Source organism: Parabacteroides leei (genome assembly GCF_023369805.1).
GTDB classification, from domain to species: Bacteria; Bacteroidota; Bacteroidia; order Bacteroidales; family Tannerellaceae; genus Parabacteroides; species Parabacteroides leei.
On sequence record NZ_JAMBQG010000007.1, the window covers coordinates 230,687 to 288,357 of the forward strand.

The following is a 57,671-nucleotide window of genomic DNA, read 5'->3' on the forward strand; positions in this document are numbered from 1 at the left end:
TTCCCGGCTATATTCTTATCCGTACGGCGTCCTACATTGTGGCAGAAATCATCGACCAGACAATAGTGACCACAAATCAGCATACGGATATTGGAAGAGGGATACAACAGTTTCTCCCAGATCGCTTTCCCATAATTAGCCGGAGATACTTTATAGTTTTCGGATTCGATCACCGTTCCGTCCCACCGCAAATAGGAATGTGTCAGAACAAAAACCTTATGATCGGCAAACTTCTTACCGGCAGCTAAATCTTTCGCCCATTCGAGCACCTCATCACGGGGAGCAAACTCTGTCGTAATAACAAGAATTTTGCCCCAATGAGGTTCATCGAACGCAAAAGCCGCATTCTCCAATGTCGGTAATCCGAATGCATTATTGCAAACGCTGACTAATGAGTTTTTCCATGCACTGTTACGCTCCACCGGGAAATATTCAGGAAACCGGCACAAGCGGTTCTCCGAACGGGTATATCCATAATCATGATTTCCGCCACAAATGATATAAGGGATCTTATTATCTAACTTAGCAAAGGCATTGGAAGCTGCTTTCCATTGCTGGGTACTTGTCTGGTTTCCGTTTACATTATCCGGAACGATATATTCGTTTTGTTCCACCAGATCACCGGTACATAACACAGCCTTCACCGACAGTTTGTCCAGATTAGCAGCCGTCCATGCAGTCATCAGGTCGAAGAGCGGCTGGTTGGTATCGAACTTGGTATAACTCTGCGGGTCCGGTAAAAGGATCATTGAAAACGATTCGGCATCCGTCAATTCCGGTTTTCCCGCTCCCGGTTGTCCGCTTTTATTCTGAGCTGTTGCCATCAGAAATGGCAACAGCATACATATACAAATAAGTTTCTTCATTTTATTTATCTATTCATTAAAGAGATACACATCAGTTACCCCAACCGGAGTGTTGTTGCAAATTCTTATTGGAATTCAATTCATCGGCAGGATAAGGCAGATCAAGCAATTTCTCATCCCAGGCAAACCCGCCGACACGGGGCCATTCTTCCTTCAATGTTCCCCAACGTTTCAAATCATAATACCGCATGCAGTCTACTGCAAAAAGTTCTACTCTCGATTCGTAGTTTATCGCATTCATGGCTTCTTGCCCGTTGGTGATTGTGAACGGCGGTAATACATCTTTATCGGCCATTCCTTCAGGTATATATTTCTCCGGATTAGCTAATGCGAACCGACGGGCACGGGAACGGACTTTTTCTATATATTCGGAACATTTTGCATAATCAGGAGCCGACTTTAATGCATACGCCTCCGCAATATGCAAATAAACTCTCGGCAAAAGCATTAAATGGATATCCGTCCGTTTATTCCAGGTGTTCTCGCCATACCATACTCCCCTTTTCTGAACATCATAACCGGTTGCCGTATTGACAAGCCAGTCCTGTTTCCATGTCATCTGTTTTCCGGTTGTCGTTTCGACTTCATCCATGATAGTGAAAAATGTCGCATCGAAACGAGGATCACGGTTTTTCCAACTCTCAGTTGCTTTATAATAAGACGATTCATTTATCGGTTTACCGTCTATCGCTTCATAGAAATCAACCAATTCACGGGACGGATAAAAATAATCGCCGGAATAGGTATCGCCGCGCATAATACGTCCGTCTTCACCCAAATCTTCGATAGTACCCCAATAGAACTCCCGGTATGTTTCCACACCACTGCCAAAACCTACCGAGAAAATGATCTCCGGGCATGCTTCATAATCTACTCTCAACACATTCCCCGGATTTTCAATTAATGAATAGCCGTATTTCTCGACCTGTTCACCGGCTTTTATCGCATTCTCATACTCTTTTTCATACAGATAGACTTCGCATAAGTAAGCATAAGCCGCTCCTTTCGTTGCCCGGTTCTGATATTTATCCTCCCAGGCGTCCGGTAAATTCTGAGCGGCAAATTCAAGATCAGGAAGAACGGTCTGCTTAATGATCTCATTCTTGGGAGTTGCTGCTAATTGTACATCATCCTCATTGGTCGGGTCTGAGACAGAAACGGAACGCAAAGGAACATCTCCATAGAACTGGACCAGGCGGAAATACCAGAATGCCCGGATAAAGAACATCTCTGCCAGGTGTTTATTGCGGGTATCTTCATCGATGATATCGGCAGGCATATTCTTCACTCCTTCGATATTTTTATTACAAACAGCTATCCCCTGATAAGCACGCTGCCAGATACCTTTCACCAGATTCGATTCATTCGGATTAAAGGATCCGACATAAAAAGGTTGGGCATCTTTAAAACCGGCAGACGATAGATCACCAGTCATTCCCAGTTCCAGTTGAGCGTCCGCCCAATGGGCATTCAGTTTCTGCAACTTGGCATAGCAGGCCATAGCCGCCAGGTCAGCATGCTCCTTCTGGGTAAAGAAAGTCGTTTCGTCAATTGAACCATAAGGATTCCGGTCCAGGAAATTATCCATACAGCTTGTTGTCAGTATACACAACAAGATCAATAATCCTATTATATTCGATTTCATAACCATCTTCTTTTAAAATGTTAAATTCAAACCTACCAAAAATATTCTCGGAGTCGGGAAGTCGTCCCCCCAGTTCGTATAATGTCCGACCCCGTTACCATTCTCCGGATCGAAGCCGTCAAACGATTTACTATGGATCGTAAAGAGATTCTCTCCGGATACGAACACGCGTGTTCTGAACGATTTTACAGGAACGGTATAACCTAAAGTCAACGAGCGCAATTTCACGAATGACGTATTGGCAACCATCAGATCCGTCATCTCTTCATACGATTCGGACTGGATCAGTGCCGGATACTTCCCTTCCGGATCAGCCCCCAATGTCCAGCGGTTATCATACCAGTGACGGCTCATATTACGGTTTGGGAAACGGTTCTGGAACGACATCGGTGCATGTTGCTTCCTTCCGAAGACACCGGCAAACACAGCATTGAAATCAAATCCTTTCCAGTCGGCAGAAAGGGTAAGGCCGGCACTCACCTTGGGGATATAACTACCTAAGATAGTACGGTCGTCACTATCGATCTTGCCATTACCATCCAAATCGACATATTTCAAACGTCCGATCTTGGCATTCCCCTGCCCCATCGCTTTATATTTATCGGCCTCTTCCCGGGTCGTGATAACACCTCCAGTCTTATAACCATATAATGCATCAACCGGCTCGCCGACACGATTGATCGTCACGCCGCCGTAACTACCGATAGAGGTAACTTCTTCCGTTACACCTTCACTCAACTTCTTGATTTCATTATGCAGGAAAGAAACGTTTCCGGAGACACTAAACGTAAAATCCCTTACCTTACCGTTATATCCTACTTCAAGGTCAAAACCACGGTTCTGAACTTTTGCATAGTTCACGTTCGGTGCAGTCATACCCACAGAGAGCGGTAATACCATACTACGCAAAATACCGTCCGTACTCTTGATAAAATAATCGGCTGTCATAAACAGTTTACCGTTCAGTAAACCCAGGTCGAGACCGATATTGGTCATCGTTGTCGTTTCCCATTTCAGTTTCCTGTTAGACAAAGCAGTCTGGCTATATCCGTAATATAAAATCTGGTTATTTCCGCCATTACCCAACATCACTTTCTGGCTTTCCACAGCTGCTATGGTCGGATACCATGAACCGATCGACTGGTTTCCTAATTGTCCCCACGATGCTCTTAACTTCAAAGAACTAATCGACTTTACCGAGAAGAAATCTTCTTCAGAGATACGCCATGCACCGGAGAAAGATGGGAAAACACCCCAACGTTCGCCCCCTTTGAAACGGGAAGAACCGTCAGCCCTTAAATTGACAGAGAAAAGATATCTTCCGGCATAATCGTAATTGACACGTCCGAACCAGGAAGCCAACGCCAACTGGCTCTTTCCTCCCTCCAACGTCCGATCGATAGAATTTGTACCTCCATTGATCACATGCATATTATCTACTTCGGATACAAAATCCTTTACAACACCTTTCAGGTTATCCTTCGAAAACAGCTGCTGGGAAAAACCACCCATAGCATTGATCGTATGTTTGCCAAAAACCTTATCGAAATAGAGCAAATAATCCGTTACCCACATAAACTCCTTCTGGCGGTTCTCCGAATAGCTATTCTGGTTATTGGTCTGTCCCCCGTCACTGAAAAGAGGCATAAATGCTTTATCTTCCGAATAAACCATATCGATACCTCCATTAAAACGGAACTTTAACCAGTCGGTGAACTTATATTCCACGAATAGATTATCCAATACGCGGTAATTATCGTTCGTAGGTGTGTTCCAACCCACTTCGGCGATGGCATTCTTGGAACTGGTATAGGCCGGATCGGGCTCTCCGTAGCTACCGTCCGCATCATAAGCCGGGATGATCGGCGCATTGAAAATAACATCGGAGTAACGGTTGTCTTTACTGCCTTTCGTGTTGCGGTATGCCAGATGCACATTGTTACCGATTGTCAGGCGACTATTGACCTGTCCTTCTATATTGGCACGTAAAGATGCTTTCTGGAAACCGGTATTGATGGCAATACCATCCTGATTCAGATATTCGGCAGAAAGGTAATAACGAGTTTTTTCACCTCCTCCCGATACACTGGTATTTATATTATAAGTTGGCGCCGAGCTATAAATATAATCACTCCATTTGGTTCCTTTACCGAATGTCGAAGGATCGATACCATCAAACTTGGTAGTCGGATTTCCTCCGTCGATCGCTTGTTTATTGTCACGCATTTCCTGAATGGCTGAAACAAATTCTTCCGCAGTCAGCAAATCCATAATATTGGAAGCTGTTTGCATACCCCATGTTGCATTGACGGATACTTTAGCTGCACCGGTAGAACCCTTCTTGGTTGAAATCAAAATAACCCCATTGGCTGCACGTGATCCGTAAATAGCAGCAGAAGAAGCATCCTTCAAAACGTTTACAGTCTCGATATCACCGGGATTCAAAGTCTCAAAACCGGATGTAACAGGAACCCCGTCAATAATAATAAGCGGATTACTGTCGCTACCGCTACCGAAAGTCCCGACCCCACGTATCTTGATAGATGTCTCAGCTCCGGGGAAACCGCTGTTGCTCAGGACAGACATCCCCGACATCTTTCCCTGTAAAGCTCCTCCGACTGAAATATTCGAATTGGTAGCCAGATTTTCGCCGCTCAGGACAGAAGCAGCTCCCATCAAATCTTTTTTCTTCATCGTGCCATACCCGACAACTACGACCTCTTCCAGGTTCTGTGCATCGACCTGCAACTTAAGATTATGGACCGTCTTATTACCCACTTTTATTTCCTGCGGAAGATATCCGATATAAGAAACAAGCAGGATATCATCATTACCGGCCTCAATTGCATACTTTCCGTTCAGGTCTGTGACCGTACCGTTCGTTGTTCCTTTGATAACAATATTCGCACCAATGACAGGTTCCCCGTTTTCATCAACTATTACCCCGGAAACAGGACGTAATGATTGAGAGGAAAAAGATGCAGGTCCTCCCACCGCTTTCTTACTGACAGAAATGGTATTATCCGTTCTGTCGAAATGTAATCCGGCCTGCTTCGTTATTTCTGCCAATACGGTAGAAAGGGAAGCATCCCGAAAGTTTAAACTTAACGATTGATTCGCTTTAAGGACTGTTTCTCCATAAAAGAATTTTAAGCCTGTCTTTTCGGATATCTCCTTAAAAATCTTTTCTACAGGCTGATTCTGTACTTGAATTGTTATTTTCTCTGACTGGTTCGGTTGGGCGGCCAAAGGCTGTAAACACAAAATTGCTAAAAAAACAAAATGTGCGAAATAACCGACCCGGCGATACTTCTTATTAGTTAGGAAGTTCATAACTTTGGGAGTTTAATTGTTGTTTTAAATAGAAATATTAAAAACGACTCCGTATAAAATAATACCGGGAGTGGACGCTTTGGTATTATTTTACAGGAATTTTGAAAGGAAGGTCTGCTGCAGGTCTTCCTTTTCTTTGGTGTTTTTTCAGGTTGTATCTTTCATAACATTTTCGATTAACAGGTTAATAATCAACTTTATTTATAGAGTATAATTTTATCGCCCTCCTTGCGGTACTTTATATCCGTAGAATACCGGATAGACTTAAGAACCGATTCCAGACTTTTATTATCATGTTCTCCATATATATAATTATCATAAGGAACATTGCCGGAAAACTCAATCTTGCAGTTGTACATTCGCTCCAGTTCTTTTGCAACGCTACGGATCGGCGTCTTGTTGAAATACAGGCCTCCATCGATCCAGACTGTTGCATGACGTGCACTTTCATTCCGCTTCTGTATCTCCCCGTTTTTCCTGGAAAAGACAAGCTGCTCATCCGGTAACAAACGCATCATAGCATCCGTCATATCCACCTGCACTTTCCCGGATCGCACACTCACCAGGATCTGTTCGTCAGCATCATAGGCTTTTACATTGAATGAGGTACCCAATACCTTTACACTGGCATCTTTAGTGGAAACAATAAACGGTTTATCTTCGTCATGCTCCACTTCGAAAAAGGCCTCCCCATCCATTTCTATCCGACGGAAATCTTGTGTAAACCGTTCCGGATATTTCATAAAAGAACCGGCATTCAATACGACTTTCGTTCCATCCGGTAAAATAATCCGTTTATGTTCCCCGTTTTTAACCCGTATTTCCGTATATGCCATATTCTGCAAATCCGTTACCCTCGAGAACCGATAGACTCCTAATCCCACAGAAACAACAAGAGCCAGCATAGCGGCATATTTTAATAATGAAACGAACGGGAATTTCTTCTCTTCCTTACGGATACGGTTTAATAATATACGTGCCTCCATCGTATACCGTTCATGTTGGAGAGATGTTGTTTCCTCCCCCTGTGCTGCCTGCCATACCTGATCCATTTCATCATCCAGCTGTTTCGTATGCTGTTGCGTACGAAACAGCTGGATGATCCGGTCGGCATCTTTACGGGTATATATTCCGTTTACAAATCGTTTTAAAATAGTATTTTGTTTCAATTGCTCCATCTCTTTTTACGTGTATATAAATAGTACAGAGATAAGGAGTATAACTGGGATGCCGTTAACTTTTATTATATATTTAAGCAAAATAGAAGTAACAACAAGTCTGTATATGTCCCTGCATATTTAGCCAGATAAATGCGGATTATCTTCAATGAAGCAGAGATATGTTGCTGAACCGTATAAACAGAAATACCTAATTCGTCGGCTATCTCTTTATGCGATTTCATCTCTTTCCTGCTCATGTCGAATATCCTCCGTTGTTGGGTAGTCAGGTTCATTAGGGCTTTCTCCAACAATCCGTTCAAATCAGCATCCAAAATGGCTTCCTCCGTATCATTCGTGATTTCCACTGCCGCCGATAAGATTTTATTCTTTAGTTGTTGTTCTTTATCGATGCCGGCAAGCACATTCAATATCCTGTTCTTTACAATAGTATAAATATAGGGTGCAAACGGGGATTCCGGATTCAGAAAACGGCGATTCTGCCACACAGAGGCAAAAGCATCCTGATAAATATCTTCTGCGAATTCTTTTGACTTCAGAAACGTCATGGCAAAATACATCAGTCTGTTCTTATACAATGCGTATAATTCACAGAATGCGGTCTCGTCATTATTGAGTAATCCTGCTATTAATTTACGTTCCTGTTCCGAGTTGATATACATCCTATTTATAAATATCTCGTTCTTGCTTACAGATTCCTTTCCAGTCGTCAAATATAAAAAGATTCCATTATATCCCCTATTACATTTGAAAGAAGTATTTGTTTCGGATGTAACTTTCTCATGGTAATATCAGCAGGAAACCGTACATTTGTGTGATTTTTTACGAAAGGATTAGATTGCAGATGAAAGTATGTATTGCTGAAAAACCGAGTGTGGCACGCGAGATCGCCGAAGTACTGGGGGCTACAAAAAGAATGAACGGGTATATTGAAGGAAACGGATATCAGGTTACCTGGACATTCGGACATCTGTGTACACTGAAGGAACCGCATGATTATGCCGATGAATGGAAACGGTGGAGCCTGAGTGCTCTTCCGATGATCCCGCCCCGTTTCGGTATCAAACTGATCAGTAACCCTACTTATGAGCAGCAGTTCAAAGTGATCGAAACCCTCATGCAGAATGCCGAAATGGTGATTAACTGCGGTGATGCCGGCCAGGAAGGGGAATTGATACAACGCTGGGTGATGCAAAAAGCCGGCTGTACCTGCCCGGTATATCGGCTGTGGATCTCTTCTCTGACAGAAGAAGCCATCCGCGAAGGGTTCCAACACCTGAAAGAACAGACAGAATTCAAGACATTATACGAAGCAGGATTGTCACGGGCTATCGGTGACTGGCTATTGGGAATGAATGCGACCCGGCTCTATACAATACGGTACGGACAAAACCGTCAGGTATTATCCATCGGACGGGTACAGACACCGACACTGGCCCTGATCGTAAACCGCCAGGCAGAAATCGACAATTTCAAACCCGAACCTTATTGGGAATTGAAAACAATCTACCGGAATACGACCTTCTCCGCTACGAAAGGTAAATTCACCAAGAAAGAGGAAGGAGAAGCTTTTCTCGAAGTAGTACAAAAAGAGGACTTCACCGTCACTGACATTTCTGAAAAGAAGGGGAAGGAATATGCTCCAAGGCTTTTTGACCTGACTTCATTGCAGGTGGAATGTAATAAAAAGTTTGCTTTCACCGCCGACGATACATTGAAATTGATCCAGTCGCTCTATGAAAAGAAAGTGACGACCTATCCCCGTGTGGACACCACTTTCCTGAGTGACGATATTTATCCTAAAGTTCCGAATACCCTAAAGGGTCTGGTCGATTATACCGAGTTGACAGCTCCGGTACTGGCAGCCAAAATTCCTAAAAGCAAAAGGGTGTTCGACAACTCGAAAGTAACCGATCACCATGCGATCATCCCGACAGGAGTTCCAGCCCGTAACCTGACGGAAAATGAACGGAAAGTATACGACCTGGTTGCCCGTCGTTTCATTGCCGCCTTTTATCCGGACTGTGACATCTCCACGACTACCGTACTGGGTAAGGTCGATAAAGTGGATTTCAAAGTAACGGGAAAGCAGATACTAAAACCGGGATGGCGTGTCGTATTCGGTGCCGAACAAAAAGATCCGGATGCCGAACCGACTGAAGAAGAAGGTGTATTACCTGATTTCGTGAAAGGTGAAAGCGGTCCGCATAAACCTATTTTAAAAGAGACATGGACAACACCTCCCAAACCTTATACCGAGGCGACTTTGCTTCGTGCCATGGAAACGGCAGGTAAGCTGGTCGACAACGAAGAACTGCGCGATGCCCTGAAAGAGAATGGTATCGGCCGTCCTTCCACGCGTGCCGCCATTATCGAGACACTGTTCAAACGGAACTATATCCGCAAGGAGCGTAAAAACCTGTTCCCTACCGCCACCGGTGTCGAACTGATCGGTACCATACACGAGGAACTGCTTAAAAGTGCGGAACTGACCGGTCTATGGGAAAAGAAACTGCGTCAGATCGAACGGGGAACGTATGAAGCCCGTACATTCCTGGAAGAGTTGAAACAGATGGTCAATCAGGTAGTCATCAACGTACTGTCCGACCAGTCGACCCGTTCAATTACGATTGAAGAGGCCGTCAAGGAACAGCCTAAAGAGGAGAAAAAGGAAAAGAAACCTCGTAAGCCACGTGCTAAAAAGGAAAATACTCCGAAAAAGCAGACAGCAATCGAACAATCAGATAAACCTGTTTGTCCGATTTGTAAAAAAGGGAATATCCTACGTGGCAAGACGGCCTATGGTTGTTCCGAATACAAAAATGGTTGTACGTTCCGTCTGGATTATGCGACTTATGGAGAAGGGTTATCGGATAAGGAATTGGTAAATGTTATAAAAGCATTATAATCACTCTATTATTTGTCATTATAATGCTCTGTCGCTTGTACTACTGTTACGATTACCTTATCTTCCTCAACCGTATAAATTAACCGGTCTTTTTTATTGATACGGCGAGACCAGTAGCCGGACCAGTTTCCCCGCAAAGCTTCAGGCTTGCCTGTTCCGGTGTAAGGATGTTCATAGAGTTCTTCAATCAAAGAATATATTTTCTTTAAACTCACTTTATCTCCTGCCCGCCTGAATAATTCGATATCATCCAGCGCTTGCTTTGTTGGTATAACTTTATACATAATACATAGCTATTCCGATAATAATAACTTTTGCCAATCTTCCTTCGTCAATTCCACAACTTCTCCGTTTTCCTTCTGTTGCACAGATTTCCGGAAATGAGCCAAGTTTGCCGGGTTGGTAAAGAAAGGATCTTCTTTCGGAGTAGTAATACGTTTAATAGAAGCTTTTACTTTCTTTACTAAATCCATATCATCCAAGGCTAATACAATTCTTGCCAATTCAGCTTTTTCAGCTTCCAGGGCCATAGTTGATTTTGTCATAGTTATTTCTTTTTATTATGTCCTTTGCAAAAGTAATAATTAAAATCCATATTCCAACCTCCTTTATTCCTTATCTTTGCATGCTCAAAACACAGAAAAAGATGAAAGAAGAATGGTTCCCTCTGGTCAACGAAGAGGGAGAAACAATAGGTAAGGCGACACGCCGGGAATGCCATAGCGGGAGCAAACAATTACATCCGGTTATCCACCTGCATATTTTTAATGATGCAGGAGAATTGTACTTACAAAAGCGTTCGATGAATAAAGATATCCAGCCTGGCAAATGGGACACGGCTGTCGGCGGACATATCGATTACGGAGAAACAGTAGAAGAAGCCCTCCGCCGGGAAGTTCGGGAAGAATTAGGTATAACCGAGTTTGTTCCACAATTCATTACCCGTTATGTCTTCGAATCGGCCATCGAAAAAGAACTGGTCAATACCTTCCGTACCGTTTACAACGGAGAAATCCAACCGGATACCGAAGAGTTGGATGGCGGACGTTTCTGGCCGATGGAAGAGATAAAAACCAATCTGGGGAAAAGCGTGTTTACTCCGAATTTCGAGCAGGAGTTTCAGCGGTTGTTCTTATAACATATTAAAAATAGCATAAAAACCGTTCACCCGACCACATTCAACACATTGTAAAACAAGACACATCTGCAATAAACACAGGTGAATGGTTTCAAAAAAAGGTGAATGGTTAATAGCAAACCGTTCACCTTCATATTTTGACAGATATAAATGTAGTGTTGTTGGTAGGGGCGGTTCGCGAACCGCCCCTACAGGCGCCGTCACAATGGAACAGGCAGGTTCGACCGTAGGGGCGGGGTCTGCCCGCCCTTCTTCACCGGTTGTTATATTATTGTCGCAAAGGGTGGGCAAACCCCACCCCTACAAAACCTGTCATTTGGGTTCACATTTTAGAGAAACCGTTCACCGACCATTCACCACATTAAAATAAAAGAAACCAGCACTTTAGGAGGCGAAGGGGAAGGGTGAATGGTTTATAGGCGTTTTTATATATATTCTTCAGATCATTTACACATCTCATTGATCACTGCGATCAACTCGCCACCTATCTCTTCGGCTTCTTTCATTGTATGGGCCTCTGCATAGATACGGATGATCGGTTCAGTGTTACTTTTGCGAAGGTGAACCCACTTATCCGGGAAGTCGATCTTTACACCGTCGATATCAGTAATATCATATTGAGCAAATTTCTCTTTTACCTTAGCTAAAATTGCATCCACATCGATCTCCGGAGTAAGCTGAACTTTCTGTTTAGAGATAAAATACGGAGGATAGCTGGCACGTAATTCGCTTGTTTTCATTTTCTTCTTTGCCAGATGAGTCAGGAACAAAGCGATACCCACCAAAGCATCACGTCCATAATGGCTGGCCGGATAGATCACTCCCCCATTACCTTCACCACCTATAACAGCATTGGTCGCTTTCATTTTGGCAACAACATTTACCTCCCCTACTGCAGCTGCATTATATTCACAACCGTGAGCACGCGTCACATCACGCAATGCACGGCTTGAACTCAGATTGCTTACCGTATTACCCGGTGTATGGCTTAACACATAGTCAGCTACTGCAACCAAAGTATATTCTTCACCAAACATTTCACCATCTTCACAGATAATAGCCAAACGGTCTACATCAGGATCGACAACGAAACCTACATCAGCTTTTGCATGCTTCATCAAATCTGAGATCTCAGTCAGGTTCTCAGGAAGAGGTTCCGGATTATGAGAGAAATTTCCATGAGGAGCGCAATGCAGTTTGAAAATCTCTTTCACACCCAAAGCATACAATAAATCCGGCAGAACAATACCACCTACGGAATTTACAGCATCAATAGCAACACGGAAATTAGCAGCTTTAATCGCTTCTACATCTACTAAGTCGAGATTGAGTACACTCTCGATATGTTTTTGTTTGTATGTATTGTCAACGATCACTTTTCCTAAATGATCGACATCAGCAAACTCAAAGCTTTCAGAAGCTGCAATTTCCAAAACTTCAGCACCTTCAGCCGCATTCAGGAATTCACCCTTTTCATTCAGCAGCTTCAATGCGTTCCATTGCTTCGGATTATGACTGGCAGTCAAAATAATACCGCCACATGCACCTTCCATGGCCACAGCTAATTCAGTAGTCGGAGTTGTTGCCAGATCGATATCGACCACGTCGAAACCCATTCCCGTAAGCGTACCTAAAACCACCTGTTTTACCATCGGGCCGGAGATACGGGCATCACGTCCTACTACGATCTTGTTTGATGTTGCTTTTGTGCTTTTTCTAATGAAGGTTGCATAAGCTGCAACAAACTTCACAATGGCTAACGGATTTAATCCGTCTTCCGGTGCTCCGCCTATTGTACCGCGAATACCGGAAATAGATTTAATAAGTGTCATAAGTTAGATTATTTTTCAAATGTATATCTTACCTTGCTAAAATAGACCGGAATATATTTACTCTGGAAATAGCCTCCAGAGGCCATTCGTTTGAAAGGAACGATCAACCTTACAATAGCACCGTCTCCAACATGATATAAGCCCGTTGCCAACCCTTCACCGACAAATAAATCAGGATCATAATCTCTGTTTTCAGCAGCAGAAACATTATAACCAAATATAAATTCGGTAGGGAATCCCCACCTATTATTAAATTCAGGAGACAAATTATCAACCATTAAATAAGCTGTATCGGAATCTAAAATTCCGTTCGCTTCAAATCGGCAAAAAACTTTTGTTTTCCCTAGCACTGCCCGTTCTCCATTTCCTGAATCTATCACGTTCAGATACACATCATTATCTAACTTCACAAATTCATTCTCCTTAAAAACACCATCTGACGGATAGTTTTTAAGAATCTTAAATCCCTCATGATCAATCAACCGATCAATTGCTTTCCTTTCATCCTTCAAGCGCTCAGTATACGACTTCGTTTTATCGCACGATGCCACCAATAGAGCCACACACATAATCATCAGGATATAAAAACCTCTTTTCATCTGTTATTCTTTAATGTATAAATGAGCGACAAATGTAAATAATATCCGCCACATCTTAGCCAAGTTTTTCTATTTCTTCTGTTTTATTAGGATTAAATTCTTTTAATCCTTTCTCAAAGACAGCTACAGCTTCTTCCAGAGAACCATGAAACTCTCCACCGGAAGCATTTTTATGGCCGCCGCCATTAAAATACTGGCAAGCAAATAAGTTACAGGGGAAATCTCCAACCGAGCGTAAAGAAACTTTAATATAATCTTTATCTTCACGAATAAAGACACTGAACGATACCCCTTCAATGCTCAACGGCATATTCACAAAACCTTCCGTATCACCGGTTACATAGTTGAACCGGTCTAATTCAGCCTGTGAAAGCGTAATCAATGCAGCATGTTTTTCCGGGTAGATCTTCATCTTTTCATACAAGACGTAGCCTTGCATGCGAAGACGTGATTCTGAATAGACCTGGAAAACCTTACGGTAAATCAAATCTTTATCTATTCCTTTCTTTATAAGTTCACCGATAATCGTATAAATTTCAGGCTTATTCGAATTATAGGTAAAAGAACCTGTATCCGTCATCATACCGGTATAAATACAAACGGCAGCCTCCTTGTTAAGCAGATCGAACATACCCATACGGCAAATAAAACGGAAAATCATTTCACTTGTAGACGACATTTCCGGATATGACATGGAAACCCTGCAAAAGTCGGCAGGATTCAGGTGATGATCGATCAAGACCTTACGTCCTTCCGCTGCGATAACAGCCGAAGCCATTTTCTCTATACGTTTAGGCTCGTTAAAGTCCAGACAAAAAATCACATCCGCATCATGGATTAGCTGCTCCGCAAATTCCGGATACTTTTCGTGTATCACAATATCCTTTGCTCCCGGCATCCATTTATAAAATAATGGGAATTCATTGGGGACAACTACCGTTACATTATCTTTACCATAGGCTGTAAGGAAATGGTACAATCCCAAAGCTGAACCGAGGGCATCGCCGTCGGGAGTAACATGGGTCACAATAACAAAACTTTCGCCTTTCTCTACGTATTTCTTGGCTTTCTGAATTTTCTCTTCCTGAATGATTTTTGTAATCATATTTTATCTTGTTTACAAAGACAAAGGTACTACTTTTTTTATGTTCTACACAGTAAAAAAACGTTCAATAAACAAATCAAACAATATAAATAACAATAGAAGTAACGAGGCGAATAAAAATCGTGGGCGCCGGGTTTGCAAAAACAACAGTAAAAAAAAGGCAACCCCATATCCCAAGATTGTCAGGAATAAATCAAGCTGAAAAGAAAAAGTTCCCCCCGGAACCTTACTAAAAGCATCTACGATCTGTAATAAAGTATGAGTCATTGTTTCCACAAGATGCTGAAGTAATTCATATCCAGGAAACCCGACCGGTAACATCAGCCAGATAAGCCCGGTCGGTATAAGAAAAGTTGCCAGCAAGGTTAATGGCAAGTTTGTACATAAAAAGACCAGGGAGAATTGCCGGAAATAATATAAGCAAAGCAATGTTGTTCCCGCTTGTGCAGACAATGTTACAGTTATCCACCCCCAGGGAGCAGCCAGAAGTGGATTTCTTACATCGATCAGCTTTTGAAGCCGGGGTTGCAGATACAAAATAGACAATACAGCCAGATAGCTTAACTGGAAACCGATATCGAATAAATAAAACGGATCAAACGCCAGCATACAAAATGCCGAAGCTGCCAATGTATTATAACCGTCAGTTCTTCGTCTCAGTGTTCTACCCGTCAGATACAACGTCAACATCAATCCGGCACGGATAGCAGAAGTTGCAAATCCGGTAATCAAGACAAACCCCCAAAGCAAACTAATCGTCAATAAAAACGTCAGCCACCTATAAAAGGTATTTTTAGGAAAGAAGGAGAAAAACAAAGAAAGGAAACCGCAAACAATAGCGACGTGGAAACCGCTTACAGCCAGAAGATGGGCAACTCCGGTTACCGAAAAACGTCTTTTTACATCCCGACTCATTCCTTCCCGATATCCCAAGGTAATCGTCGCCAGCACAGATTTTTCTTCATCCGACAAGTGCAAACGTTCGAAAGGTTTCAATAAACGCTGCTGCCTTTGCCCAGCCAATTCTGAAACAGAAGAGAATGCAGGCCTTTCATTTCTATCCTGCCAATATGCCGTTCGTTGAATAGAGAGAGATAGTAATAACAAAAGAAATACCACTCCCCATATCCAACGAAATTCATAACTCCAATAGTTCTTTTCCGATCGGGATATTGCAGCTATATAAGAAAGTAAAATAATTAACAAAGGGATCAGTATCAACAATAGTGACAGAATACAGCAATCCAGGTAAGCTTGCAGTAAGATTCCGGTTATCCATATAAGAAGCGGCCTGATAAAAGGCCGCTTTCGTATTTCTTTTATTATCATACAAAGGTTGGTTTTGGTTGGTTGAAATAAATCTCTACATATCTTTCAGTTCTTTTATCGTTCGTATCGGATCAGGAGAACTAAAAACAAAACTACCGGCAACCAGCACATCCGCACCAGCATCTATCAAACGTTTCCCAGTTTCCAGATTCACACCACCGTCTACTTCAATGAGAGTTTCCAATCCTTTTTCCCGGATCATTTCTTTCAGGCGAGCTGTTTTATTTACAGAATGCTCAATAAAACGCTGTCCCCCGTAACCGGGATTGACCGACATAAGCAATACCATATCGAGATCCTGGATAATATCCTCCAGCAAGCTGATCGGAGTATGCGGGTTTAACGTAACTCCCGCTTTCATTCCAGCTTCCTTTATCGCCCCGATAGTACGATGCAAGTGTGTACTGGCTTCATAATGAACATTCATCATATAAGCTCCGGCCGCAGCCACTTCTTTTACAAACTTCTGGGGCTCGACAATCATCAGATGCACATCCATAGGCTTCTTAAGGATAGGCTTTACAGCCTCCAGTACCGGAAAGCCAAAAGAGATATTCGGAACAAATACCCCGTCCATAATATCCATATGCAACCAGTCCGCCTCACTGTTATTTATCATTTCTACTTCTTTTTGCAGGTTCAGAAAATCGGCAGCCAGCAAAGAAGGAGCAATCTTATGTTTCATAATTTCAAGTCTTTTATGCAAAGGTACAAAAAAAAGAAAGAGAACACTATTACCGGTGTTCTCTTTCCTTCAATTTCTTAGTTCATCACATAACCACAAAACTCCGGCTGCAATGCGGGCTCTACATGATAGCTCCTCGCAAATTGAGAAAGGAAGTCAAGCGTCTGTTTACTCGGCGCACTTTTTCTCTCGTTCCGGTTCTTTTTAGTTTTATCCTTCAATTCATCCATACAATGAGTAGAAAATCTCTTCATAGGCATCCCCTTTTTTATTCGTTTGATAATAAAACGAGAGCAGTTTCTACTTATTGTACGAGTAGCAGATTATTTTTATCGGATAAAACAAATTGGCTCGTTTCGCGAACCCTAAATTAGAATTAGCTCGCTTCGCGAACCGATTATGCCAAAGATAATTCTATATGGTTTTCGTCAGCCATACGACGCATATTCAGAATAGCATAACGCATACGTCCCAGTGCTGTATTAATGCTGACACCTGTAATATCGGCTATTTCTTTAAAGCTCAAATCCTGGTAATAACGCATTTCCAGAACTTCACGCTGACTGTCGGGAAGATGTTTTACCAACTTCTTCACATCCGACAATACCTGATGACGCACGATATTGTCTTCGATCGTTCCATCGCAAAGCTTGATATTATTGAATAGATCAACTTCCACTTCATCGTTGGATACAGTATTTTCACTGCGTTCCTGACGGAAATTGTCAATGATCAGATTATGTGCAATACGGGTGATCCATGCTTTAAACTTACCGTTTTCTGTATAACGGCCTTGTTTAATAGTCATAATCACTTTCACAAAAGTTTCCTGAAAGATATCTTCCGTTAACTCTTTATTGCGGACTATAAAGTAAATATAGGAATGGATACTGCTCTTATGACGATTTAACAACACGTCAAAGGCGGTATTATTACCCTGTGCATAAAGGACAACCAGATCTTCGTCTGTCATCGATTTTAAAGTCTTCATTACTTCTGTATTTTATAGTTTCTTGAGTAATGTTTATGCTATAGGCAATGAGGTTTTAAATGTTATACAATTTTGTTTTCGAAAACAAAAGAACAAAAAGTATTTTAAACAGGCAAACTTTTCTGTTACTTTTACATAAAAATGTCCCCTGTCCATACCTTTTATGTACGAACAGGGGACATTTGCTAACAAACTATATTTCACTACAAATTAATCACATCTCTTCTGGAGCAATATACAATCGATACCAACCTGTATAATATTTTGAATTATAATTATTCATTATAATATATTGTGGACCAGATGGATCGTATCGTCCACTAGAACTACGGACAGAATCAATACTTTCAATTATAGGATCACCAAAATTAACAATAACTTCACCTAACTCATCATTTCCTTTTGATGTTGTTACTTCATACACCACCGTATGATTTTTTTTGGCACTTGCTCCGAACTTCAATCCTTTCTTAACCGTTTTACCCCAAGATATATCAAAACTTATATTTCCTGCAAATTCTACTGTTGTCGTCTCTGTGTTTCTAAACGACTGGGTATCATCTACTTCTTCTATTGCAATCTTCACAGAAGGCGCATAGTCTTCCAAATTCCATTCAAAAAGAGGAAGTTTCAAGTCCATTGTAATTAAACGTATAGAACTTTGTTGACCACGTCCACCTCCACTAGTATGAAGAAACAAATCATCACCTTTGGCCCTAAAAAACGTTTTTAGTTCACTGCCTGTAAGAGATTTAGATGCAAGATATGTTTTAACTAAAAATTCAAACTCCCCTTCTGTCCAAGAAATATTTCTACCACTACCAATAGAACTTATATCTGGATCTCCAGTTTGATCCGATATTTTAGCCAAAGCAGACATAGGATCACCTAATAATTCAAATCCTATAATACATTCTTTAAACTTATAGATAAATGGTCCTTTAAGACTATCTCGTGGTATCCCACTCTCTGGTTTCAAATTATAATAAACATAATCTCTATGCCAACCATCCACACCTTTATATATATTATATGCCTCATTCGCTTTTTCCAAATTGTGAGAGATATTATCCCTTCTTCCTGATTTTAAAGTTATAGAAGAACTGCCTGAATTAAAATTATCAAACACATCATCCAAAAAAACAAAATCTAAGTTTGAATCAGATTGCGCTTTTAGCACTGCTCCATATTCTCCGAGTGATTTAGTTATCATATTGCCAGCAATAATTCTTTCATTTTCTTTTATTACCACAATTGGATATCGTGGCACTTCTGCGGCACTAATAATATATTCACCTTTTTGCCCATTAAAAGCTGGCACCCCTTCAGTATCAAATGTTCTAACACCAACATCAGGAATATCTGTTTCCACATCCCATAATTCAGCAGAGAATGAATTATCAGGTAACTCTGGTACAAATATTGTCAAATTGGGTATTTGGTTTTCAACCAATTCAAAAAAATCTCGATTTAAATATTTCGATAATAATCCTTCCAAAGTCGTATTATCACTTAATATCTGATCCTTCACCATTAGATAAAGCACATCATAATCATAATCAATCTGCTTCAATGCTTCCTTTTTTATCAACTCTCTTACGGGAGTACTTTCCGCCAAAACTTTCGTTAATGCTGCTCCAAATTCTTTTTTTATTTCAGTGTTTGTCTTTTTTATAACACTACCAGATCCCAACTCATACCTATTAGAAGAAAGATCATCCGTACATGACGACATGAACAAAGCACCATACATCATTATGATACTTACTACAATAATTTGTGCAAAGACTTTCATAATAAATTTTTTTTTCAACAATGTATTTAAGGTTAATTAAAAATCAAACTCACCTTCTACATTATTATATTCATTAGATACAGATATTATATAATTACCCTTTTGACTAAACATTGGGATAACAAGAGAAGGGTCATTCACAGTTTCAATCAATTGATCATAGACGACATTACCCGATTCATCTTTCACGCAAACAGTAACATCACCTAAATTTTCTAGAAACTGTAAGTGAAGTGTTTTATCGTCATCCTCTATGTATGCGACGATAGGAAACTGAGCAGAAAAACTTTTAGCTTTCCTAATCCAATAATTCTTAAAACGTATTTGTCTTAAGGCAAATGCAGGCATCGTTACAAATAATGCCAACATCATAATTAACAAAACTTTCACATTTCTCATAATTTTATAGTATCAAGTTGTTTTAATGCAAAAATATCAAACCTTCACCATCAATACTACAAAATCCTGCAAAAACCAGTACACAACTATCACCTGATAATCAATCAATTACAAAATTCGAATAGACAAACAAAACATTCATCAAGCATATATACCATTTAATATCAAGAGTTTATAACAAAATTCACAAAATAATCATAGAGAGTTCCATTGCCCAATTGAATGTTCAATCGCTGGCGCAATCTTAGATGGCGAGTTCTTACGGAACCAGGGGTTAAACAGAGTAAAACAGCTTCTGCCTTTACATCAAAGTTAAACAGTAAAAAGCAACAATACATCCAATCCGAATCAGATATATTAGGACACAATTCCAAAATCTGAGATTTAAACTCAGGATACACTCTCTTTACTTCTATTTCTATATTCTCAAACATTTTTTCTGTTATCATCGTTTTTGTATTCCCCGGCATGTGTTTTTGAGAAAGAACTTTCAACTTTTTACCGATCGTTGATTCCAACAATTGTTTTCTCTTTATCCGATCCAGCTCCTTACTCAATGTACTGATATCGTTTTCCAGATCAGCTTTTTTAAGATACTCCTTTCTCATTGAATTTAACATCCTCTTCTTCTGCTCTAACTCAAGAGTCAAATTTAATACATCAATATTAAATTGATTGATTTCCCTTTCCTGACTATGTATTTTATTATATGCTTTTTTCTGAAATATTAAATAGATTAATGAAACTACCAATAATATTAATATGGATACAATCAATAAAATTATATGTAATTGTTGCGAAAGTTTCAATCGTTGATTTTCCTGTTGGACTTTTAACTTATTATATTTCTTCTCCATTTCGAGCAAATTCACATTATCACTGATCTGAGCATTAGAATCAAATACATCCTGGTATTTTTCCAGATAAAGTAATGCGTCTTTATAACTTTCCTGAGCTTTATATATCTTATATTGATTATACATTATCATATCAATATATTGTTTGTTATTACCAATCTTACACATCATCTGATTTTGAAAATCTGATGCTTTATTCAGATCACCTGCTTCTAAATATAAATCAGATAAAGCCAGCAAATTGGGAATCCCCCATGTTGTTGTATCAATAGAGGCTGCCCCAAGTAAGTACTTTTCTGACTGTGAAAACTTACCCATGATCTTGTACACATTTCCAAGACTATTATATACAGTGATTTTCACGATAGAATCCTGCAAGATAAAAGCTAATGAATCTGCATATTCTAAATATTTAAGAGCTGATTCACATGAATCCTGAAAAGCTAACTCCCTAGCAATATCATTTAATGCTAACACATAACTTCTTTCATTTCCTGATTTATGAAAATAATCTGCAGCTAACATATAATTTCTTCGTGCACCTACAGGATCATTTTGCGCCTCAAATAAATCAGCCATATAACTCGCAACATATCCGGCTTTATTAAAATCTTGAATTTTTTCAAACAAACCAAGTGCATACAAATAAGCATTCATAGCTTTTTCATATTGCATTTTCTCCGTATAAGAACGTCCCAAATAAAAAAGTATCTGAGCCCGATCAGCTTCCTCTCCATTACTATTATACCAAGCAATACTCTTTTCATAATCAGCTATGCTAAGTAATTTTCCATTGATTTTATCTGCTGCTTTAGAAATAAGAAGACAGGATTTAGCAAAACAAGCTTCATCCAAATCATTTTCATTAACCAAACTATCTAGTAATAGATAAACACTGTCAGGATACGTAGTTAACAAAGACTCTATTTTTTCAATTTGAACTTGTTGAGGATTTCTTAAATCACAACTAAAACAACCGATAAAAGAAAAAAAGATAAATAAATACTTCATAAATAATAAAACTTCAAAAGATACTAGAACTCAATATCGCTATTTTTTCATTTAAAAACACAATAAAAAACAAAAAAAATAGGTGATACCTTTCAAAAAAAGTATCACCTAAAATATAATCTCAATTATCTTCTATCTTCTTTAGAATTTATAGCCTAAAGTTAATGCCACCTTTGTCGTATTTGTTTTCATTGTAGCCGGCTCGGCCTTAATTAAATACTCACCAGGATTATCCCCCGGTATACTCGAGAATGCATAAACATCTTGTTTATGCGTTTTGAATACACAAGCTATATCTGTATAAAAATTTGGTGTAAACCGATACCCCAAACCCACTGTATAATAGCTCATACTCTGATCAAGTGTAAAATGAGGAATTGTTCCGGCTGTAAAGATTTGTTCTGATCCATTTTTGTAAGAACTAGCCAAAGGACTTCCTGTCCATCCTCCTCCTGCTCTAACAGAAAATTGAGGAGTTATTTTCGCTTCGGCGCCAACACGAATCGTATTTCCTATACCAAAAGCATTATCTATATCGCCATTCGCATTGTCATTCGAAATACCATCAGCATAATACAACTTCATCCGCTTATAATTTGTCAACTCATAATCTACACTTATCAATCCATATTGACCGATAATGGCTGCTGCACTAAATATCCATTTATCAGGCGTACGATATTTATAATCTCCAAAAGCGCCATCAGGAGTATGTGCCCAAACCTCTTCTGAAAACTCAGGAGTATCCGCAGAAGCGCCAGAGCGGAAATAGTCAGTCATTTTATACCAAGTCGGAGAATTATAAGCGACTCCCAAACGGAAGTAATCAGAAGGACGAACGATTACCCCAAGATTGAATCCATATCCGGTTCCATCGGTACTCAACCCATTGACACCATCCTTATCATTCCCCAAAGTCAACAGACTACCATTTTCATATACCTCTTTATAATAAGATTGCTGGTTATAATCCAAATCTGTAATTTTCACAGTTGCTCCCAGCAAAACGATATCAGATATGTTCATACCAAAAGCTATATTATATTGATCGATATACCCGCTTTCGGTTACAATAAGATTAGCTTCACTCATAGGGAACCCACTTCCATCCGGATTTGTAAAAGTACTATAATAAAGCTTGTCATTATCATTATCATTATCATTATAAGCATTCATATACCCAGCATTATAGGCCAAAACAGACATCCAGTCAAGTTGACTATTCCGATAAGGGTCATTGCCGCCAGACCCACTACCTGACGTATCCAACAAATCACCTGCCCTATATTCATTCAGATTTGCCATAGTCGCCGTGTAATCAGACAACGAATAATTAGTTCCGCCTCGAGCAGTCATGGAATAATTCCTTCTGAAGTTTTTTACCCTGTTATAGGACAAACCAAAATTCCAATTTACAATACCGCCATCATTAGAAGTCGGAAAATACCCGACATAAGCTATATTATCGAAATCAAACTTCACTCGGTTATTATTTTCCTTATTACCAAACCAATCAGTCTTAGCTCCAATAGAAGACAAACTCAAAGTCGTAACCACTTCTGAACTGCGATAAACAGCCAACCCTGCCGGGTTATTACTCATAGCGGAAATATCACCACCTAAAGCCCCAAAAGCGCCTCCCATTCCCAAAGAACGTGCCGTGCCGCTCAAGTCATTACTACTATATTTGTAAGCATCCAACATTTCCTGGGAAAAAGCTGAACCATAACAAAACAACAGGACCGAAACAGCCACTAATAACTTTCTCATCTTTCTGTTTATTTAATCAACCAAACTTCAATCATTCTCATCACTTAACGCCTACCACCACCGGAGCGACCACCGCCATAACTACCTCCACTCGATCTACTACTACCGGAGCTTCCAGAAGAAGATCCAACAGAACTACTACGCGAAGGAGACGAATAACTCCTTGACTGATAACTGGAAGAAGACGAACGAGAAGAACGACTTGGCGAATAGCTATTATTTTCGCTACGTGTCGGTGAAGTATACTGACGAGTAGTAACTCTGCCGGAAGAAGACGCGTCGCTATTACTTCTACGGGATACACGTGTACGTTCAGAGTTTACACTGCTACCAGCACTGCTACTGCGAGTTCCGCTTACAGACGAAGAGGAACGACGCCCTCCACTCGTTACACCTAATGAACTCCTATCCGACGAACTACTACGGTTACTTCTCAAAGAACTTGCCGAGGAGTTCGATGATCTTGACGAACTCGAGGATCTTAAAGAAGAAGCTCTAGCCGTTGACGAGCGATTACTCCGTGCACTGTATCTACTAGCCGATTCTCTTCCTGAATTAACATAACTTCTGTTACTCCTAACAGCAGAACGACCGTGATTATAAGAACTATAGTAACCTGAATAATAATGGTGATGATGGTGTCCATAATAGCCACCTCCCCAGTAACCACCGCCCCAATAGCCGGGACCGTAATAACCTCCATACCATGGACTGCTCCAGCCGGCGTAGAAACCACCCCAGCCCCAGCCGAATCCCCAACGAGGGCCGTACCAGGAAGAGTAAGTCCACCATGGACTGTAACTATACCAAGGATCGTACCAGTTATTATACCACGGAGAATACCAGCCTCCCCAGCTATTGCCCATGTTGATATTCACATTTACATTGGCATTGCCGTCGGAGTAATCCGTATCATACCCATAACTGTAATAACCGTCGCTCAGATACAAATCTACCTGATCGGCACCGGCTATCGTAATCTTGCTGGGTGAATGATAGCGAACAATACGTTCGGTATATTCCGCATCGGAACGACGTTCCGATTTCTTTGTTACTTTCTGATCTTTAGAAGGCAACTCTTCAACATAAGTTCCATCCTCCTCGTCCAGATCTTCATCGTACGGTTCTTCTACGTCGACAGATGTATATCTGCGATTATACTCGTCTACATCACGATTTGCATCGTATGCCGAACTATTGGAGTCGGAGGCCGACGCCAATACAATTGACGATGATGACTTCGTTGTTTCCTCCTGTTTGGGCTGTATAACCTTCTCTTCTTTTTTGTCCTTCTTTTTGTCTTTACTTGAAGAGAAATACACATCATCAAAGAATTCCTCCTGGGCTGCAGCACTAAATGCTACCAGAAGCATCACCACTAAAGATGTTAATTTCATGGGTTTCATATTCGTTTCTCCTCTACATTAATATATTTATTCTATTGTTTAGACTATGTTTCCACGGTCAGGGTTTAAATGTATATTCTTAATAACTATAAAAATATTGCATTCTACTTACAAATATAACACGTTCCCAATAAGTATCAAGCATTTATATATACTTTAACTTTAATATTTATCCTGCCATTGCCTATTCATATATGATATGATGCCGTTTCATTTACAAACGCTGCATCTTCATCAGAGAATAAGGCCATTTACAATCGACTTGCCCACTCAAACAACCTCAATCTGCATGTCCTTATAATTTCCTGCTGAGGAAATTACAGTTTCCCGCCTAAGAAACGCGAGTTTCCTGCGGAAGAAACTGTAGTTTCCTGGGCAGGGAACTGCAGTTTCCAAAGCAACGAACTACGAGGAAACTGTAATAAACTATCAACCAAACCACTAGAGCGCTTTCACACATTCCATTTGTTCAACAGAAAGACATACCTGAAACGTAGAAGGCAGAGAATTAGCAGGTTGATTGTTTTTACACTGCCGATAGAATTTATTCCAAAGATAAATCGTATATTTGTCCTTTGGTTTAAAACCTTGTAAACTGTATATTAACAAGATTAATTCTATTTAGTAAATGGGAAGAGTATTAGTTATTGGTGCCGGGGGCGTAAGTACCGTTGCTGTTAAAAAGATCGCGATGAATGCCGATGTTTTTACCGATATCATGTTGGCAAGCCGCACAAAAAGTAAGTGTGATCAGATTGCTGCTGATATTAAAAATGTAAAAATAAAGACAGCACAGGTCAATGCAGATAATGTAGACGAACTCGTTGCATTGTTTAATGACTTCAAGCCCGAGTTGGTTATCAACCTGGCTTTACCTTATCAGGACCTCTCCATCATGGACGCCTGTCTGGCTTACGGTGTGAGTTATCTCGACACTGCCAACTACGAACCGCTGGACGAAGCCAAATATGAATATAGCTGGCAATGGGCTTACAAAGACCGTTTCGAAAAGGCAGGGCTGACTGCAATCCTGGGTTGCGGATTCGACCCGGGGGTAACGGGTGTATATACAGCTTATGCAGCTAAACATCATTTCGATGAAATTCAATACCTGGATATCGTAGACTGTAACGCCGGAGATCATCACAAGGCGTTCGCGACAAACTTTAATCCGGAAATCAATATCCGCGAGATCACTCAGCGTGGCAAATATTACGAAGACGGGGAATGGAAAGATACGGATCCGCTGTCGGTTCACAAGCCGTTGAATTACCCGAATGTAGGTCCGCGTGAATCTTACCTGATGTACCACGAGGAACTGGAAAGCCTGACCAAGAACTTCCCGACTATTAAACGTGCCCGTTTCTGGATGACCTTCGGACAGGAATACCTGACTCACTTGCGTGTGATACAGAATATCGGTATGTCGCGCATCGATCCGGTGATGTACAACGGACAGGAAATCGTTCCGATCCAGTTCCTGAAAGCCGTATTGCCAAACCCGGGCGACTTGGGAGAAAACTATACAGGTGAGACGTCTATCGGCTGCCGCATCCGTGGTATCAAAGATGGCAAGGAACTGACATATTATGTATATAACAACTGTAGCCACGAAGCAGCTTATAAAGAAACAGGTGCACAGGGCGTAAGTTATACAACCGGTGTTCCGGCTATGATCGGTGCCAAGCTATTCATGCAAGGCGTATGGAAGAAACCGGGCGTTTGGAACGTGGAAGAATTTAACCCCGATCCATTCATGAAAGAACTGAATGAGCAAGGTCTGCCCTGGCATGAAATGTTTAACGTAGATCTGGAATTATAATGGCATTACAAGTAGGCGATAAAGCCCCCGAAGTACTGGGGCTCGATCAGAATGGAAACGAAATAAAACTCAGCGACTTCAAAGGGAAAAAGCTGGCTCTTTATTTTTATCCCAAAGACAACACCAGCGGTTGCACGGCGGAAGCCTGTAGCCTGCGTGACGGTTACCAGGAATTACAGGCAGCCGGTTACGAAGTAGTCGGGGTTAGCAAAGACAGTGCCAAATCCCATCAGGGATTTATCTCAAAGCAGAACCTGCCTTTCCCCCTGATTGCTGACACGGACACAGCCCTGCAACAAATATTTGGCGTATGGGCCGAAAAGAAACTGTACGGACGTTCATACATGGGGACTCTCCGCACCACCTTTATTATCAACGAAGATGGAATCATCGAAAAGATAATCGGTCCGAAAGAGGTGAAGACAAAAGACCATGCAAATCAAATCCTTAATTCATAAAAGGGATGGCAAAAGAAGATAATTTATTCGAAGAAGGAAAAACACCGGAAGGTAAACCGGCAGTAAATGCCGACAAGTTAAAAGCGCTTCGTGCAGCGATGGACAAGATTGAAAAGAACTACGGAAAAGGTTCTATCATGAAATTGGGCGACGAAAGCATTGAAAATATCGAAGTGATCCCTACCGGATCTATCGCCCTGAACGCAGCATTAGGCGTTGGCGGTTATCCGAAAGGACGTGTAATCGAAATATACGGACCGGAATCTTCCGGTAAGACAACATTGGCAATCCACGCAATTGCTGAAGCACAGAAAAAAGGAGGTATCGCCGCATTTATCGATGCGGAACATGCTTTCGACCGTTTCTATGCTGAAAAGCTGGGTGTAGATGTAGAAAATCTATGGATCTCCCAGCCGGACAACGGTGAACAGGCTTTGGAAATCGCAGAACAGCTGATCCGTTCTTCAGCAGTCGACATTATCGTTATCGACTCTGTAGCCGCTCTGACACCGAAAGCTGAAATTGAAGGTGATATGGGTGACAGCAAGATGGGCTTGCAGGCTCGTTTGATGTCGCAGGCATTGCGTAAGCTGACCGGAACTATCAACAAGACAAACACGACTTGTATCTTTATCAACCAGTTGCGTGATAAGATCGGTGTCATGTTCGGTAACCCGGAAACGACAACGGGGGGTAATGCACTGAAGTTCTATGCTTCCGTACGTCTGGATATCCGCAAGATCGGAACGTTGAAAGACGGAGACGAAATGAAAGGTAACCAGGTACGTGTGAAGGTTGTGAAGAACAAAGTGGCACCTCCTTTCCGCAAAGCTGAATTCGATATCATGTTTGGAGAAGGTATCTCACATGCCGGCGAAATCGTCGACCTGGGAGCAGAACTGAACATTATCAAGAAAAGCGGTTCATGGTACAGCTACAACGAAACGAAGTTGGGACAAGGCCGTGATGCTGCAAAACAATGCATCAACGACAATCCGGAACTGGCCGATGAGTTGTCGGCTCTGATATTCGATGCTTTAAAAGCATAATATTCTTACATATAATAATATGTATATTGAAACGTGTGACGAAGACCTTTTCCGGGTTTTCGTCACACTTCATATAAACCGGTATTAAGAATTTTCTAACCTTATAATATGACTGACAAAGACAAATATCGCCAGCTTTGCAATAAAGAAAAAAGCCTGCCCCTGTTTTCACGTGATTGGTGGTTGGATACGGTTTGTGGCGAAACCTTATGGGATGTCTTGCTGGTTGAAGAAAAGGAGAAAATTCTGGCATCGTTTCCATTATATATTCCACATCAGGGTATCATAACGATGCCTCCTTACACCCAGACAATGGGTCCCTGGTTTGCACCGGAACCTGCTGACGCAAAATATACCCGGACTTTAGGCAAACACCAGGCTATCTGTAAGGTATTTACAGATGCATTAAAGAAATATCCGCACTTCCTGCAATATTTCAATTACCGGATAACGGATTGGTTACCGTTTTACTGGGAAGGCTACAAACAAACGACACGGTATACTTACCTGTTGAATAACATCCGGGACGAGCAATCTTTGTGGGAAAATATGAGTTCCAATATCCGCCGGAACATTACAAAAGCAAAAGAGAAACAGGGCATCACGGTAAAGAAGGGCATTCCCGTCGACGACTTCCTAAGAATTCAGGCTCTTACATTCAAACGTCAACAGCTTCCTGCACCCAAAGAACGTGAAATACTGAAAAAGATTATATCTGTCTGTCGTCAACGCAACCAGGGAGATCTCTGGGGTGCCTACGACGACAAAGGGAACCTGCATGCCGTAGCTTTCATCGCCTGGCAGGAAAGTTCCGCCTATTACCTGGCCGGAGGAGGCGATCCCGAATTACGGGCATCGGGCGCACATAGCCTTGTCTTATGGGAAGGTATCCGCTTCACTGCACAATACACCGATTTATTCGACTTCGAAGGATCGATGATACCCGGTGTCGAACGTTTTTTCCGCGAATTCGGAGCAATTCAAACGCCTTTCTTCACAATAACCAAAGGGAATCTGAGTTTATTACATAGGGCTTGGCTGAAAATAAAAAAATGGAAATGAACGATCGCACTATACATTATATTATACGCTTCCTTCTCGGAGAAGATATTTCCGGGGAGGTGATTGCCGCTATCGGATATACGGCCGATAGAAAATTATATGATCGTTATAGTATAGTAATCGTTCCCTCGGGATTCTTTAGCAACCAGATATACGGAACCACCGCTTCCCTCCCGGAACTACCGTTGCAGGAAATAGAAGGAACTCCTCTCCTGTTTGGCTCGCCTCAAATAGAACTGATAGGCGATACCCTGGTGATTCATGCAGATATCATTGCAAGTACCTATTTTCTTATCACCCGTTACGAAGAAATTATACAGCGGAATGAGCGGGACGAACACGGACGTTTTCCCGGAAAAAAGTCTTTGCCATATCGGGCAGGCTTCCTTCACCGGCCAATTGTAGACGAATACAGGTTATTATTGCGCAGCTGGCTGCAACGTTACGGGCTTCGGGTGCCTGACATAAAAAAACAAATACAACATATTTATCTGACTCACGACCTGGACGCTCCGACGCTTTACCGTTCATGGAAAGGTTTCATTCGCTCTCTCAGGGATGGAAGAGGATTGAGAAAATCTATTGAGGGAAGATGCGGACCGGTCGAAGATGATCCGTATTATACTTTCCCCTGGATGTTTCAACAGAACAAGACGCTTCAAGATCAGGTGGGGACAGATATCTGCAAGTCTGTTCTTTTCGTCCGTAGCGGAGGTAAAAGCAAACTGGACAAACCCCATTACAGTTTACGGAATAAGGATGTATACAATTTGATACAGTCTGCTTTGTCCAACAATATGACAGTCGGGCTACACAGCAGTTATCAGGCAAGCATTACTCCTACCCTCATCCGAAAAGAAAAAACAGGGCTGGAAGAAAATATCGGTAAAAGTATATACTGTAACCGCCATCATTTCCTGGCCAGTCGCGAACCGGAGGATATGACTCAACTGGAAGCCGCCGGAATTACACATGATTTTACGATGGGATATGCAGATGTAGCCGGTTTCAGATTAGGAACCTCCTATCCGGTACGATGGATCAACCCTGTAAACCGTCGGTTATCTTCCGTCCTGCTCCATCCGTTAACGCTGATGGAATGCTCGCTGGAAGAGAAAAAATATATGGGATTAGATTATGATAAAGCGCTTACTTACAGTCTCGACCTGGTTGAACAGGTAAAAAATGCCGGTGGAGAATTAACCCTTCTGTGGCATAATACCAGTGCACAGGAAAATACAGACAGTTATTTAAGAAAGCTTTATAGCCATTTATTAAACGAACTAGCAAAAAAATGAAAATTGTTACTATTGTCGGTGCCAGGCCTCAGTTCGTAAAGGCGGCCATGGTAAGCCGGGCGATTATGGAACATAATAAAAACAATGTTTCTCCTATTGAAGAACTTCTCCTTCATACGGGGCAACATTATGACGCCAATATGAGCGACATATTTTTCAATAGCATGGGAATTCCCCAACCTGTCTGGCAGTTACAATGCGGAAACGGAACGCACGGAGAAATGACCGGCCATATGCTTATTGAAATTGAAAAGATATTATCCGAGACATTACCGGACTACGTTCTGGTATACGGTGATACCAATTCAACACTGGCCGGAGCCCTGGCTGCATCAAAACTTCATATACCGGTCATACATGTCGAGGCTGGTCTACGCAGCTTCAATAAACAAATGCCGGAAGAGATAAATCGTATCCTGACGGATCATATAGCGACTCTGCTTTGTTGTCCGACTTTTGCGGCAGTAAAACATCTGGCGAACGAAGGAATTCAGGAAGGGGTACACCATGTCGGTGATGTGATGTACGATGCGGCTTTATTATTCGGAGAACTGGCTGATAAATCTTCACAAATATTATCCCAGCATCATCTTACAAGTAAACAATTCAGACTTTGTACTGTTCACCGGGCAGAAAACACGGACAACCGGGAATGCTTATCCGATATTATCGACGCGCTGAAGGAAATTTCGTCTCCTTCTTTTCCTACTATCCTCCCCCTGCATCCCCGTACACGCAAGTGCCTGGAAAAACAGGGTATGCTTTATGCACTGGAAAAACAGGAAGGCATTCAAATCATTCCTCCAATCAGCTTTTTAGATATGGTAATGCTGGAGAAACATGCTGCCACGATTCTTACCGACTCGGGGGGCGTACAAAAAGAAGCATATTTCCATCATACCCCTTGCATCACCTTGCGGAATGAAACGGAATGGGTGGAAACTGTCGAGGCCGGATGGAACCAGATTGCCGGATATAAAAAGCAGAATATTCTGCATTGCCTGGAGAATAATCCGATACGAAAAGAGATAATAGAATACGGGACCGGTAATGCTTCCGATCTAATTATTGGTTTATTATGAAGAAAGTATTAGTCATCTGCGACCTTTTTCCTCCGGCTTTCGGTCCTCGTATGGGATATTTGTGTAAGTACCTTAAGCATTATAACTGGGAGCCTGTCATCCTGACGGAAGCTGTGGAAGAGAAAACGTTCACTTTCCTTGCCGGAAAAGATAAGGTTACTTATGTAAATTATTATACGGCCCAAAATCCGGTTCTAAAGAAGCTTCAATGGATCAGTACGCTTTTTCTTGACCTGTGTTTCGGCTATAAAGATACCCGTATGTATAATGCTGCAAAGAAACTGGTCGAAGGAAATACGTTCGACCTGATATTATGCAGTAGTTTCCGGACTTTCCCGTTGCCGGCAGCACAGAAAGTCGCCGATAAATATAAACTGCCTTTAGTGGTCGATTTAAGGGACATCATCGAACAATATACGGGAGATGAATTTATGTCGCATACGTTACCTTCCTTTTGCGGATTAAACAAATTGTTTGTATCGGTATTCAAACGGAAAAGCCTTCGCGACAGAAACCGGGTACTGGAAAAGGCCGGCTATGTAACAACAATTTCTCCCTGGCACGTAGATATATTGAAACAATACAATCCCAAAGTAGAACTGATCTACAATGGCTTCGATCCGGAACTATTCTATCCGGAACAAAAAACGACCGACCGGTTCATCATTACTTATACAGGCAGGTTGCTTAGCACAGCTATGCGCGATCCGAGCCTGTTAATGGACGCATTAGCAACCTTATCCGCTGAAAATGTTTTTACGGATAAAGACTGCCGGGTTTATTGGTATGTCGACGATGCATCCCGGGAGATCATAACTGAAGAAGCCAGAAAGTATGGGGTTCTGCCTTTCATGGATTTCAAAGGATATGTACCGGCTTCCGATATCCCGTCGATATTAAATAACAGTTCCGTATTATTGTTACTGACCAACCGGGCACAGGGTACGGGACCTAAAGGGGTTATGACCACAAAGTTCTTTGAGTCGTTGGCAGTAGAGAAACCGATACTTTGTGTACGCAGTGATGAAAGTTACCTGGCAGAGGCTATCGGTGAGACGAAGGCCGGACTTGCTGCGACCAGTGTAAAAGAGGTTTGTCATTTTTTGAAATATTATTACAAAGAGTGGAGAGAGAAAGGATATACTTCTTCACTGATAGACAAAAATAAATTGCTCCGTTTTTCACGTGAAGAACAGGCGAAACAGTTCATACAGATATTCGAAAAGATAAATATTCATGGATAAATATATCAATATAGTTGCATTCAATATTCCCTGGCCGGCCAATTATGGTGGAGTGATCGACGTTTATTACAAAATGTTGGCTTTACACAGGTGTGGTGTAAAAATCATCTTGCATTGTTTCGAATACGAACGTCCCCGCTCCAAAGAGTTGGAAGCTTTATGCGAAAAGGTTTATTATTATAAACGAAAGACGGGGATACTCGCCAATGTCACTTTATTGCCATACAACGTATTCAGCCGGAAAGATCCGGAACTGCTGAAAAACCTTTTACAAAATGACTATCCGATATTATTCGACGGGTTGCATTCCTGTTACTATATAAATCACCCCCAATTACAAGGGCGAATGAAGATATACAGGGAAAGTAATATCGAACACGACTATTATCGCCACCTGGCCAAAGCGGAAACGAATCTGATCAAAAAGTATTTCTTCCTGCTCGAAGCCTGGCGCTTTGAACGTTATCAGGATATATTAAAACATGCAGACCTGATGATTGTCGTATCTGTCACCGATACGGATTATCTGCGTAAAATATTCCCTGACAAGAAAGTTGAATATATGCCCAGTTTTCATATCAACGATCAGATATCCGTAAAAACCGGATCGTCAGACTTCGTTTTATATCATGGAAAACTGTCTGTAACAGAGAATACTCAGGCAGCTTTATTCCTGATAAAAAATGTATTCTGTAAACTGGATTATCCTTGTATTATCGCCGGCATGAATCCGCCTGACGCATTACTGGATGCTGCTGCACCTTATCCCAACATCACGATAGAAGCAAATCCGTCTGACGAGCGAATGGATTACCTGACTCATGAGGCTCAAATACATATGCTGATCACTTTCCAGGATACAGGTTTAAAACTAAAATTACTGAACAGTCTTTTTGGAGGAAGATACACTATCGTAAATCAGAAAATGGTTACAGGCAGTGGACTGGATCCTTTATGCTATATCGCCAATACACCGGAAGATATGATAGAAACCTGCGACAGGTTGATGAAACAACCGATGACAGAGGAACTAATCGGGAAAAGAAAAGAGTTTCTGTTCCCGACCTATTCAAACCAACAACAAGGAGAACGACTTTATAAAATGATTTATGAAAAAGCATAACTTATTACATATTGCCAGGTCGCTGTCGGAACGTTTACAGGAGATTGATTACAATCAACTGCCTATCAGCGACTACAACAAACAGTATATTGGCAACCTGAAACCTGCTATGCATTATTATATGAAGATTTATAGTGCATGCTTGTCAAAAGGTTTCGATATTCTTAACCGTTCTCCTCAGGATATCACCTTTGTCGATTACGGAGGTGGAAGCGGTTTTCTCAGTATCCTGGCAAAATCAGCCGGAGTCGGAAAAGTGATCTATCTTGATCTTAATCCGAAATCGGTAGAAACAATTCGAGTATTAAAAAAAGAAACCGGGATCGGCCCTGATATCATTTTACATGGAAATTCCGACACATTGGCCGATTGGTGCAAAGAAAATGATATTCATCCGGATTTGCTGATCGCAACAGACTTGATCGAACATGTCTACGATCTGAAAGCTTTCTTTAAAGATCTTGCCGGCGTAAATCCGGAAATGCAAATGATCTTTACGACAGCCTCTACTCCTTTCAACCCGTATGTAAAGCGCCGCCTGCATAGATTAATGGATAACAGTGAGACCGGAACAGCAGAAATCCCCAACTATTACACATTAAGAAAAGAATATATTGAAAAAAACTATCCCACTCTCTCTGTCGATGAAATAAATAAATGGACGCAGCAAACTCGCGGACTTGTATACCAAGACATAGACAAAGCAATTAAAGCCAATCAACTGCCGGAATTAAAAGATGCACACAACACTTGTGATCCGGCAAGCGGGAACTGGACGGAACGGATTCTGCCGATCGAAGATTATCGTTTTTTGCTCAGTACTCATAATTATTCTCTGAAAGTGGATAAAGGCTTTTACAATACGGACAGGAATAACTCAGTCAGTTCAATTATATGTAAATGCATCAATCTGTTGATCCGAGTTTCAGGAAAAGGGGGTTTTCTGATTGCTCCCTTCATTTTCTTGTCCTGCATCAGACAACGTTCTGAGAGCTGACTGGACATAAGGGCGTTGCAGGTCTTGTGGTTTCAGTAAACAATCATTCCATTGCAGCAAATCAATGTCGATAGGAATACTTTCTTTTAGTTTGTCGTCCGGTGTACGTCCCAACAACCGTTCTATCTGCTTAAATGCATCTATTATCTTTTCCGGACAGTCCGGAGTAAAAGCAATGGCAACCTGATTCAAAAAGGCAGATGGGTTCTGCATATTTACCGGTTCGGTATACACTGCCTCTGAAAAGTGAATCGAAGCAAAATGATCACGCAAAAGTTGATCTGCCAATTCAACATTCTTCTCTTTATCCCGGTTCGAACCGAGACATACTATCACTTTATTCAACATACTTCTACCGGATTTGCTACTTTTTCAGGTTCCAAAGATACAAAACATTCAAGAATTGTTTTGAATTTATTGTTTGATTCACTTCTTGACAGATTTGAATGTTTCATTATTTGACAGATTTGAGCAATCATTGAAGCTATCCCCTTATCAAAGAGACTTCGCCATTACAGGTTCATTTGCCGTCTGCTTTAGCTGACGGATTACAAGTTGTTTCTCCTTCTTTGGCTTTAGCCACATTTCTCTGTAAATAAAGAGACTGTTTAAAAGGGGACTAAAGTCCAGAGAAATAGATCATTTACTGATCCGTCAGTTAAAACTGACGGCAAATAAACCTGTAACTGGGTTTGTCTTATTTATGACTGATAGCTGATGGACAGACAGGGGCATTTTCCTATATTATTGACTCAGTTTTTTCTAAAGTAGAATCAAATAATAAATTCAAAACAGTTTCTCAGGAATAATATCCAATTCGATACGTCCCGCCAGGGGACAATGCTTACAGAACTTTTTAGGCACTGTCGGGCGGAATACCTAAATCTAGGTATTGATTATACAACCATTAAAATATACCTTTGCGCAAGATTTTTGAAAAGATGAGATTATCAGAGCTTCGCACAGGCGAAAAAGGTGTTATTGTAAAGGTAATGGGACGCGGAGCCTTCCGCAAACGCATTATCGAGATGGGATTTATCAGGGGGAAAGAAGTAGACGTTATACAAAATGCACCACTGAAGGATCCTATCCATTATCGTGTAATGGGATATGACGTATCATTGCGCCGTAATGATGCCGCCATGATAGAGGTTATCAGTGCCGCCGAACACGCCAAAGTACAGGCCTCGGAAGAAGAGGAAAAGCGTTCTGCAGACTCTTACATTTCTCCATCCACCGAAGATTTACAAGCAATTGCCATAAATAAAGGGAAAACGATCAACGTAGCATTGGTCGGTAATCCGAATTGCGGAAAAACCTCTTTGTTCAACTTTGCTTCAGGAGCCCACGAGCATGTAGGTAATTACAGCGGGGTCACAGTCGATGCCAAAGAAGGAACCTTCCGACAAGACGGATATACATTCCGGATCGTAGATCTACCGGGTACTTACTCCTTATCGGCTTATACTCCGGAAGAACTGTATGTCCGTAAACACCTTAGCGAAGAACAACCGGATGTAGTCATCAATGTAATAGATGCCTCCAATCTGGAAAGAAATTTATATCTGACTTGTCAGCTTATCGACATGGATGTTCGTTCTGTCATTGCATTGAATATGTACGACGAACTGGAGCGGCAGGGTAATAAGTTCGATTACGAATCTCTATCCCGTATGATCGGAACTCCGATTGTTCCTACAGTAAGTAGAAGTGGTTTCGGAATCGAAGATCTTTTCAAACGAGTTATCAAAGTTTACGAGGAAGAAGATCCGGTAATCCGGCATATCCACATTAATTATGGCGAAGTACTGGAGAAAGGTATTACTAACGTTCGCAAGGCAATCAAGGAGAATGCGAATATAGCAAAAAGCCTTTCAAAGCGTTACCTCTCTATCAAGCTACTGGAAGGTGATCCCGAAATCGAAGGATTTATACAAACATTGCCATGTGCGGAAATAATCCTTCAGGAACGTGACCGTAATGTGACTCAAATCGAAGAGTTATTACTGGAAGATTGCGAAACAGCATTCACTAATGCCCGCTATGGATTTATATCAGGGGCCTTACGGGAAACTTTCGAACAAAATAAAATAAAAGAAGCTACCAGCACTCAGATCATAGACCTGTTTGTTACTCATAAAGTTTTAGGTTTCCCCATATTTATCCTGTTTATGTGGATTATGTTCGAAGCGACATTCCGCCTGGGAGAATATCCGATGGGATGGATCGAGGATTTGGTTGGTTTTATCGGCAACTTTGTACGGTCTCATATGAGTGAAGGACCTTTAAAAGATTTGTTGGTAGATGGTATCATCGGTGGAGTCGGCGGCGTAATTGTCTTCTTGCCTAATATCCTAATATTATATCTATTCATTTCTTTTATGGAAGATTCGGGATATATGGCACGCGCTGCTTTCATCATGGATAAGATCATGCACAAAATGGGACTTCACGGAAAATCGTTCATACCGCTGGTGATGGGATTCGGATGTAATGTGCCGGCAATTATGGCCTCACGTACAATCGAAAGTCGTAACAGCCGGATGATAACCATGCTGATTAACCCGTTGATGAGTTGTAGCGCCCGTCTCCCTGTGTATGTATTATTGACCGGAGCATTTTTCCCTAACAATGCCAGCTTTATTCTGCTCTCATTATATGTTACCGGAATTATTCTGGCTGTCATTATGGCCCGATTGTTCAAACGTTTCCTGTTTAATGAAGAAGATGTACCGTTTGTAATGGAGCTCCCCCCCTACCGTATGCCTACGGCTAAATCTATCATGATCCATATGTGGGAAAAAGCGAAGCAGTATCTTCATAAAATGGGAGGTGTCATCCTGGTTGCTTCTATCATTATCTGGTTCCTGGGGTATTTCCCCCGTAACACAGAAATAGGCGACGTATTCGACAAGCAAATAGCGGAAGTTGAAAATGCCGAGCTGGATTCTACCGAGAAAACAGAAACCATTGCGGAACTGGAACGCCTGAAGAATATAGAACATCAGAAAAGTTCTTATATCGGAATAGTCGGTCAAACGATACAACCTGTTCTAAATCCGTTAGGGTTTGACTGGAAAATGAGTGTCAGCCTACTTACAGGTATGGCAGCCAAAGAAGTTGTTGTAAGTACTCTGAGCGTATTATATACAGGTGAAGAAGAGGATAGTCAAGCTTTATCCGAACGCTTGAAACAAGATATGGATGAAGAAGGCAACCCGGTATTCACTCCCCTTATAGCTTTAAGCCTGATGCTTTTCGTGCTCATCTATTTCCCATGTATAGCAACAATCTCTGCCATCGTCAATGAATCAGGATCATGGAAATGGGGAATATTTGTAGTTATTTACACGTGTGTCCTGGCTTGGATCGTTTCGTTTGTGGTTTATCAGACGGGGAGTTTGTTTATTAATTTAATTAATTAACGACATCAAATTATGTGGCAGGAAGTAGCTATCGTCATTATCGGTTTCATTGTCATTTTCTATATCGGAAGAAAAATATACAGACTAGTTCACCCTTCAAAAGCAGACAAATCCTGTTGCGGATGTACTGGTTGTGCGCTTAAAGATATAAAAAAGGAAAATTCGTGATATTCTTTAAAAGGATGTAAGTGAAGATATATTATATATCCGAAAAACAGAGGTTCATATCTTTCGATATTTAAGAGGAATGGCTATATTTGCACGCTAATCTAACTTAGTATACAACGAAAGAAGAATTATATGCTTTTCAATTCCATAACATTTCTGATATTTTTAATATTTGTTGAAGTAGGCATAAACCTTCAGGTATCTACACTCAAAATAATTTTGTCGGCTAACATTAGTTTTTATACATTTCAGGCGTTAAGCTACTCTATTGATGTTTATAGAAAACAAATAGAATCGACTAAAAATATTTTCAATGACACATTACCCTAGAATACAGCTTATCACTTAACTGGAATAAGAAGAAATAATGACAAGATATATGATTGAAGATCAAAAAAACAATTAAAAACAAATTTATAACTTCACTATCATAAATCTTATACCAAAAATTTGTACTTTTGAAGATATTGACTCCTAAATTTGTCTAAATAAATTATTCGAAAACAAGTATGTTTATCAAAATAGTCCGTCTTACAGAAAGGTTTTCTCATTCTATCGAATTTATAAAAGATTCCATATTATCCATACTTTTCAAAAAAGTGATGAAGAAATGTGGAACCAATGTAAAAATAAAACCTTGCACATCAGTATATTTCGGACTAGAAAATCTAAGTATTGGAAACAATGTCAGTATTCCCAGATATGCTCATATATTTTGTACGGAAGCAGCACTGAACATAGGTAATAACATCGTATTCGGACCATCTCCTACGATCGTAACAGGAAATCATCGAATTGATGTGGTTGGAAAATTCATTGTAGACTCTCATGAAAAACTACCAGAGAATGATAAAGAAGTTAATATAGAAGACGATGTTTGGGTAGGAGCTAATGTGACTATACTCATGGGAGTTACAATAAGCAGAGGATCGGTTATTGCAGCTGGGGCAGTTGTCAATAAATCTTGCCCCCCCTATTCTATTATAGGCGGTATACCGGCTAAAGTCATAAAACCAAGATTTTCAATTGATGAAATAATTGAGCATGAAAAAATGCTTTATGCAGAAGATAAAAGAATTGCCAGAAACATATTAGAAAAAATATACAATGAAACATATACCTAAAGTTTTAATTGTTGCAACCTCACATAAAACAAGGGGAGGCATTACTGCTGTGATAGAAGCTCACAAAAAAGGAGTTCAATGGGAGAAGTTTCATTGTAAATGGATTGAAACGCATATAGATAAAGGCTTTCTATATAAGCTACTATATTTTATAAGATCATTTATTCTATTTACTGCAGTTATTCCCTTTTACGATATTATTCATATCCACACAAGTGAAGTACCTTCTGCAATCCGTAAATGTTTCTACTTTTTCATTGCACGTTTATGGAGAAAAAAAATAATCATACACTTCCATGCTTTTTCACCTCACAGTACTATAAAAACGAAGTTCAGGCCTGTATATAAATATCTATTCGGTCATGCAGACAGAGTTGTACTATTGTCTGAATACTGGAAAGATCAGGTAACAAATGAGTTTCAATTACCAAAAGGTAAAGCGATTGTCATATATAATCCGTGTACCACAATCATAAGTTCAAAATCGTACATTCAGAAAAAACAAATATTATATGCCGGAACCTTGAATCCCAGAAAAGGATATTCAGATATGATCAATGCATTTGCTCTTATAGCTCCTAAATATCCAGAATGGGAAATAGTATTTGCAGGCAACGGTGAAATAGATAATGGAAAATTATTAGTGCAGCAGCATAATATTGAACAAAAAACAACGTTTTTAGGATGGGTAGATGGCAAACAGAAAGACAAAGCTTTTAAAGAAGCGATGATCTTTTGCCTACCGAGTTATGCCGAGGGCTTTCCAATGGCAGTATTAGATGCCTGGAGTTATGGTCTGCCGGTTGTTACAACTCCTGTAGGAGGAATTCCTGATATCGCTATAAACAGAACTAATTTGCTTCTGTTTACACCGGGGGACATCCAAACACTCGCTAATAATTTTGAAGAACTAATAAAAGACCCTTCGCTATACAAAACAATAGCAGATGAAGGGAAAAAATTAGCATCGACAAAGTTTAATATTAAAACGATCAATCAAGAGATAGAGTCATTGTATAATACACTGACGATAGAATAATGTTTATTTGTATTACAAATTCAAATAAACCAAGATAAAAATATATTTAGAAATGATACAAGATTTTGTAAACAGACATTTTTACAGTTTATTCATAATAACTCTAATATTCGGAATTGTGACATATGGATTGATTGGTTTTCAATCCATTGATGAATTATGTGCAGTCGTACTATTTGTTATGTTTATACACTATATGTTCCATACCTCGGACTGGAGAATTAACAAAATATTTATCTACATATTGGGTATATTTATTTTCTATCTCATATATTCATTACAAATAAGCAGCAACTCAAAAACAGCAATACTTGTAGATTTCATCATTCAACTAAAACCATACATCGCCTTTTTTTGTGTATACCAAATAAAGCCGCTATTCAGTAAAAAACAAAATACATTGCTTAATCAATTATGCCTGTTATGCTGGGGGGTATTGGTTCCTTTTGGCATAATAAGTCTATTTTATCCTAATATCCTGGAGTTTATAGCAGGACATCCATCGAATTATGCATCAGCTATCGCTGCACTGGCATTGGTCTACTTGTATACAAGTAATAATACCAATAAAGAAAAAATCATATTTATTTGTATGCTTGCTGTCGGACTCTTCTCCGCCAGATCTAAATTCTATGGCTTCTTTGTATTAGCGACATTCACTATTTTGTTTTTCAGTAATGCTAAAAATTTAAAATTCAATTTCAGAAATAGTATTATAACATTAATAATGCTGGGAATCATACTATTAGTTGCAAAAGAAAAAATTGAACTTTATTTTTTACAAGGTATCTCAACTAACAGTGAAAAGGATTATATTGCCCGATTTGCTCTTTATGCTACTTCTTTCCAGATATTCAAAGACTATTTTCCTTTTGGTTCCGGATTGGCAACTTTCGGAACACATGCATCAGGAGCCTATTACTCCGATATCTACAAAGAGTATGAAATAGATGGCATCTGGGGGCTAAGCAAACATTATCCCTATTTTATTTCAGATACTTATTATCCGTCCTTAGCCCAATTCGGAGTAGTAGGAGCACTCTTATTCGCTATCTTTTGGATATACTTATGTAAAAAAGCATATACTTATTTCAAAAAGACATACGACTCCAAACTTACAACTATAGTTATTGTAGTATCAGGATATTTTGCCATTGAAAATATCGCCGATGCGACCTTTACAAGTAATCGAGGATTATTTTTTATGATGTTTTTGGGACTCGTATTTTCCAATATGACACATAATATGAATCAAAAAGAAACATTATAATTTCTTTGAGAAAAAGGATTTAATATATAATGTTCCTATCTTATATAGGAAAACGACATTATATACCAGATACCTCTTCCACAATCGTCGTGGATCGGTGATCAACCTACCAAACCATTCCAAACCGCAATTAATCATCCATTGTGGCGGACGCTTTTTGGTTTCAGCATAAAAGTCAAAAACTGCACCTATTCCACAGATAACCTTAGTATTAATATTATTATGGTTATGATAGATCCATGTTTCCTGCTTGGGAGCTGTCATCCCTACAAAAACCACATCCGGAGAAAACCGATTAATAACATCATACATTTCCTGATTATCAGCATCCGTAAATTGTTCTTTAAAAGGAGGACTAAATGTTTCGACACAAATATTGGGATATTCTTTGTTTAAACGTTTTCTTATCAGATCTAATGTACTTTGGGATGCCCCCAGATAAAAACAACGTCCCTTCTTCTTATTCAACAAATCCAACAAAAGAAAATGTAAATCGGCCCCAGCCATTTTCTTTATATGTTTTCCTGCAAGCAGACGAGCTGCATATACGATAGCAATACCGTCTGGCAATAAAATATCACTCGTTTGTAAAGCCTTCTTAAAATCAGGAAAACGATCCGTCATTGTCCATGAATAGGCATTTATTGTATTTATTATTAATGTCTTTTCCGGAAATTCTGTAAAAATAAAATCGGTTGTAATATCAAAATCCCCTAGCTTCACTATATCATACATCGTTTATATCTTATTTTTGACAGACAAAGATATAACTAAAAGTAGAGATTCAGAACCTCACAATATATATTTACACCTTATTTATCCAAATTCAAGGATTTTCTTAATATCCTAGATATTGTAAAGGACTCTAATCCCCAGAACTCAGCTTTCCCCATACTATACGAAATAAGAACGGCATTATTGGGTAAAAAAAGAATAGCCGGATACGCAAACCATAAGTTTGGATTACTTTCTATTAAAACCTTATTAGTCCAACTCGCACCCTCATCTTTAGATAAAGCTAGACACAAAGGTGTCCGAACTGTTTTACTATTATTCCAGATAGCAATAAGCGCCGTACTTTGAGGATCACGAACTATCAGTGCAGGAGATTGAGCAGAAGATAAATTACCTTCCTGAGCTACCGACCACGATTTCCCGGAATCTTTTGAATAAGAAAAATATTGAAAGCCGGAATTTGTTCGCATATACAATAGTATTTTCCCATTTTTTAATTCAACAACACCAGGTTCCTGAGTCACCAGATCTTGTCTTTTAGTAACAAATTCACCTCTGACCCATGTCTTCCCATTATCATCTGAATAACAACAAAATATATGTCCACTCTCATTTAAGGAGGAATTACTCATTGTATGAAGAGACAATGGCATTAATAAACGCCCGGACTTCAATCTGATTACCCGGCTATTATTTAAAACATAATAACCACTTTCAGGCACAACACAAGCTACAGGATCAGACCATGTTATCCCTTCATCTTTTGATGTTCGCATAACCGGGTAACAATCATATATACTATTCTTCACTAAATAAAATAAAGCAATATCATTATTTTGTAGCCTCAATAAAGAAACAGACATTACATTCTTCTTCCCCCCACCAGTAACAATATCCCGTTCATCACCCCATGTGTAACCACCATCATCAGAAATACGCCCCGACAATACAGCCTTATCATGATCTCCCTGACCATCAATAAAACGTGTATAAATAGTTAATATGCGGTTATCTTTCAACAGTATAATATCTCCCTCGCTACAACGAGGCGTTGTAGTCGAAGCTTCTAAAAAAAGAGACGTTGATTTCAATACGTTAGGAAAAAGTTCTTCTTCCTCTTCGGCAGTATCACATCCTCCTGAAAGTAATAGACTAAATGATAAACAGATAGCCATATAACAAATTTTAAAATTTAGCAACTTCATATCCCACAATAGTATTTATCAAAGATAAATAACTTGTAAATACATACACCATCCAGTACGCACCTTTAACCATATTTAACCTATTTATTCTAATAATACAAACATACAATCGTTTATAATTCATTACGAGTGTAGACTATTTAAATATTATGTACATTTGCAATATGAATAAGATATCAGAAAACACAACAAACAAGACAATAAAAATAGTATATTGTATTCCAGATCTATTCAGACCGGGAGGAATAGAAAGAATCATTTCCATGAAAACAAACTATCTGGCTGAATATAACAACGGAAACAGTTATGATATCACTATAATAACAACTGGTCAGGGGAAACGTCCTGCATATTATGAATTCTCAAATAAAATAAAATTTATTGATCTCGATATTAATTATGACGAGATCGTATCTTATTCTTTTCTGAAACGGATTTTGATACGTAGAGAAAAAAAGAAAAAGCACAAAACCAGATTGGAAAAAGTACTGAAAGATATCTCTGCAGATATTGTAATTTCCACATTTACGCATGATGCAACTTTTCTTCCATCAATAAAAGACGGGAGTAAAAAGATTTTAGAATTTCATTTTTCCAAAGGATATAAACTACAAAGGTCTATAACAGAAAATTGGTCTTTCATTTTCAGATTGGCGTATGGACTTCGTAGTTTTTGGGAAGAATATACTATACCTAAGAAATACGATGCATTCGTTGTCTTAACAAAAGAAGATAAAGCTGCCTGGGATGTAATTCGTCCCGATACCATTGCAATTCCTAATATTATACCATTATTATCAACAGATGTATCGTCAAAGAATAACAAAATTGTTATTGCGGTTGGGAGACTTGACAACCAAAAAGGATTCGACCGTTTAATTGATCTTTGGGATCTGGTACAAAAAGATAACCCGGATTGGTCCCTTCATATTTTCGGGACAGGAGAAGATAAAGAAAAATTAGAGTTACAAATACAAAATAAGGAACTACAAAACCAGATAAAGATTTTTCCTCCAGAAAAAAATATTGCTCAAAGGTATTTAGAGTCATCCATATTCGTCATGACTTCCAGATTTGAAGGTTTTCCAATGGTTTTACTGGAAGCAATGAGTTTTGGATTACCTAGCGTGTCATACTCATTCAAATGCGGCCCCAAAGATGCAATAAAAGATGGAATAAATGGTTTTCTCGTAGAAGAAGGCGATAAAGTTGCATTTGCAAAAAAAATAAATATCCTGATGAAGGATCAAGCCCTCCGTAAACAAATGGGAAATAAAGCACATGAAGCTACCCAAAAATATACTTACAAAATAATTATGCAAAAATGGATTGATCTATTTCAGAATGTCTTAATCGGTAAATAACAAAGAACCGAAAACTTACATTTTTTTGAATTCTGCAATTAGTAAATCGACATTTGAAGTATTCATAGTTTCTTTAGATGCCAAATAAGAGTTAATATACTCAGCACGCTTCTGGGGATCCATTCTTTTTACTTCCATAGTATTCACATCTATTTCATCAATGTTATAAATACATTTACCTAATACCACAGCCAATTTATTCAAAGTATTCTTTATCAATCCGTTCTTATTGTATTCATTATTTGTAATCAATTCAAATGGCTTGTCATTCAAAATTGCAGATGAGACAGAATTACTAGAATGTAAAAAGACCATTGCTGCCTTTCGTACTAACGAGACCGTATCCCCTTTCAATATTTTGCGGTTACCGAACTCAGTACCAATATAATTGGACTTAGGGTGGGCAGCAATTACAACAGGCAAATTAAACCTTTTTTCCATTTTATCAAAAAACGCAGTCAAACTTTGTTGGTAACAATAAGCAGATATTTTTTCATATCCAAACATATAAATTAAATCCGGATGTAATGGAAAAAAGACATCCAAAAAAACAATATACTTATCTTCCGAATCAAATTCTAACGTTCTTTTATATGATTCATAATCAGGATGGTTAATAGGTACTCTATTCATAACTAAATAAGATGATGAAAAGATTTTATCATATCCCTTCACTTTATTTCTCTTTGTAAATAAATCAAATCTTCTTTGTTGTATTTGTCGCAGTAATATATCAGGTATTCTGGAGATAGACAAACCAGCTAATTTAGACTTCAAGGGAACATTCAACACTGTATTTCCATACATATCGATTCGGACCATATAACATTGCTTATCCGACAACACTTTAAATAGAAATCTATTATTCCACGAATAATTGACTTCGACAATAAATATACTATTGACAATATCCTCAACATCTAAGACTCTTTTAAGCGAATCCAGATCATTTATCTTTTTTACATAAGATACATCCAACTGATCAGCCAACTTAATACCCGGATATATAGCCTGGGATAAATCCCAATATTCAACATTAAAACCAGCATTTATATATTCCTCTATATAAAAATTAGATCTGATCCGAATGGTTAAGGGTTCATGACAAATTATTATTATTTTTTTCAACTGTTCAATCATAGCTATCATCATCTTAATTTATAAATTCTACGGCTATATAAGAAAACGAGAAAAGCTATTAAGAAGTTAATAACCATCGTTATATAAGCTGTATACATTATCGAATATCTTGTCAATAACAAAGATAGTAAAAAGTGCAGAATTGACATAAAAAAAGTAATAAACATCAACCCTTTCGTTTTCTTATAGTAAAAAAGATAATTTACAAATAAATAGTAAATACACTGAAACATAGCTGCCATACAGAGAGGAAATAAATAAGGAATGGAACCTGCATAGTTAGGGACCAATATCGGAATAAAAACAGAAGTTCCCAGACAAATCAGTATAGCTAATAAGAAAAAGAAAATCAACATCACTTTAGTCTGCTTCCATAAACGATCTCGCGTATCAGTGTTATTCTGGGCCAGATTTTTATAAATAAAGACAGAATTAGTCGCATTAAATGCAAAACCGACAATTTGAATAACATTCGCAAAATTGTAAGCAAAACTAAACAAACCGACATCCGATGTTACGAAAAAATAATTGATAATATATCTGTCAAGTCCTTGTCGTATCCAAGTCGATGTACTATGCGGTATTAATGGTAAGCCAAAATGTAATGCATCTCTGATCGATCGCTTATCTGGCCAAATCCTTTTTAAATATCCTCTCTTTATTAAAAAAATAATACTAATAAAGAAAAAGACAATACCAACCCCTACTTGTGCATATAAACGCCCTAACCAACCTTGTTGAAATGAAATAACTAAAACAAGTGTCAAAATAAAATTCAACAAAACAGTAGAAACGCTATACAAACCATAAGAAACCGGCTTTTCTTCCAATCTCCATATATCCAGATTTATAGAAGAAAACACCTGCAAGTAACAAATCAACAATGCCAACCATTGATATTCGACAGAAAGGCCAACCGCCAATTTCAGAAAATGAGAAAAAATCAACAACAAAAAAGTAAAAAAACAAAGTGTCCCTGTTGATAATAACAGTACTCCATTGAGTATTTTTCGAAATTGTAGCTTAGATGTTTTAAAAAATTCAACAGAAATAATACCGGTAGTATTTAAAGATATCAGCATACTCAAAAGAGTAACGAATGTATTAAACAAATTAAGTTCACCGTATTCTAACGGAGAAATAAAATTCGCAAGAATAATCAAAAGCAAAAAGTTAATCCCACTATTTAAAAATGAAAACATTGTAAACAATATCCCATTTTTAAATACGGTATTCGTACGTAGCTTTCCTAATTTGTTTCCTATAAACATAAATTCTATCTCACAAATACTTGATAATCTTTGTAGGTATACCCACTGCAATTTTTTCCCCAATAAACGACCCGTATTCAGATCTAACTTATTCTATTCGAATATATCTCTGTTCCAAAACTCTTTATTATATAGCGGTCCACCCTCCGTCAACTGCCAGATTTTGTCCGGTTATATACTTTGCTTCGTCTGAGAGAAGAAAAGAAACTGCAGGAGCTATATCATCAGGGTTCCCCATTCTTCCCATCGGTACCTTTTCATTATAACGCCTTAGGAAAGATTCATGCTGATGATCAAAAATTCCACCGGGAGAAACACAGTTAACACGTATATTTTTTCTCCCATAATAAGATGCCAAATAACGTGTAAAATTTATAATTCCGCCTTTTATTGCCGAATAAGCAGCAGGAGATGTCCCCCCATATTCTTCATATAAAGTAAAATCATTTCCAACAATACCGTAAATAGAAGCTATGTTAACAATCGCTCCCTTTTGTTCTTTCGCCATATATCTTAAAACATACTGGCAAAACTCGAAGCAACTATTCATTTGCATATCTACATTTTGCTTCCACGAGACAGGGTTAATATCTTCAAAAAAAGCACCCCAATCTTTCGTTCGTGGATAAGCACTATTTACAAGTCCATCAATATGTCCAAAATAGGTATAAATCTCTTCAACAGCATTTCTAATAGAAGTGCTATCTGAGACATCGACATTTATTGTTCCATTCGATAAATCAGTCGAAACATTAATATCCGCATTTATTGCATATCCACCTTTTCTCTTGATATCGTCAACTATTTCCCGACCAATCAGTCCGGAACCACCTGTAACTATTATTATTTTATCTTTTAGTATCATCTGTCAAACAAATTTTTAAAACATTAAAAGCATCGCATATAGTATTTTGAGAGACTGTTTTTCTTTCTTCAATCAATTGCAAAACATAGTCCATCTGTGCCAAATAAGTATCTCCAATAACCTGATCCGATGAAAATACAACTTTATTGCCACATATTATTTTATTAGTGAGCAAATCAACCGACCATGTTTCATCTTCAAACACCAATTCTAATGTACGCTTTGTGTCTTTCCTGTAATAATTTAAAACAACATTTGCACAAAAAGAATCATATTCCAAACAGTAATTTGCATAGTCATAGGCATCTATACATAATGTAGAACGACTGGAAAAAATCGAATGAATATTTCGAGGCATATTGAAAAACCAATATAAATAATCCAATTCATGAATTAAATCAAGATGAACACCTCCCCCCATAGAGGATATTGCGCTATAAATTTTTCGGTAATCTACTCCTGCACGCCAATCGGGCAAAAAAGATCCGCAATAAACATTCACCTCATTAAGACATTTCTTTTTTTCAGATAACACCTCTTTAACAAACTTCAAACAATCCAAAAAACGCAAATTACATGCTACATAAGTCAATTGTCCGGATCTTTCTACTTTATGTACTAAATCTTCAATAGCAAGAGAATGATATAACGGCTTTTCGATGAACAAAGGTATTTGTAAATCCAACAATCTCTCTATCGCCCATTTATGTTCTGATGTAGGATTAGATATTATTACAAAATCAAGATTCAAATCTGCTAACTCTTCCCAGGAATATATATCCTTAACACCATCAAAAGACAAAGAAGAAGATGAAGAACGCAAAGCATAGACAAGCATATCCGGCCTTAATTTTCTTAAAGCAGACAGATGCTTTTTTGCTATAGATCCTAAACCTACAATTAAAACAGTCATAAATTAAAATCAAGCTTATTGTTTGTAATCAAATAAGATATAATTTCAAAATCAATTGGATGATCCAAATCAAAGCAAATGTGTGGAACTCTATATATCAATGATTTATCCGTTATAGCCCCTTTATATCCCAAATCAAAAAAAGCTCTCCTGTAAAAGTAGAACGACGCATTCAGATCATAGGTCAGCGGAGCTGACTGACGGGTGAATACATCTCCTTCGGGTCTCTTTACCTGGGCAAAATAACCATTAGATTTTTGTTCTACCATATTAAAATAAGGACTACGATTTGCATCGCTGACAGAAAACAGATTGAGAGCAGATGGATCTTGCTCCAACAGTTTATAAGCTTCACATAAATCCAAAACGTTACGCAAAGGAGAAGTAACATCTAAATCTAATACATACTCATACGTCTCTGAATTCTTCTTCTCGTGATACAATAATAAATCTTTGATTGCATCTATCTTACCCACTTTATCCCCTGCCAAAAAATCAGGCCGGATATAGTCAGTGGATAATCCAAAATTTTCTGAAACTTTTCTAATTTCTTCAGAATCGGTCGACAAAGCGATATCTACTGAACCAAATTTATCCTTAAACGACTTAGCTACATCTATTGTATAAGCAATCAAAGGCTTTCCGTTCAATGCTTTTATATTTTTACCGGGAATTCCTTTAGAGCCCCCACGTGCACATATTGTTATTAAAAATTTTCCCATTTTCCCAACTATCCTATCACAAATGTTTTACTAACTCTCTGGCTTTTTTCAAATCTTCATGCTGCCCTATATCGATCCAATAACCAGTTAAAGGAAATCGTATTACTTTATATCCTTTTCCAATCAATAAATCAATAAAGTCCGTCGCATTGTAAAATTCACCAAAAGGAATCAAGTCCAGCAAGTTTTTCTTTATCAGATAAATACCTGCATTCGCATAATAATTAATCGTTGGTTTCTCCTTTATTCCTATTATATCATGTCCTGATAATTCAAAAACACCATAAGGAATATTAACTGAATAAGGTACGGCTGCTACAGACATATCAGCATCATTATTCATAAAATGCAGGAAAAAATCTTCATAATTAATGTTTGTGAACAAATCCGAATTCATAACCAAAATCACATCATTGGTAAATGTATCCACAAATTTGACAGAACCGATCGTTCCTAAATATTGAGGTTCTCTGATACATTTAACTTTAACATTACCTCTTTGGTTTGAAAAATAAGCTTCGATCTGTTCTTTCAGATAATTCACCGTAACAGATATATTATCCACTCCAAAATTCATCAAACGATCAATATTATAATCGATAATAGGTTTATCTCCTACAAAAAGTAAAGGTTTAGGAGTTTTTTCCGTCAAAGGACGCAATCTTTCCCCTTTTCCTCCAGCCATCAAAACTGCATCTATAGGCAGTATTGACTTATTCTTTTTCAGATTATATATTTTATCGATTTTGCCATCTTCTGTTAATAAGGGCACTAAAGTTATTCCCAAATCTTTGAACTTTTTTATAGATAGCACCTCGATTTTCCCGGATTTAACAAAACAAAAATTACGATTCATTGCCTTAGATACTGGTTCTTCCAAGGTACCACCTTCAATTAACCATCTACGTATATCTCCATCCGTCAAAGTTCCAATCATCTCTTCCCTTTCATTTACAACAAACAAAGTCAAAATATCATTTGACAATTTATTTAATGCATTTAAAGCCTCACGAATAGATGCAGTATTGCTTATTATATATTTTAACAATTCTTTCATGTTATGAATTATAAAAAGTTTTTTTAACAATATCTTCTAAAGGATATGATCTCAGAACTTTAATTATAAATTCGATAGTATCATTTTTTTCATACGGATTATTCCGCTCTTTTGCAATTTGCATAATCTCTTCTGAAAAAAGTCTGTCAAATCCTGTATTTATTTCCTCCTGTGTTGCTCCGCAATGAACAACACTGGCAGCAGCAATACGCCCTTTCTGTCTGTCACCGATATCCAACGTGGGAATACCAAAACTCGGTACTTCCAATATTCCACTGGAAGAGTTCCCAACTACGGCAGATACGTAGTTCAACGCTGAAAGATAACGAATTTTACCTAAAGAAGTAAAAGCAACAGCTCTATTTTTATTGCGGGAAACAAAATCCTGTATGCATTCCATTATAATCCGTCCTCCCGTATCTGAGTTCGGTAATGTAAATAAAATTTTATATTCAGGATATCGCTCCAAAACAGCCAACAGATTATTGCATTGTTGACGAGCAGTATCATGCTCTAAAGTCACAGGATGATAAGTTACCAATAAACTTTTATCTCCTAAATCAAAGTTCAGACTTTTCTCCAGTTCTTCCTTTGATAAAAAGGCACATTTTTTTATATTATCTAATCCGATAGCACCTACATTAAATACTCGCTCCGGCGATTCTCCCAATTGAATAACCCTTTTCCGATAATCTTCCGTAGCTGTAAAATGCAAATGACTCATTTTGGTAATAGCATGACGTATAGAATCATCATATGCACCTTCTGTTATTTCCCCACCATGTAAATGGGCAACAGGTATCCGATAAAATAATGCTGCAGATACAGCCGCTAATATTTCATACCGATCCCCTAAGACTACGATTACATCCGGAGATAAGTCATTATAAGCATCAGCAAAACCAATCATTCCCAATCCCACAGACTTAACGGTCGCATTTGCCGTATCGGAAGAAAGCAACATTTCAACTTTCTTGTCGATAACAAAACCATCTTTTTCTATTTCACGATAGGTAAGTCCGAACTCCGGAGATAAATGCATATTGGTCGCAATCACCTGAAGAACAAGATCTTCCGACTGCTTAACCTCTTGCATCAAGCCACTCAATAAACCATATTCTGCACGACTGCCAGTTACAACACAGATTTTTCTCATAATTCAATTAAATCATCAGGCTTATAAACTTTTGCAGCAACTTTCCCTATTACTTCCGGCCACTTCATCGGCGAAAGACCGTTCCCAGGGCGTTTAACTGTCAGATTCTGCTCTGTAAAAATTTCCCCTTTCTCTATTTTACGAGAAGCAACAATGCTTTTTCTCGCAATAAGAATGTTCTTTTCTTCAGAATGAGTCACTTGCTTATCATACTGACCAAGGGCCTTCTCGATATTCCTGATAGACGTAACCATTGTTTTCAGTTCATCCGGCTCTAACGATGCTTTATGATCGGGACCTTCCATAGAACGGCTTAAGGTAAAATGCTTTTCAATGACAGTAGCTCCCAAAGCAACAGCAGCAACCGGCACTTCTATCCCTTTAGTATGATCTGAATAACCGACTCTGATACAGAACTTTTCCTTCAAAAATTGCATTGCATGCAAATTAACATCTTCCATAGGAGTAGGATATTCTGTATTACAATGCAAGATAGTAATCATATCTTTCGAAATACCATTATCAACCAACAAATTGACTGCATCTAAAATTTCTCCATAAACAGACATTCCTGTCGAAAGAATAACAGGCTCATGATAACCGGCTATTCGCTTCAAATAGGGATAATTGGTTATTTCCCCCGACGGAACTTTCCATATACCCAAATGCAAATCACCCAAGAAGTCAATACTTTCCAAATCAAATGCCGTCGAAAGAAAACGAACGCCTTTCATTGCACAATACTCTATCAATATTTTATGCTGAGCCGGAGATAATTCCAGCTTTTTCAACATTTCATATTGAGTGGATGCCTTATGCATATTATTTTTTTGATATTCAGCCATCAAAGCATCTTTCGATACTAAACGATCCGCGCTGAATGTCTGAAACTTGACATAATCGACTCCAGCTTCTGCAGCAACATCAACCAACTGCTTCGCTATTTCAATAGAACCATTATGATTAACGCCAGCTTCTGCAATAATAAGCGTTTTTCCCATCAGATCACAATTTTATTTTTAGTAATGCCGGATTCCCGGAATAAATTCCTTTTCTTATTATATTTTTCCGAATCATACTTCCTGCAGCAAAAACACATCCATCGGTAATACTAATACCATTTACCAAAACAGATTGACTACCCAGGAATACACCTTTCCCAACTGTACAATTACCGTTTACCATCGCACCGGTAGAAATATGGCAATAATCACCAATAACAGCATCATGCTCTATGTTGGCAAAGGTATTGATAATGCATCCTGCACCTACATGTGCATCCGCATTAATCACAGCTTGGTGCATGACCACACTGCCTTCACCTATCGATGCAAATCTTGAGACACGGGCTGTCGATGCCACTAATGTAGCAAAATGACCACCTGCACTTTTTATTCGTTCATGCAATTTTATCCGCAAAGAAGGATCTTTTATATGCCCGACAGTCACCACGAACAAATCGTCTTCCACATAATCGGATATATTATCATCCGTACCGATTACAGGATAGCCTAAAACAGTCGAACCGACCAACTCGGGTATATCCAATATACCTCCAATGGAGTATCCTGCACTTTCGGCGACATCAATCACAGACTTGCAATGTCCTCCACCTCCTACCAGTATGATTTTTTTATCGATCATAAACGAACACTACTCGGAATATTTACAATACGTTCTTCGAACCAATAAGTATTAATCAAATCATCCGTTTCACAATTTTCAAACATTGGAAGTTTATTCATCAATCCCCAAACAGGACGTGTCATAACTCCGTTATCATTCGTGTACTCCAGGAATCGATCACGATCGGATTTATCAGGAAGTATAACAGCATTCAACCAATAATTGGAACAACTATCACCCGGCTCTGTAAAGAAATTCATCGATAAATCAGCAAAGAATCTTTTATATATCTCAGCTGTCTCACGTTTGTTTTCCACATAACGATTAATATTCTCCATCTGGGCACAACCTAATGCCGCATTTATATTTGGCATACGGTAGTTATAACCGATATGATCATGTATGAACTCCCAACGATGGGGAACTTTAGCCTGTGTTGTCAGATGCTTCGCATACACTCCCAGTTCATGATCTCTGAACAAAAGTATACCACCACCACCTGTCGTTATCGTCTTATTTCCATTAAAACTAATCACTCCTATTTTACCGAATGTGCCGGTATGTTGTCCTTTATAAAAACTACCGATACTTTCAGCGGCATCTTCCACCAACTCGATATTGTATCGATCACATACACGTACCAGTTCTGATATTTTAACCGGATGCCCGAACGTATGCATCGGTACACAAGCTTTTATTCGACGACCGGTTTTCTTATTATAACAAATACCGTTCTTCATTTCAGCAGAAGCCTGCAACCATTTCTCTAATTTTTCAGGCGACAATCCCATCGTATCCTTATCTACATCGATAAAAACAGGATGTGCACCAATATAACTGATGGCATTAGCCGTTGCAACAAATGTCAAAGCCTGCGATATTACTTCATCGTCCCGCTCTACCCCAACCAGCAACAAGGCCATATGAAGCGCATTTGTTCCGCTTACGCAGACAACAGCTTTCGCTGTACCCGTATAATCGACAATCATTTCTTCGAAACGATCGACGAATTGACCTACACTGGATACGAATGTAGTTTCTATGCATTCATTCAGATACTTTTTCTCATTACCTATAAAGCACGGTGCATGAAGAGGAACCAGTTCATCTGTACCATACAACTTATGAATAAAATCAACTACCGACTTATACATTATACATATCAGCTTTATACTTCTTCAAATTATCTTTATCCAAAAACCAGTTGATTGTCTCTTTCAATCCCTCCTCCAATGAATAAGAAGGAACAAAACCGGTTAATGATTTAATCTTTGTGTTATCTCCCCATAAACGGAATACTTCCGAGTTTTTAGGACGAATCCGGGCTTCATCTTCAATGAACCTGACATCCGAGTTCATAAGCCGAGCTATCGTATTCAGTGTGTCGCGCATAGAGATTTCGAAGTTACTACAAATATTGACCTCTTGCCCTATCGCTGCTTCACATTTTGAAAGCTCAATAAATCCCTTACATGTATCTTTGACAAAATTAAAATCACGTGTAGGAGTCAAATCACCCAGTTTGATTTCTTTTTTACCATTCGCTATTTGAGTAATAATTGTCGGAATTATAGCCCGTGCCGATTGACGCGGTCCATAAGTATTAAAAGGTCTTACCAACACGATCGGCAATTCAAATGTATTATAAAAGCTCATGGCTATTGCATCTGCACCAATCTTTGTAGCAGAATAGGGAGACTGAGGTTGTTTCGGATGTTTCTCATCGATTGGCACATATTGAGCAGTACCATACACTTCCGAAGTAGATGTAATAAGAACTCTTTCCACTCCGTTTTCCTTAGCTGCCTGACATATATTTAAAGTACCCTTGATATTTGTATCGACGTAACTATCCGGTGCTACATAAGAATAAGGAATAGCAATCAAAGCAGCCAGATGAAATATCTGTTCGACATCCTTAGTCATATGTTTACAAAAATAAGGATCGCGAATGTCTCCTGTTACAACTTCTAAATTAGGATGTTTTACATCATTCAACCACCCCCAATCATTAAAAGAATTATAATAAGAGAGTGCTTTAACCTGATATCCCTGTTCCAACAACATCTCAGTTAAATGAGAACCGATAAATCCATCGGCGCCTGTAACCAATACTCTTTTCATTATCTTACTTTGTTTCTTTAAATTCTTTCTTCAATGCCAGAAACTGCTCTTTACCAAACAGATAGCCTATAGGCACCAACAATGTAAAAAGTAACATACCGAAAGCTGCGTATAATTTACGCGGTCCGATAGGACGTTGTTTTACATAAGGAGTTTCTATCACACGTGCACGTTCTTTTTTCTCTCCGATGGATAAAGCCAGGTCTTCTCTCTTTTGTAAAAGTATTAAATAAACGGCCTGGAATATCTCCTGCTGACGTTTATAATCAACATATTCTCTTTCTATAGAAGGAACTGCCCCCATCTTGTCCATCAGCTGTTTCTCTTTGCTAGTCAGATCATCCAAAGTCATTTTTACACCTTTCTTTGCATTCTCGATAGACAGATAAACACTTTCTCTTAATTGATCTACCTGCTTGTTAACCTGATCAATCAAAGGGTTATTCCCCTTCGTACTCTGCAAAATCTTAGCTCGTTCGAGTAAAGCTTCATTATAAGTCGATATCGGACTGGACTTTTCGCCATCGCTGATCGACAATAAAGCAGGAATCAGGTTATAACGATTCTGTGGGTCTTTAATATAGCTATCAAGTAACTCTACCACACGCATCTGGGCTTCCAGCTCTATAATTTTAACCTGAAGATCTTTTACTTGCTCTACATAGAATTGGACATCATATTCTATGTCCGTCATTTTATTTTGTATCTTATAACGTTCTATTTGCATTTCAACCTTGCTAAGGTCATTCATTACGCATTGAATACGTCCATCTAAAAATGCAATAGATTTTTCACTTTCATGACGTTTAACAGAATCTTCCTGATAATTATAAATATCAATCAATTTATTAAGCATGTCCAACCCTCTGCGTCTCTCATAATCCGTATAAGAGATTTCTATTACATTCGCATTCTTTGAATAGTCTTCAAACGATAATTCATCGGATAAAGTTTCTGCCGTCCAACCGGCAGGAGCAACCTCTATATCCATGGACAATGGTTTTACAACATCTCCTGCATAAGATAATGTAAAATTACCACCATCCAATTCTATATTTGCAGGTAATGATTCGAAATTCAAACGGATTTTATCTTCGCTTTCAGGTGACTCGATCTTCACCGAAACCCGTCCGTCTTTCTTTATATTAACGTCAAATGTGTATGTTCCATTCAATTTTGATAATATTGCATTATCCGGAACTAAGCGAAGAGGTATATCCTCATACATTTTATATTGGTAAGCATAGGGCTTATAATAAGACACATTCAATCCCAGTGCCAAAACCATTTCTTTTAAAGTTGAAATAGAAGTCAATTTGGCCATTTCATCATCCAAATTGACACTACCACCGCTAATACCACCCAAACCGAAAGATTTCATCAATCCGGTAGCTTCTCCTACATTAAATCCGGAGCCTGCATTACTCTTGTCTTCCAATAGCTGTATTTTCGCCATTAACTCATAGGTCTTTGGCGTAAAGATGA

General features: G+C 39.0%; 50 protein-coding genes (2 of these 50 running past the window's edge). 16 read left to right on the top strand and 34 right to left on the bottom strand.

Annotated elements, in window-relative coordinates:
- The 5 genes from M1P97_RS12530 to M1P97_RS12550 form a co-directional block, all read right to left on the bottom strand.
- Nucleotides 1-842: the 5' portion of a metallophosphoesterase gene (locus tag M1P97_RS12530; RefSeq protein ID WP_394803911.1), read on the bottom strand. Its footprint begins 217 nt before the window's first position; only the first 842 of its 1,059 coding nucleotides appear in the window; the start codon lies at nt 840-842; its stop codon lies off the left edge, out of view.
- A gap of 55 nt (nt 843-897) precedes the next feature.
- Entirely contained in the window at nt 898-2,511 is a 1,614-nt protein-coding gene (locus M1P97_RS12535) for a RagB/SusD family nutrient uptake outer membrane protein (RefSeq protein ID WP_249389263.1), read from the bottom strand.
- Between the two features lie 12 nt (nt 2,512-2,523).
- On the bottom strand, nt 2,524-5,844 hold the full coding sequence (locus tag M1P97_RS12540) for a TonB-dependent receptor (protein ID WP_249389264.1): 3,321 nt from the start codon (nt 5,842-5,844) through the stop codon (nt 2,524-2,526).
- A gap of 197 nt (nt 5,845-6,041) precedes the next feature.
- Complete coding sequence (locus M1P97_RS12545; protein WP_249389265.1) at nt 6,042-7,022, bottom strand: FecR family protein; 981 nt, start codon at nt 7,020-7,022, stop codon at nt 6,042-6,044.
- Nucleotides 7,023-7,087: 65 nt separating this feature from the next.
- The gene (locus tag M1P97_RS12550) at nt 7,088-7,684 is read right to left on the bottom strand and encodes an RNA polymerase sigma-70 factor (protein ID WP_075556658.1); all 597 of its coding nucleotides are present in this window, start codon (nt 7,682-7,684) and stop codon (nt 7,088-7,090) included.
- A 182-nt stretch (nt 7,685-7,866) separates the two neighbouring features.
- Here M1P97_RS12550 and M1P97_RS12555 point away from each other — a divergent pair, with 182 nt between their 5' ends.
- On the top strand, nt 7,867-9,930 hold the full coding sequence (locus tag M1P97_RS12555) for a DNA topoisomerase 3 (protein WP_195374597.1): 2,064 nt from the start codon (nt 7,867-7,869) through the stop codon (nt 9,928-9,930).
- A gap of 8 nt (nt 9,931-9,938) precedes the next feature.
- On the opposite strand, the gene M1P97_RS12560 is transcribed toward M1P97_RS12555, so the two are convergent.
- Together M1P97_RS12560 and M1P97_RS12565 are read right to left on the bottom strand one after the other, a co-directional pair.
- Complete coding sequence (locus tag M1P97_RS12560) at nt 9,939-10,214, bottom strand: Txe/YoeB family addiction module toxin (protein WP_249389266.1); 276 nt, start codon at nt 10,212-10,214, stop codon at nt 9,939-9,941.
- Between the two features lie 9 nt (nt 10,215-10,223).
- The gene (locus M1P97_RS12565) at nt 10,224-10,475 is read right to left on the bottom strand and encodes a hypothetical protein (protein ID WP_195374599.1); all 252 of its coding nucleotides are present in this window, start codon (nt 10,473-10,475) and stop codon (nt 10,224-10,226) included.
- A gap of 101 nt (nt 10,476-10,576) precedes the next feature.
- Between M1P97_RS12565 and M1P97_RS12570 the strand changes: the two genes are divergently transcribed.
- Nucleotides 10,577-11,068 (top strand): NUDIX hydrolase, encoded by a 492-nt coding sequence (locus M1P97_RS12570; RefSeq protein WP_249389267.1) that lies wholly within the window; start codon nt 10,577-10,579, stop codon nt 11,066-11,068.
- Nucleotides 11,069-11,511: 443 nt separating this feature from the next.
- On the opposite strand, the gene glmM is transcribed toward M1P97_RS12570, so the two are convergent.
- The 12 genes from glmM to M1P97_RS12630 form a co-directional block, all read right to left on the bottom strand.
- The gene (gene glmM, locus M1P97_RS12575; protein ID WP_195374601.1) at nt 11,512-12,900 is read right to left on the bottom strand and encodes a phosphoglucosamine mutase; all 1,389 of its coding nucleotides are present in this window, start codon (nt 12,898-12,900) and stop codon (nt 11,512-11,514) included.
- An 8-nt stretch (nt 12,901-12,908) separates the two neighbouring features.
- The gene (locus tag M1P97_RS12580; protein ID WP_195374602.1) at nt 12,909-13,499 is read right to left on the bottom strand and encodes a DUF4827 family protein; all 591 of its coding nucleotides are present in this window, start codon (nt 13,497-13,499) and stop codon (nt 12,909-12,911) included.
- Between the two features lie 55 nt (nt 13,500-13,554).
- Nucleotides 13,555-14,604: a DHH family phosphoesterase gene (locus tag M1P97_RS12585; protein ID WP_195374603.1), complete on the bottom strand. Its 1,050-nt coding sequence runs from the start codon at nt 14,602-14,604 to the stop codon at nt 13,555-13,557.
- Between the two features lie 45 nt (nt 14,605-14,649).
- Nucleotides 14,650-15,930 (bottom strand): ComEC/Rec2 family competence protein, encoded by a 1,281-nt coding sequence (locus M1P97_RS12590; protein ID WP_317242816.1) that lies wholly within the window; start codon nt 15,928-15,930, stop codon nt 14,650-14,652.
- 37 nt (nt 15,931-15,967) lie between these two features.
- Entirely contained in the window at nt 15,968-16,618 is a 651-nt protein-coding gene (gene rpe, locus M1P97_RS12595; protein WP_249389269.1) for a ribulose-phosphate 3-epimerase, read from the bottom strand.
- A 77-nt stretch (nt 16,619-16,695) separates the two neighbouring features.
- The gene (locus M1P97_RS12600) at nt 16,696-16,872 is read right to left on the bottom strand and encodes a hypothetical protein (protein ID WP_249389270.1); all 177 of its coding nucleotides are present in this window, start codon (nt 16,870-16,872) and stop codon (nt 16,696-16,698) included.
- Nucleotides 16,873-17,015: 143 nt separating this feature from the next.
- Nucleotides 17,016-17,609 carry an RNA polymerase sigma factor gene (locus M1P97_RS12605; RefSeq protein ID WP_046148865.1) on the bottom strand — a complete coding sequence of 198 codons (594 nt, stop codon included), beginning with the start codon at nt 17,607-17,609 and terminating at the stop codon, nt 17,016-17,018.
- Nucleotides 17,610-17,823: 214 nt separating this feature from the next.
- Nucleotides 17,824-19,404 carry a hypothetical protein gene (locus M1P97_RS12610; protein ID WP_249389271.1) on the bottom strand — a complete coding sequence of 527 codons (1,581 nt, stop codon included), beginning with the start codon at nt 19,402-19,404 and terminating at the stop codon, nt 17,824-17,826.
- Nucleotides 19,405-19,440: 36 nt separating this feature from the next.
- Entirely contained in the window at nt 19,441-19,803 is a 363-nt protein-coding gene (locus M1P97_RS12615) for a DUF3244 domain-containing protein (protein ID WP_249389272.1), read from the bottom strand.
- Between the two features lie 164 nt (nt 19,804-19,967).
- On the bottom strand, nt 19,968-21,671 hold the full coding sequence (locus tag M1P97_RS12620; protein ID WP_249389273.1) for a hypothetical protein: 1,704 nt from the start codon (nt 21,669-21,671) through the stop codon (nt 19,968-19,970).
- A gap of 141 nt (nt 21,672-21,812) precedes the next feature.
- A complete protein-coding gene (locus tag M1P97_RS12625; RefSeq protein ID WP_249389274.1) occupies nt 21,813-23,441 on the bottom strand; it encodes an OmpP1/FadL family transporter in 1,629 nt (542 codons plus the stop codon).
- Between the two features lie 44 nt (nt 23,442-23,485).
- The gene (locus M1P97_RS12630) at nt 23,486-24,847 is read right to left on the bottom strand and encodes a hypothetical protein (RefSeq protein WP_249389275.1); all 1,362 of its coding nucleotides are present in this window, start codon (nt 24,845-24,847) and stop codon (nt 23,486-23,488) included.
- A gap of 628 nt (nt 24,848-25,475) precedes the next feature.
- On the opposite strand from M1P97_RS12630, the gene M1P97_RS12635 reads away from it, so the two are divergent.
- The 9 genes from M1P97_RS12635 (at nt 25,476) to M1P97_RS12675 (ending at nt 34,982) form a co-directional block, all read left to right on the top strand.
- Complete coding sequence (locus M1P97_RS12635; RefSeq protein ID WP_195374608.1) at nt 25,476-26,669, top strand: saccharopine dehydrogenase family protein; 1,194 nt, start codon at nt 25,476-25,478, stop codon at nt 26,667-26,669.
- The gene (gene bcp, locus M1P97_RS12640) at nt 26,669-27,127 is read left to right on the top strand and encodes a thioredoxin-dependent thiol peroxidase (protein ID WP_075556684.1); all 459 of its coding nucleotides are present in this window, start codon (nt 26,669-26,671) and stop codon (nt 27,125-27,127) included. The genes M1P97_RS12635 and bcp overlap by 1 nt, the downstream gene beginning before the upstream one ends.
- A gap of 5 nt (nt 27,128-27,132) precedes the next feature.
- On the top strand, nt 27,133-28,176 hold the full coding sequence (gene recA, locus M1P97_RS12645; protein ID WP_075556685.1) for a recombinase RecA: 1,044 nt from the start codon (nt 27,133-27,135) through the stop codon (nt 28,174-28,176).
- Nucleotides 28,177-28,284: 108 nt separating this feature from the next.
- Complete coding sequence (locus M1P97_RS12650; protein ID WP_249389276.1) at nt 28,285-29,238, top strand: GNAT family N-acetyltransferase; 954 nt, start codon at nt 28,285-28,287, stop codon at nt 29,236-29,238.
- Complete coding sequence (locus tag M1P97_RS12655) at nt 29,235-30,536, top strand: polysaccharide deacetylase family protein (protein WP_249389277.1); 1,302 nt, start codon at nt 29,235-29,237, stop codon at nt 30,534-30,536. The genes M1P97_RS12650 and M1P97_RS12655 overlap by 4 nt, the downstream gene beginning before the upstream one ends.
- Entirely contained in the window at nt 30,533-31,618 is a 1,086-nt protein-coding gene (gene wecB, locus M1P97_RS12660) for a non-hydrolyzing UDP-N-acetylglucosamine 2-epimerase (protein ID WP_195374611.1), read from the top strand. The genes M1P97_RS12655 and wecB overlap by 4 nt, the downstream gene beginning before the upstream one ends.
- Entirely contained in the window at nt 31,615-32,862 is a 1,248-nt protein-coding gene (locus M1P97_RS12665; RefSeq protein ID WP_249389278.1) for a glycosyltransferase family protein, read from the top strand. The genes wecB and M1P97_RS12665 overlap by 4 nt, the downstream gene beginning before the upstream one ends.
- Complete coding sequence (locus M1P97_RS12670; protein ID WP_195374613.1) at nt 32,855-33,985, top strand: glycosyltransferase; 1,131 nt, start codon at nt 32,855-32,857, stop codon at nt 33,983-33,985. The genes M1P97_RS12665 and M1P97_RS12670 overlap by 8 nt, the downstream gene beginning before the upstream one ends.
- Nucleotides 33,972-34,982: a class I SAM-dependent methyltransferase gene (locus tag M1P97_RS12675; RefSeq protein WP_249389279.1), complete on the top strand. Its 1,011-nt coding sequence runs from the start codon at nt 33,972-33,974 to the stop codon at nt 34,980-34,982. Before M1P97_RS12670 ends, M1P97_RS12675 begins: the two co-directional genes overlap by 14 nt.
- Here the strand turns inward: M1P97_RS12675 and M1P97_RS12680 are convergent.
- On the bottom strand, nt 34,911-35,330 hold the full coding sequence (locus M1P97_RS12680) for a 2-amino-4-hydroxy-6-hydroxymethyldihydropteridine diphosphokinase (RefSeq protein WP_249389280.1): 420 nt from the start codon (nt 35,328-35,330) through the stop codon (nt 34,911-34,913). The two genes, M1P97_RS12675 and M1P97_RS12680, sit on opposite strands and share 72 nt — an antisense overlap.
- 593 nt (nt 35,331-35,923) lie before the next feature.
- On the opposite strand from M1P97_RS12680, the gene feoB reads away from it, so the two are divergent.
- The 4 genes from feoB to M1P97_RS12700 all read left to right on the top strand — a co-directional run bounded on the left by feoB (nt 35,924) and on the right by M1P97_RS12700 (nt 42,008).
- Nucleotides 35,924-38,407 (top strand): ferrous iron transport protein B, encoded by a 2,484-nt coding sequence (feoB, locus tag M1P97_RS12685; RefSeq protein ID WP_195374616.1) that lies wholly within the window; start codon nt 35,924-35,926, stop codon nt 38,405-38,407.
- Between the two features lie 770 nt (nt 38,408-39,177).
- Nucleotides 39,178-39,699, top strand: a complete 522-nt coding sequence (locus M1P97_RS12690) for an acyltransferase (RefSeq protein WP_249389281.1) — start codon at nt 39,178-39,180, stop codon at nt 39,697-39,699.
- On the top strand, nt 39,683-40,738 hold the full coding sequence (locus M1P97_RS12695; RefSeq protein ID WP_195374618.1) for a glycosyltransferase family 4 protein: 1,056 nt from the start codon (nt 39,683-39,685) through the stop codon (nt 40,736-40,738). The genes M1P97_RS12690 and M1P97_RS12695 overlap by 17 nt, the downstream gene beginning before the upstream one ends.
- A 52-nt stretch (nt 40,739-40,790) precedes the next feature.
- Nucleotides 40,791-42,008 carry an O-antigen ligase family protein gene (locus tag M1P97_RS12700; protein ID WP_195374619.1) on the top strand — a complete coding sequence of 406 codons (1,218 nt, stop codon included), beginning with the start codon at nt 40,791-40,793 and terminating at the stop codon, nt 42,006-42,008.
- Here M1P97_RS12700 and M1P97_RS12705 read toward each other — a convergent pair.
- Both M1P97_RS12705 and M1P97_RS12710 read right to left on the bottom strand, forming a co-directional pair.
- Nucleotides 42,003-42,743 (bottom strand): WecB/TagA/CpsF family glycosyltransferase, encoded by a 741-nt coding sequence (locus tag M1P97_RS12705; RefSeq protein ID WP_195374620.1) that lies wholly within the window; start codon nt 42,741-42,743, stop codon nt 42,003-42,005. The genes M1P97_RS12700 and M1P97_RS12705 overlap by 6 nt on opposite strands.
- Nucleotides 42,744-42,820: 77 nt before the next feature.
- Nucleotides 42,821-43,918 carry a sialidase family protein gene (locus M1P97_RS12710; RefSeq protein ID WP_195374621.1) on the bottom strand — a complete coding sequence of 366 codons (1,098 nt, stop codon included), beginning with the start codon at nt 43,916-43,918 and terminating at the stop codon, nt 42,821-42,823.
- 194 nt (nt 43,919-44,112) lie between these two features.
- On the opposite strand from M1P97_RS12710, the gene M1P97_RS12715 reads away from it, so the two are divergent.
- A complete protein-coding gene (locus M1P97_RS12715; RefSeq protein WP_195374622.1) occupies nt 44,113-45,312 on the top strand; it encodes a glycosyltransferase family 4 protein in 1,200 nt (399 codons plus the stop codon).
- A gap of 15 nt (nt 45,313-45,327) precedes the next feature.
- On the opposite strand, the gene M1P97_RS12720 is transcribed toward M1P97_RS12715, so the two are convergent.
- The 12 genes from M1P97_RS12720 to M1P97_RS12775 form a co-directional block, all read right to left on the bottom strand.
- Nucleotides 45,328-46,452 (bottom strand): hypothetical protein, encoded by a 1,125-nt coding sequence (locus M1P97_RS12720; RefSeq protein WP_229058634.1) that lies wholly within the window; start codon nt 46,450-46,452, stop codon nt 45,328-45,330.
- Between the two features lie 8 nt (nt 46,453-46,460).
- Complete coding sequence (locus M1P97_RS12725; protein WP_249389282.1) at nt 46,461-47,723, bottom strand: lipopolysaccharide biosynthesis protein; 1,263 nt, start codon at nt 47,721-47,723, stop codon at nt 46,461-46,463.
- A 127-nt stretch (nt 47,724-47,850) separates the two neighbouring features.
- Nucleotides 47,851-48,588, bottom strand: coding sequence for an SDR family oxidoreductase (locus M1P97_RS12730; protein WP_249389283.1), 738 nt, complete (start codon nt 48,586-48,588; stop codon nt 47,851-47,853).
- On the bottom strand, nt 48,572-49,501 hold the full coding sequence (locus M1P97_RS12735; protein ID WP_249389284.1) for a Gfo/Idh/MocA family protein: 930 nt from the start codon (nt 49,499-49,501) through the stop codon (nt 48,572-48,574). Before M1P97_RS12735 ends, M1P97_RS12730 begins: the two co-directional genes overlap by 17 nt.
- A complete protein-coding gene (locus tag M1P97_RS12740; protein WP_249389285.1) occupies nt 49,498-50,223 on the bottom strand; it encodes an acylneuraminate cytidylyltransferase family protein in 726 nt (241 codons plus the stop codon). The genes M1P97_RS12735 and M1P97_RS12740 overlap by 4 nt, the downstream gene beginning before the upstream one ends.
- Nucleotides 50,224-50,239: 16 nt before the next feature.
- Nucleotides 50,240-51,280 (bottom strand): nucleotidyltransferase family protein, encoded by a 1,041-nt coding sequence (locus tag M1P97_RS12745; protein ID WP_195374628.1) that lies wholly within the window; start codon nt 51,278-51,280, stop codon nt 50,240-50,242.
- A 1-nt stretch (nt 51,281) separates the two neighbouring features.
- Nucleotides 51,282-52,436, bottom strand: coding sequence for a UDP-N-acetylglucosamine 2-epimerase (gene neuC / locus M1P97_RS12750; RefSeq protein ID WP_195374629.1), 1,155 nt, complete (start codon nt 52,434-52,436; stop codon nt 51,282-51,284).
- The gene (neuB, locus tag M1P97_RS12755) at nt 52,433-53,437 is read right to left on the bottom strand and encodes an N-acetylneuraminate synthase (protein WP_195374630.1); all 1,005 of its coding nucleotides are present in this window, start codon (nt 53,435-53,437) and stop codon (nt 52,433-52,435) included. Before neuB ends, neuC begins: the two co-directional genes overlap by 4 nt.
- Before the next feature lie 4 nt (nt 53,438-53,441).
- Nucleotides 53,442-54,080, bottom strand: coding sequence for an acetyltransferase (locus tag M1P97_RS12760; protein WP_195374631.1), 639 nt, complete (start codon nt 54,078-54,080; stop codon nt 53,442-53,444).
- Nucleotides 54,077-55,216, bottom strand: a complete 1,140-nt coding sequence (locus M1P97_RS12765) for a LegC family aminotransferase (protein WP_195374632.1) — start codon at nt 55,214-55,216, stop codon at nt 54,077-54,079. Before M1P97_RS12765 ends, M1P97_RS12760 begins: the two co-directional genes overlap by 4 nt.
- The gene (locus tag M1P97_RS12770) at nt 55,209-56,186 is read right to left on the bottom strand and encodes an NAD-dependent 4,6-dehydratase LegB (RefSeq protein WP_195374633.1); all 978 of its coding nucleotides are present in this window, start codon (nt 56,184-56,186) and stop codon (nt 55,209-55,211) included. Before M1P97_RS12770 ends, M1P97_RS12765 begins: the two co-directional genes overlap by 8 nt.
- A gap of 4 nt (nt 56,187-56,190) precedes the next feature.
- A protein-coding gene (locus M1P97_RS12775; RefSeq protein ID WP_195374634.1) for a GumC family protein crosses the window boundary here: on the bottom strand, nt 56,191-57,671 show its 3' portion. Its footprint extends 124 nt past the window's final position; 1,481 of the gene's 1,605 nt are visible here — the last part of the coding sequence; its start codon lies off the right edge, out of view; its stop codon occupies nt 56,191-56,193.

Bases quoted from the DNA above. Each gene is read 5' to 3' on its own strand.
- M1P97_RS12535 (WP_249389263.1), bottom strand. From the start codon at position 2,511: ATGAAATCGAATATAATAGGATTATTGATCTTGTTGTGTATACTGACA.
- M1P97_RS12540 (WP_249389264.1), bottom strand. From the start codon at position 5,844: ATGAACTTCCTAACTAATAAGAAGTATCGCCGGGTCGGTTATTTCGCA.
- M1P97_RS12545 (WP_249389265.1), bottom strand. From the start codon at position 7,022: ATGGAGCAATTGAAACAAAATACTATTTTAAAACGATTTGTAAACGGA.
- M1P97_RS12550 (WP_075556658.1), bottom strand. From the start codon at position 7,684: ATGTATATCAACTCGGAACAGGAACGTAAATTAATAGCAGGATTACTC.
- M1P97_RS12555 (WP_195374597.1), top strand. From the start codon at position 7,867: ATGAAAGTATGTATTGCTGAAAAACCGAGTGTGGCACGCGAGATCGCC.
- M1P97_RS12560 (WP_249389266.1), bottom strand. From the start codon at position 10,214: ATGTATAAAGTTATACCAACAAAGCAAGCGCTGGATGATATCGAATTA.
- M1P97_RS12565 (WP_195374599.1), bottom strand. From the start codon at position 10,475: ATGACAAAATCAACTATGGCCCTGGAAGCTGAAAAAGCTGAATTGGCA.
- M1P97_RS12570 (WP_249389267.1), top strand. From the start codon at position 10,577: ATGAAAGAAGAATGGTTCCCTCTGGTCAACGAAGAGGGAGAAACAATA.
- glmM (WP_195374601.1), bottom strand. From the start codon at position 12,900: ATGACACTTATTAAATCTATTTCCGGTATTCGCGGTACAATAGGCGGA.
- M1P97_RS12580 (WP_195374602.1), bottom strand. From the start codon at position 13,499: ATGAAAAGAGGTTTTTATATCCTGATGATTATGTGTGTGGCTCTATTG.
- M1P97_RS12585 (WP_195374603.1), bottom strand. From the start codon at position 14,604: ATGATTACAAAAATCATTCAGGAAGAGAAAATTCAGAAAGCCAAGAAA.
- rpe (WP_249389269.1), bottom strand. From the start codon at position 16,618: ATGAAACATAAGATTGCTCCTTCTTTGCTGGCTGCCGATTTTCTGAAC.
- M1P97_RS12600 (WP_249389270.1), bottom strand. From the start codon at position 16,872: ATGAAGAGATTTTCTACTCATTGTATGGATGAATTGAAGGATAAAACT.
- M1P97_RS12605 (WP_046148865.1), bottom strand. From the start codon at position 17,609: ATGAAGACTTTAAAATCGATGACAGACGAAGATCTGGTTGTCCTTTAT.
- M1P97_RS12610 (WP_249389271.1), bottom strand. From the start codon at position 19,404: ATGAAAGTCTTTGCACAAATTATTGTAGTAAGTATCATAATGATGTAT.
- M1P97_RS12615 (WP_249389272.1), bottom strand. From the start codon at position 19,803: ATGAGAAATGTGAAAGTTTTGTTAATTATGATGTTGGCATTATTTGTA.
- M1P97_RS12620 (WP_249389273.1), bottom strand. From the start codon at position 21,671: ATGAAGTATTTATTTATCTTTTTTTCTTTTATCGGTTGTTTTAGTTGT.
- M1P97_RS12625 (WP_249389274.1), bottom strand. From the start codon at position 23,441: ATGAGAAAGTTATTAGTGGCTGTTTCGGTCCTGTTGTTTTGTTATGGT.
- M1P97_RS12630 (WP_249389275.1), bottom strand. From the start codon at position 24,847: ATGAAACCCATGAAATTAACATCTTTAGTGGTGATGCTTCTGGTAGCA.
- M1P97_RS12635 (WP_195374608.1), top strand. From the start codon at position 25,476: ATGGGAAGAGTATTAGTTATTGGTGCCGGGGGCGTAAGTACCGTTGCT.
- bcp (WP_075556684.1), top strand. From the start codon at position 26,669: ATGGCATTACAAGTAGGCGATAAAGCCCCCGAAGTACTGGGGCTCGAT.
- recA (WP_075556685.1), top strand. From the start codon at position 27,133: ATGGCAAAAGAAGATAATTTATTCGAAGAAGGAAAAACACCGGAAGGT.
- M1P97_RS12650 (WP_249389276.1), top strand. From the start codon at position 28,285: ATGACTGACAAAGACAAATATCGCCAGCTTTGCAATAAAGAAAAAAGC.
- M1P97_RS12655 (WP_249389277.1), top strand. From the start codon at position 29,235: ATGAACGATCGCACTATACATTATATTATACGCTTCCTTCTCGGAGAA.
- wecB (WP_195374611.1), top strand. From the start codon at position 30,533: ATGAAAATTGTTACTATTGTCGGTGCCAGGCCTCAGTTCGTAAAGGCG.
- M1P97_RS12665 (WP_249389278.1), top strand. From the start codon at position 31,615: ATGAAGAAAGTATTAGTCATCTGCGACCTTTTTCCTCCGGCTTTCGGT.
- M1P97_RS12670 (WP_195374613.1), top strand. From the start codon at position 32,855: ATGGATAAATATATCAATATAGTTGCATTCAATATTCCCTGGCCGGCC.
- M1P97_RS12675 (WP_249389279.1), top strand. From the start codon at position 33,972: ATGAAAAAGCATAACTTATTACATATTGCCAGGTCGCTGTCGGAACGT.
- M1P97_RS12680 (WP_249389280.1), bottom strand. From the start codon at position 35,330: ATGTTGAATAAAGTGATAGTATGTCTCGGTTCGAACCGGGATAAAGAG.
- feoB (WP_195374616.1), top strand. From the start codon at position 35,924: ATGAGATTATCAGAGCTTCGCACAGGCGAAAAAGGTGTTATTGTAAAG.
- M1P97_RS12690 (WP_249389281.1), top strand. From the start codon at position 39,178: ATGAAGAAATGTGGAACCAATGTAAAAATAAAACCTTGCACATCAGTA.
- M1P97_RS12695 (WP_195374618.1), top strand. From the start codon at position 39,683: ATGAAACATATACCTAAAGTTTTAATTGTTGCAACCTCACATAAAACA.
- M1P97_RS12700 (WP_195374619.1), top strand. From the start codon at position 40,791: ATGATACAAGATTTTGTAAACAGACATTTTTACAGTTTATTCATAATA.
- M1P97_RS12705 (WP_195374620.1), bottom strand. From the start codon at position 42,743: ATGTATGATATAGTGAAGCTAGGGGATTTTGATATTACAACCGATTTT.
- M1P97_RS12710 (WP_195374621.1), bottom strand. From the start codon at position 43,918: ATGGCTATCTGTTTATCATTTAGTCTATTACTTTCAGGAGGATGTGAT.
- M1P97_RS12715 (WP_195374622.1), top strand. From the start codon at position 44,113: ATGAATAAGATATCAGAAAACACAACAAACAAGACAATAAAAATAGTA.
- M1P97_RS12720 (WP_229058634.1), bottom strand. From the start codon at position 46,452: ATGATTGAACAGTTGAAAAAAATAATAATAATTTGTCATGAACCCTTA.
- M1P97_RS12725 (WP_249389282.1), bottom strand. From the start codon at position 47,723: ATGTTTATAGGAAACAAATTAGGAAAGCTACGTACGAATACCGTATTT.
- M1P97_RS12730 (WP_249389283.1), bottom strand. From the start codon at position 48,588: ATGATACTAAAAGATAAAATAATAATAGTTACAGGTGGTTCCGGACTG.
- M1P97_RS12735 (WP_249389284.1), bottom strand. From the start codon at position 49,501: ATGACTGTTTTAATTGTAGGTTTAGGATCTATAGCAAAAAAGCATCTG.
- M1P97_RS12740 (WP_249389285.1), bottom strand. From the start codon at position 50,223: ATGGGAAAATTTTTAATAACAATATGTGCACGTGGGGGCTCTAAAGGA.
- M1P97_RS12745 (WP_195374628.1), bottom strand. From the start codon at position 51,280: ATGAAAGAATTGTTAAAATATATAATAAGCAATACTGCATCTATTCGT.
- neuC (WP_195374629.1), bottom strand. From the start codon at position 52,436: ATGAGAAAAATCTGTGTTGTAACTGGCAGTCGTGCAGAATATGGTTTA.
- neuB (WP_195374630.1), bottom strand. From the start codon at position 53,437: ATGGGAAAAACGCTTATTATTGCAGAAGCTGGCGTTAATCATAATGGT.
- M1P97_RS12760 (WP_195374631.1), bottom strand. From the start codon at position 54,080: ATGATCGATAAAAAAATCATACTGGTAGGAGGTGGAGGACATTGCAAG.
- M1P97_RS12765 (WP_195374632.1), bottom strand. From the start codon at position 55,216: ATGTATAAGTCGGTAGTTGATTTTATTCATAAGTTGTATGGTACAGAT.
- M1P97_RS12770 (WP_195374633.1), bottom strand. From the start codon at position 56,186: ATGAAAAGAGTATTGGTTACAGGCGCCGATGGATTTATCGGTTCTCAT.